Source organism: Glycomyces harbinensis (assembly GCF_900101745.1).
GTDB lineage: Bacteria > Actinomycetota > Actinomycetes > Mycobacteriales > Micromonosporaceae > Glycomyces > Glycomyces harbinensis.
In genome coordinates, this window is sequence record NZ_FNAD01000002.1 from 55,605 (window position 1) to 113,275 (window position 57,671).

Annotated in this window: 42 protein-coding genes and 2 tRNA genes (1 of these 44 only partly in view); 18 read left to right on the forward strand and 26 right to left on the reverse strand. The window is 67.5% G+C overall.

Annotated elements, in window-relative coordinates; all coding sequences use genetic code 11:
* Nucleotides 1–157, reverse strand: the 5' portion of a protein-coding gene (locus tag BLQ63_RS28235) for a ribbon-helix-helix protein, CopG family (RefSeq protein WP_091028876.1). Its footprint begins 146 nt before the window's first position; 157 of the gene's 303 nt are visible here — the first part of the coding sequence; it begins with the start codon at nt 155–157; its stop codon lies off the left edge, out of view.
* 224 nt (nt 158–381) lie between these two features.
* Between BLQ63_RS28235 and BLQ63_RS03960 the strand changes: the two genes are divergently transcribed.
* From BLQ63_RS03960 to BLQ63_RS03975, 4 genes are all read left to right on the forward strand, one after another.
* Nucleotides 382–1,869 (forward strand): aminopeptidase P family protein, encoded by a 1,488-nt coding sequence (locus tag BLQ63_RS03960; protein ID WP_091028879.1) that lies wholly within the window; start codon nt 382–384, stop codon nt 1,867–1,869.
* A 415-nt stretch (nt 1,870–2,284) separates the two neighbouring features.
* A complete protein-coding gene (acnA, locus tag BLQ63_RS03965; protein WP_091030132.1) occupies nt 2,285–5,005 on the forward strand; it encodes an aconitate hydratase AcnA in 2,721 nt (906 codons plus the stop codon).
* A gap of 203 nt (nt 5,006–5,208) precedes the next feature.
* The gene (locus BLQ63_RS03970) at nt 5,209–5,664 is read left to right on the forward strand and encodes a DUF3291 domain-containing protein (RefSeq protein WP_091028884.1); all 456 of its coding nucleotides are present in this window, start codon (nt 5,209–5,211) and stop codon (nt 5,662–5,664) included.
* 73 nt (nt 5,665–5,737) lie between these two features.
* Nucleotides 5,738–6,811: an NAD(P)-binding domain-containing protein gene (locus BLQ63_RS03975; RefSeq protein WP_091028886.1), complete on the forward strand. Its 1,074-nt coding sequence runs from the start codon at nt 5,738–5,740 to the stop codon at nt 6,809–6,811.
* On the opposite strand, the gene BLQ63_RS03980 is transcribed toward BLQ63_RS03975, so the two are convergent.
* The 5 genes from BLQ63_RS03980 to BLQ63_RS04000 all read right to left on the reverse strand — a co-directional run bounded on the left by BLQ63_RS03980 (nt 6,792) and on the right by BLQ63_RS04000 (nt 12,473).
* Nucleotides 6,792–7,640: an endonuclease/exonuclease/phosphatase family protein gene (locus BLQ63_RS03980; protein WP_091028890.1), complete on the reverse strand. Its 849-nt coding sequence runs from the start codon at nt 7,638–7,640 to the stop codon at nt 6,792–6,794. The genes BLQ63_RS03975 and BLQ63_RS03980 overlap by 20 nt on opposite strands.
* A 74-nt stretch (nt 7,641–7,714) precedes the next feature.
* Nucleotides 7,715–8,629 carry an endonuclease/exonuclease/phosphatase family protein gene (locus BLQ63_RS03985; protein WP_091028893.1) on the reverse strand — a complete coding sequence of 305 codons (915 nt, stop codon included), beginning with the start codon at nt 8,627–8,629 and terminating at the stop codon, nt 7,715–7,717.
* Between the two features lie 187 nt (nt 8,630–8,816).
* On the reverse strand, nt 8,817–10,253 hold the full coding sequence (locus BLQ63_RS03990; protein WP_091028896.1) for an FAD-dependent oxidoreductase: 1,437 nt from the start codon (nt 10,251–10,253) through the stop codon (nt 8,817–8,819).
* A gap of 255 nt (nt 10,254–10,508) precedes the next feature.
* Nucleotides 10,509–11,675, reverse strand: a complete 1,167-nt coding sequence (locus tag BLQ63_RS03995) for a VLRF1 family aeRF1-type release factor (RefSeq protein ID WP_091028900.1) — start codon at nt 11,673–11,675, stop codon at nt 10,509–10,511.
* Nucleotides 11,676–11,750: 75 nt separating this feature from the next.
* A complete protein-coding gene (locus BLQ63_RS04000; RefSeq protein WP_091028902.1) occupies nt 11,751–12,473 on the reverse strand; it encodes a DsbA family oxidoreductase in 723 nt (240 codons plus the stop codon).
* A 142-nt stretch (nt 12,474–12,615) separates the two neighbouring features.
* Here BLQ63_RS04000 and BLQ63_RS04005 point away from each other — a divergent pair.
* Nucleotides 12,616–12,687 (forward strand) — tRNA-Val (locus tag BLQ63_RS04005).
* A 211-nt stretch (nt 12,688–12,898) separates the two neighbouring features.
* Here the strand turns inward: BLQ63_RS04005 and BLQ63_RS27635 are convergent.
* Complete coding sequence (locus BLQ63_RS27635; protein WP_143014753.1) at nt 12,899–13,675, reverse strand: hypothetical protein; 777 nt, start codon at nt 13,673–13,675, stop codon at nt 12,899–12,901.
* Nucleotides 13,676–14,009: 334 nt separating this feature from the next.
* Here BLQ63_RS27635 and BLQ63_RS04010 point away from each other — a divergent pair, with 334 nt between their 5' ends.
* A complete protein-coding gene (locus BLQ63_RS04010) occupies nt 14,010–14,501 on the forward strand; it encodes a hypothetical protein (protein WP_091028906.1) in 492 nt (163 codons plus the stop codon).
* A 390-nt stretch (nt 14,502–14,891) separates the two neighbouring features.
* Here the strand turns inward: BLQ63_RS04010 and BLQ63_RS04015 are convergent, their stop codons facing one another.
* Entirely contained in the window at nt 14,892–16,151 is a 1,260-nt protein-coding gene (locus BLQ63_RS04015) for a hypothetical protein (RefSeq protein WP_143014754.1), read from the reverse strand.
* Between the two features lie 111 nt (nt 16,152–16,262).
* On the opposite strand from BLQ63_RS04015, the gene BLQ63_RS04020 reads away from it, so the two are divergent.
* Nucleotides 16,263–16,625, forward strand: a complete 363-nt coding sequence (locus BLQ63_RS04020; RefSeq protein ID WP_091028912.1) for a hypothetical protein — start codon at nt 16,263–16,265, stop codon at nt 16,623–16,625.
* 64 nt (nt 16,626–16,689) lie between these two features.
* On the opposite strand, the gene BLQ63_RS04025 is transcribed toward BLQ63_RS04020, so the two are convergent.
* Complete coding sequence (locus BLQ63_RS04025; RefSeq protein ID WP_091028914.1) at nt 16,690–17,190, reverse strand: hypothetical protein; 501 nt, start codon at nt 17,188–17,190, stop codon at nt 16,690–16,692.
* A gap of 100 nt (nt 17,191–17,290) precedes the next feature.
* On the opposite strand from BLQ63_RS04025, the gene BLQ63_RS04030 reads away from it, so the two are divergent.
* Genes BLQ63_RS04030 through BLQ63_RS04035 form a run of 3 tightly spaced genes read left to right on the forward strand, consistent with a single transcriptional unit; the run spans nt 17,291 to nt 19,251 of the window.
* Nucleotides 17,291–18,052: a TIGR02391 family protein gene (locus tag BLQ63_RS04030; protein ID WP_177154782.1), complete on the forward strand. Its 762-nt coding sequence runs from the start codon at nt 17,291–17,293 to the stop codon at nt 18,050–18,052.
* Entirely contained in the window at nt 18,049–18,795 is a 747-nt protein-coding gene (locus BLQ63_RS27640; RefSeq protein ID WP_143014755.1) for a hypothetical protein, read from the forward strand. Before BLQ63_RS04030 ends, BLQ63_RS27640 begins: the two co-directional genes overlap by 4 nt.
* 36 nt (nt 18,796–18,831) lie before the next feature.
* A complete protein-coding gene (locus BLQ63_RS04035) occupies nt 18,832–19,251 on the forward strand; it encodes a hypothetical protein (protein ID WP_143014756.1) in 420 nt (139 codons plus the stop codon).
* Between the two features lie 247 nt (nt 19,252–19,498).
* Here BLQ63_RS04035 and BLQ63_RS04040 read toward each other — a convergent pair whose 3' ends face one another.
* Nucleotides 19,499–19,792, reverse strand: coding sequence for a helix-turn-helix domain-containing protein (locus tag BLQ63_RS04040; RefSeq protein ID WP_091028923.1), 294 nt, complete (start codon nt 19,790–19,792; stop codon nt 19,499–19,501).
* 347 nt (nt 19,793–20,139) lie between these two features.
* On the opposite strand from BLQ63_RS04040, the gene BLQ63_RS04045 reads away from it, so the two are divergent.
* Nucleotides 20,140–20,216: transfer RNA gene (locus BLQ63_RS04045), tRNA-Leu, on the forward strand.
* A gap of 80 nt (nt 20,217–20,296) precedes the next feature.
* Here the strand turns inward: BLQ63_RS04045 and BLQ63_RS04050 are convergent.
* From BLQ63_RS04050 to BLQ63_RS04065, 5 genes are all read right to left on the reverse strand, one after another.
* Nucleotides 20,297–21,994 (reverse strand): hypothetical protein, encoded by a 1,698-nt coding sequence (locus BLQ63_RS04050; RefSeq protein ID WP_143014757.1) that lies wholly within the window; start codon nt 21,992–21,994, stop codon nt 20,297–20,299.
* A 355-nt stretch (nt 21,995–22,349) separates the two neighbouring features.
* Complete coding sequence (locus BLQ63_RS04055) at nt 22,350–22,625, reverse strand: hypothetical protein (protein WP_218125053.1); 276 nt, start codon at nt 22,623–22,625, stop codon at nt 22,350–22,352.
* 114 nt (nt 22,626–22,739) lie between these two features.
* Complete coding sequence (locus BLQ63_RS27645) at nt 22,740–23,219, reverse strand: hypothetical protein (protein WP_143014758.1); 480 nt, start codon at nt 23,217–23,219, stop codon at nt 22,740–22,742.
* Between the two features lie 35 nt (nt 23,220–23,254).
* Nucleotides 23,255–29,980, reverse strand: a complete 6,726-nt coding sequence (locus tag BLQ63_RS04060; protein ID WP_177154783.1) for an RHS repeat-associated core domain-containing protein — start codon at nt 29,978–29,980, stop codon at nt 23,255–23,257.
* A gap of 20 nt (nt 29,981–30,000) precedes the next feature.
* Complete coding sequence (locus tag BLQ63_RS04065; RefSeq protein WP_177154784.1) at nt 30,001–35,934, reverse strand: LamG domain-containing protein; 5,934 nt, start codon at nt 35,932–35,934, stop codon at nt 30,001–30,003.
* Nucleotides 35,935–37,940: 2,006 nt separating this feature from the next.
* On the opposite strand from BLQ63_RS04065, the gene BLQ63_RS04075 reads away from it, so the two are divergent.
* Nucleotides 37,941–38,660, forward strand: coding sequence for a hypothetical protein (locus BLQ63_RS04075; protein WP_091028942.1), 720 nt, complete (start codon nt 37,941–37,943; stop codon nt 38,658–38,660).
* Nucleotides 38,661–38,671: 11 nt separating this feature from the next.
* Nucleotides 38,672–39,655 carry a hypothetical protein gene (locus BLQ63_RS04080; RefSeq protein ID WP_091028945.1) on the forward strand — a complete coding sequence of 328 codons (984 nt, stop codon included), beginning with the start codon at nt 38,672–38,674 and terminating at the stop codon, nt 39,653–39,655.
* Nucleotides 39,656–39,851: 196 nt separating this feature from the next.
* Here the strand turns inward: BLQ63_RS04080 and BLQ63_RS28240 are convergent, their stop codons facing one another.
* From BLQ63_RS28240 to BLQ63_RS04095, 3 genes are all read right to left on the reverse strand, one after another.
* On the reverse strand, nt 39,852–40,019 hold the full coding sequence (locus BLQ63_RS28240; RefSeq protein ID WP_177154785.1) for a hypothetical protein: 168 nt from the start codon (nt 40,017–40,019) through the stop codon (nt 39,852–39,854).
* Between the two features lie 451 nt (nt 40,020–40,470).
* Nucleotides 40,471–41,025, reverse strand: coding sequence for a hypothetical protein (locus tag BLQ63_RS04090; RefSeq protein ID WP_091028952.1), 555 nt, complete (start codon nt 41,023–41,025; stop codon nt 40,471–40,473).
* Nucleotides 41,026–41,206: 181 nt separating this feature from the next.
* On the reverse strand, nt 41,207–41,638 hold the full coding sequence (locus BLQ63_RS04095; RefSeq protein WP_091028955.1) for a hypothetical protein: 432 nt from the start codon (nt 41,636–41,638) through the stop codon (nt 41,207–41,209).
* A gap of 316 nt (nt 41,639–41,954) precedes the next feature.
* On the opposite strand from BLQ63_RS04095, the gene BLQ63_RS04100 reads away from it, so the two are divergent.
* Nucleotides 41,955–42,452, forward strand: coding sequence for an HAD domain-containing protein (locus tag BLQ63_RS04100; RefSeq protein ID WP_091028958.1), 498 nt, complete (start codon nt 41,955–41,957; stop codon nt 42,450–42,452).
* 82 nt (nt 42,453–42,534) lie between these two features.
* Here the strand turns inward: BLQ63_RS04100 and BLQ63_RS27650 are convergent, their stop codons facing one another.
* Nucleotides 42,535–42,897, reverse strand: a complete 363-nt coding sequence (locus BLQ63_RS27650; protein WP_143014760.1) for a hypothetical protein — start codon at nt 42,895–42,897, stop codon at nt 42,535–42,537.
* A gap of 3 nt (nt 42,898–42,900) precedes the next feature.
* Nucleotides 42,901–43,425, reverse strand: a complete 525-nt coding sequence (locus BLQ63_RS04105) for a GNAT family N-acetyltransferase (RefSeq protein WP_091028960.1) — start codon at nt 43,423–43,425, stop codon at nt 42,901–42,903.
* 271 nt (nt 43,426–43,696) lie between these two features.
* Between BLQ63_RS04105 and BLQ63_RS04110 the strand changes: the two genes are divergently transcribed.
* Nucleotides 43,697–46,429 (forward strand): helix-turn-helix transcriptional regulator, encoded by a 2,733-nt coding sequence (locus tag BLQ63_RS04110; protein WP_091028962.1) that lies wholly within the window; start codon nt 43,697–43,699, stop codon nt 46,427–46,429.
* A gap of 136 nt (nt 46,430–46,565) precedes the next feature.
* Complete coding sequence (locus tag BLQ63_RS04115) at nt 46,566–46,934, forward strand: YciI family protein (protein WP_091028964.1); 369 nt, start codon at nt 46,566–46,568, stop codon at nt 46,932–46,934.
* A gap of 96 nt (nt 46,935–47,030) precedes the next feature.
* Here BLQ63_RS04115 and BLQ63_RS04120 read toward each other — a convergent pair whose 3' ends face one another.
* Nucleotides 47,031–50,303 (reverse strand): hypothetical protein, encoded by a 3,273-nt coding sequence (locus BLQ63_RS04120; protein WP_091028966.1) that lies wholly within the window; start codon nt 50,301–50,303, stop codon nt 47,031–47,033.
* 220 nt (nt 50,304–50,523) lie between these two features.
* On the opposite strand from BLQ63_RS04120, the gene BLQ63_RS04125 reads away from it, so the two are divergent.
* The gene (locus BLQ63_RS04125; RefSeq protein WP_091028968.1) at nt 50,524–50,961 is read left to right on the forward strand and encodes a universal stress protein; all 438 of its coding nucleotides are present in this window, start codon (nt 50,524–50,526) and stop codon (nt 50,959–50,961) included.
* Between the two features lie 82 nt (nt 50,962–51,043).
* Here BLQ63_RS04125 and BLQ63_RS04130 read toward each other — a convergent pair whose 3' ends face one another.
* Nucleotides 51,044–51,232, reverse strand: coding sequence for a YbdD/YjiX family protein (locus BLQ63_RS04130; protein ID WP_091028970.1), 189 nt, complete (start codon nt 51,230–51,232; stop codon nt 51,044–51,046).
* Complete coding sequence (locus BLQ63_RS04135) at nt 51,229–53,367, reverse strand: carbon starvation CstA family protein (RefSeq protein ID WP_091028973.1); 2,139 nt, start codon at nt 53,365–53,367, stop codon at nt 51,229–51,231. The genes BLQ63_RS04130 and BLQ63_RS04135 overlap by 4 nt, the downstream gene beginning before the upstream one ends.
* A 340-nt stretch (nt 53,368–53,707) precedes the next feature.
* Here BLQ63_RS04135 and BLQ63_RS04140 point away from each other — a divergent pair, with 340 nt between their 5' ends.
* Nucleotides 53,708–56,146, forward strand: coding sequence for an MFS transporter (locus tag BLQ63_RS04140; RefSeq protein ID WP_177154786.1), 2,439 nt, complete (start codon nt 53,708–53,710; stop codon nt 56,144–56,146).
* A gap of 7 nt (nt 56,147–56,153) precedes the next feature.
* Here BLQ63_RS04140 and BLQ63_RS04145 read toward each other — a convergent pair whose 3' ends face one another.
* From BLQ63_RS04145 to BLQ63_RS28245, 3 genes are all read right to left on the reverse strand, one after another.
* Complete coding sequence (locus tag BLQ63_RS04145; RefSeq protein ID WP_091028978.1) at nt 56,154–56,771, reverse strand: maleylpyruvate isomerase family mycothiol-dependent enzyme; 618 nt, start codon at nt 56,769–56,771, stop codon at nt 56,154–56,156.
* A 245-nt stretch (nt 56,772–57,016) separates the two neighbouring features.
* Entirely contained in the window at nt 57,017–57,325 is a 309-nt protein-coding gene (locus tag BLQ63_RS04150) for a hypothetical protein (RefSeq protein WP_091028980.1), read from the reverse strand.
* A gap of 2 nt (nt 57,326–57,327) precedes the next feature.
* Nucleotides 57,328–57,483: a hypothetical protein gene (locus BLQ63_RS28245; protein ID WP_177154787.1), complete on the reverse strand. Its 156-nt coding sequence runs from the start codon at nt 57,481–57,483 to the stop codon at nt 57,328–57,330.
* Between the last annotated feature and the right edge of the window lie 188 nt (nt 57,484–57,671).

The window sequence follows — 57,671 nt, forward strand, 5'->3', positions numbered from 1 at the left end:
CGGCGGCCGCGACGTACTCGGCGACGGACGAGGCGCGCCCGACCGCGACGAGGCGGCGGATCTGCTCCAGTTGGTCATCGGAAAGCGTGACGCTCGAACGCGAGGGGCCCGCCCCGGGTGAGGGCGGGTTGAGCGACGAATTGGCGCGATCGGTCACGATTTCAGGGTAGCGGGAAGGGGGCCGCGGACCCCAGCCGCCATGAGGGTCGGGCGGGACTGGGCGAAGCTCGCGAGCCGCGAACGCGCGCTGCGGTACGTTCTTGGTGAGGCGTAAGGCCCTCATCTCGGCGGAGCACGCGAACCGTGCCCCCGCCGCCCCGGCGGCGCCCGCGAGCGCGCGCCGCACCGGGAATCCGCACCCGTTGCCTGGAAGGACCTGTGATGGCTGAGAAGAAGTCCGGCGAGCGGCCCCACGACCCGAAGTTCCCCGAGAAGTTCCTGAACTTCATGCGCACCGGCTGGGGCCCTTCGGATCTGGACGTGGCCGAGCTGCCGCTGGCGGCCTACGCCGCCCGCCGCCGCGAGGCGGTCTCCGCGGCCTTCCCCGGTGAGACCGTCGTGGTCCCGACCGGTGCCGAGAAGACCCGGTCCAACGACACCTTCTTCCGCTTCCGCGCGGGCTCGGACTTCTCGTGGCTCACCGGCGACCTCGACCCCGAGGGCGTGCTCGTGCTCCACCCGAACGGGTCCGGCCACGACGCGGTGCTGTACCGGCGCCCGCGCAAGGGCACCGACTCCGACGAGTTCTTCCGCTCGGCCAAGTACGGCGAGCTGTGGATCGGCCGCAAGCACTCGCTGGAGGAGACCAGCGTGCTGCTGGGCATCGAGGTCCGCGACGTCGAGCGCCTCGAGGGCGAGCTCACGGGCGTCGAGCGGGGCAAGGCCCGCGTGCTGCGCGGCTTCGACGACGCGCTCGACCGGCGCTTCGCCGCCGAGGAGGCGCTGAAGGACGACGAGGGGCACCCGCGGCTCTCGCGCGACGGCGAGCTCGCCGCGGTGCTGTCGGAACTGCGCCTGGTCAAGGACGCGTGGGAGCTCGCGCAGCTCCAGGAGGCCGTCGACATCACCGTGCGCGGCTTCGAGGACGTCGCGCGCGTGCTGCCGGTGAACGGGCCGATCCCCGAGCGGGTGCTCGAAGGCGTGTTCGCCGCGCGCTCGCGCGTGGAGGGCAACGGCCTGGGCTACGACTCGATCGTGGGCGCCGGCTCGCACGCCACGACGCTGCACTGGATCACCAACGACGGGGCGACCGTTCCGGGCGAGCTCATCCTCATGGACATGGGCGTGGAGAACAACCGGCTCTACACCGCCGACGTCACGCGGACCCTGCCGGTGAGCGGGACGTTCACGCCGCTCCAGCGCCAGGTCTACGACATCGTGCACGCCTCGCAGCAGGCGGGCATGGACGGGATCAGGCCCGGCACGGAGTTCCAGGACATCCACCAGGCCTGCATGCGGGTCCTGGCCGAGGGCCTCGCGGACCTCGGGATCCTGCCCGGCTCGGTGGACGAAGCGCTCGACAAGGAATCGCTGATCTACCGGCGCTGGACCCTGCACGGCTTCGGGCACATGCTCGGCCTCGACGTGCACGACTGCGCGAACTCGCGCCCCGAGCACTACTACAAGGGCGCGGTGCACGAGGACTTCGTGCTCACCGTCGAACCAGGCCTGTACTTCCAGGCCAACGACGAGCTGGTGCCCGAGGAGCTGCGCGGGATCGGCATCCGCATCGAGGACGACGTGCGCGTCACCGCCGACGGCTGCGAGAACCTCTCGGCGGGCCTGCCGCGCTCCGCGGACGACGTGGAGACGTGGCTGGCCGAGCAGCGCGAGGCGGGGCCCCGCTTGGCGATGCCGGCGGAGGCGTGAGCGCGCGGAGCGCGTAGCCGCAGGTGGCGACGGGCATCACAGGGCCGGTGACGGTCCTGAATGCCCGACGCGTATAGTCCGAATTAAGACTTATATCCACCGCACCGGGCCGGCGGCGGCGAGCATCACCGCACACAACCGCCAGCCGCCGCCGGCCTTCAAAACCCGCCGACCTTGAAGAACTTCGGGTCGCGGCCCGGATGCGGACCTCCCCGAACGACTCGACGCCGCCGGCGCGCGCCTTAGGCTCGGCTAAGCGGTGCCCGCGAGAAGTCGAGTGCTACAGTTGGCAACGTTAAATAAGACGGACGTACTGTTTAGAAGTCGGCGGCTCTGCCCGACCTCGGTTCTCGACCCTTCCGGTTGCGGCAGACTGAGACCGACTGACTCAGTCCACAATCGAGGAGCTCTCATGGTGAGCACGGACTCCTTCGGCGCCCGCGAGACGCTGCGGGTCGGCGAACACGACTACGACATCTTCCGCATCGACAGGGTCGAGGGACACGACCGGCTGCCCTACAGCCTCAAGGTCCTCCTCGAGAACCTGCTGCGCAACGAGGACGGCGCGGACATCACCGCCGACCACATCCGGGCCCTGGGCTCGTGGGACGCGGCCGCCAAGCCGAGCACCGAGATCCAGTTCACGCCCGGGCGCGTCATCATGCAGGACTTCACCGGCGTCCCGTGCGTGGTCGACCTGGCCACCATGCGCGAGGCCGTGCGCGACCTCGGCGGCGACCCGTCGAAGGTCAACCCCCTCGCGCCCGCCGAGATGGTCATCGACCACTCGGTCATCGTCGACTTCTTCGGCCGCCCCGACTCCTTCAAGCGCAACGTCGAGCGCGAGTACGAGCGCAACCGCGAGCGCTACCAGTTCCTGCGCTGGGGCCAGACCGCCTTCGACGAGTTCAAGGTCGTCCCGCCCGGCACCGGCATCGTGCACCAGGTCAACATCGAGCACCTGGCGCGCGTCGTCATGACCCGCGACGGGGTGGCCTACCCCGACACGTGCGTGGGCACCGACTCGCACACCACCATGGAGAACGGCATCGGCGTCCTGGGCTGGGGCGTCGGCGGCATCGAGGCCGAGGCCGCGATGCTCGGCCAGCCGATCTCGATGCTCATCCCCCGCGTCGTCGGCTTCAAGCTCTCCGGCGACCTCCCGGCCGGGACCACCGCGACGGACCTGGTCCTCACGATCACCGAGCAGCTGCGCAACCACGGCGTGGTCGGCAAGTTCGTCGAGTTCTACGGCGAGGGCGTCGCCGCCGTGCCGGTGGCCGACCGCGCCACGCTCGGCAACATGAGCCCCGAGTTCGGGTCCACCTGCGCGATCTTCCCGATCGACGAGCGCACCGTGGACTACCTGCGCCTGACCGGCCGCACCGACGAGCAGATCGCGCTCGTCGAGGCGTACGCCAAGGCCCAGGGCCTGTGGCACGACGCCTCCCGCGAGGCCGAGTACTCCGAGTACCTCGAGCTCGACCTCTCGACCGTGGTGCCCTCCATCGCCGGGCCCAAGCGCCCGCAGGACCGCATCCAGCTCGACCACGCGGACGTCCAGTGGCGCCGCGACGTGGCGAACTACGTCACCGACGAGGCCGGCATCGAGTCCTTCCCGGGCTCGGACGCGCCCGCCGAGTCCCCCAACGGGGCCCGCCCGCACAACCCGCAGGCCGTCAAGACCGAGGACGGCGAGTTCGAGCTCGACCACGGCGCGGTCGTGATCGCCGCGATCACCTCGTGCACCAACACGTCGAACCCGTACGTCATGGTCGGCGCGGGCCTCCTCGCCAAGAACGCCGTCGAGGCGGGCCTCCTGTCCAAGCCGTGGGTGAAGACCTCGCTCGCGCCGGGCTCCCAGGTCGTCACCGGCTACCTCGAGCGCGCCGGGCTCTCCTCGTACCTCGACAAGCTCGGGTTCAACCTGGTCGGCTACGGCTGCACCACCTGCATCGGCAACTCCGGCCCGCTCCCCGAGGAGACCTCCGCGGCCGTCCAGGCCGGCGACCTCGCCGTGGCGGCGGTCCTGTCGGGCAACCGCAACTTCGAGGGGCGCATCAACCCCGACGTCAAGATGAACTACCTGGCGTCGCCGCCGCTGGTGGTCGCCTACGCCCTCGCCGGGACCATGGACGTGAACCTCACGTCCGACCCGATCGGCAAGGGCAAGGACGGCCAGGACGTGTTCCTGCGCGACGTCTGGCCGACCTCCGAGGCCATCCGCGAGGTCGTCGACGGCAACATCGGCCGCGACATGTTCCTCACCGAGTACGCCTCGGTGTTCGACGGCGACGAGACCTGGCAGTCCCTGCCGATCCCGACCGGGAACACCTTCGAGTGGGACGAGGCCTCGACCTACGTGCGCAAGGCCCCCTACTTCGAGGGCATGCCGGCGAACCCGACCGCCGTCGAGGACATCGCGGGCGCGCGCGTCATGGCGAAGCTGGGCGACTCGGTCACGACCGACCACATCTCCCCCGCCGGCTCCATCAAGGCCGACTCGCCCGCGGGCGAGTACCTGAAGGGCCAGGGCGTCTCGCCGGGCGACTTCAACTCCTACGGCTCGCGCCGCGGCAACCACGAGATCATGGTCCGCGGCACGTTCGCGAACATCCGCCTGCGCAACCAGCTCGCGCCGGGCACCGAGGGCGGCTGGACCCGCGACTTCACGCAGGCCGGCGGCCCGGTGTCGACGATCTACGACGCGTGCCAGAACTACGCCGCCGAGGGCACGCCGCTGGTGGTCTTCGCGGGCAAGGAGTACGGCACGGGCTCGAGCCGCGACTGGGCCGCGAAGGGCACCCGCCTGCTGGGCGTCAAGGCCGTCATCGCCGAGTCGTACGAGCGCATCCACCGCTCGAACCTCATCGGCATGGGCGTGCTGCCGCTCCAGTTCCCCGAGGGCGAGTCGCACCAGAGCCTGGAGCTGACCGGCGAGGAGACCGTCTCGATCTCGGGCGTCACCGCGATCAACGACGGCATCCCCGAGACGGTCACCGTCGCCGCCGTGAGCCCCGACGGGTCCGAGAAGACCTTCGAGGCCGTGGTCCGCCTGGACACCCCGGGCGAGGCCGAGTACTACCGCAACGGCGGCATCCTCCAGTACGTGCTGCGCGGCCTGCTCGCCGAGTAGGACACGATCGATGAAGGGGCGGGTCGTTCGCGACCCGCCCCTTTCCCTCGCCCCCTGAGGGGAAGCGCCTGCGACCCGTTCGGCGACCGCCTGGGATTCCTCCCGCCGGCTTGAGGTCGCGGCAAAACCCAGTCGGCTGGGTTCCGACCGGGTTTCGCGCGCGGGCGTTGACGGCGGGTCCGAGGCGCTGGCAGGCTGGCCGCATGAGCACGGGACACGAACTGGCGCAGGTGAACATCGGGCGGATGCTGGCGCCGCTGGACTCGCCGGTGATGAAGGACTTCATGGACGGCCTCGACGAGGTCAACGCCGCCGCGGACGCGTCCGAGGGCTTCGTGTGGCGCCTGGTCGGCGACGATGGCGACAACGCGACCGGGTTCCGGTTCTACGGCGACGAATGGCTCATCGTGAACATGTCGGTGTGGACCGACGCGGCATCGTTGAAGTCCTATGTGTTCGGACCGGCGCACCGGCCGTTCCTCCAGCGGCGCCGCGAGTGGTTCGAGCACCTCGCCGAGGCGATCACCGCGCTGTGGTGGGTCCCCGCGGGCGGGCGGCCGACCGTCCAGGACGCCGAGAAGCGCCTGACGCTCCTGCGCGAGAAGGGCCCGACCGCGGCATCGTTCACGATGAGGACGCTCTTCGAACCGCCGGCCTAGTACGCCTGCGCGCCGCTCGGTGAGCGGCCTCACCAAGCGGAATCCAGGCCCGCGCCGCGCCGTTTCACCTGTCATGGTGCGCGAAGTGGAAGTCGTGGTCATCGGCGCCGGCCAGGCCGGCCTGGCGGCCGCGTACCACCTGCGCCGCTTCTACGAGCCGGGGACGGGTTTCGCGGTGCTCGACCACGCCCCGCACGCGGGCGGCGCGTGGCAGTTCCGCTGGCCCACCCTCACCTTCAAGACCGTCAACGGCGTCTACCAGCTCCCCGGGATGCCCGTGCCCGAGCCGGACGAGTCGCTGCCGGTGGCCGGGGTCATCTCCGACTACTTCGCCGCCTACGAGCGCGAGTTCGACCTGCGCGTCGAGCGGCCCGTCTCCGTCCGCTCCGTCCGGTCCCTGCCCGACAAGCGCCTCGAGGTCGCGACCGACCGCGGCACGTGGATCGCCAAGGCGCTCGTCAACGCCACCGGCACCTGGGAGCGCCCCTTCTGGCCGCGCTACACCGGCCAGGACCGGTTCGGCGGGCGCCAGCTCCACACCGCGCAGTACCGCGGCCCGTGGGAGTTCGAGGGCGAGCGCGTGGCCGTGGTCGGCGGCGGCATCTCCGCGATCCAGCACCTGCTAGAGATCCACCCGTACGCCGCCGCGACCACGTGGGCGACCCGCCGCCCGCCCCAGTGGCGCGAGGGCGAGTTCAACCCCGACCGCGGCCGCGAGGCCGTCGCCATGGTCGAGGAGCGCGTCCGCAAGGGCCTGCGCCCGCAGTCGGTCATCAGCGTCACCGGCGTCCCGCAGACCCCGGAGATCCGGGCGGCCCGGGAGGCGGGCGTCCTGGACCGGCTGCCGATGTTCGACCGGATCGAATCCGAGGGCCTGCGCTGGGACGACGGCCGGTTCGTGCCGGTTGACGTGATCTTGTGGGCCACGGGGTTCCGGGCCTCGCTCGACCATCTCGCGCCGCTCAAGCTGCGCGGGCCGGGCGGCGGGATCGTCATGGACGGCACCCGCGTCGCGGCCGATCCCCGCGTCCACCTGGTCGGCTACGGCCCCTCGGCGAGCACCATCGGCGCGAACCGCGCCGGGCGCGCGGCAGTCCGCGAGATCCGGGAGCTGCTGGAGTCGGGCGTCAGCGCAGGCCGACGCTGAACACGGCCTGCACGGGCCAGTGGTCGGAGGGCGCGAGGTCGAACTCGCTGTGGGTGTTCACGCCCGCCTGGTGGACGCGCACCTCCTGGTGGCGGCCGCCGGACTTGACGAGGATCCAGTCGATGCGGTTGCCGCCCTCGACCGGTTCGGTGCGCCAGCGGTTGAAGGTGGACCATTCGGGCGTCAGATGCCGCTCCGCGGCGCTCCAGGCGTCGACCAGGCCGCCGCGCGTGAGCACCCGGTGGGCGGTGTCGCCCGGACCGCTGTTGAAGTCCCCGGCGAGCACGGCCGGCCCGTAGAAGCGGCTCATGACGTCGAGGCACATCTGGGCGCCCTTGCGGCGGGCCTTCTCGGAGCGGTGGTCGAGGTGCACGTTCGCGACGTGGAAGTCCTTGCCGGTGGCCTTGTCCTCGAAGCGGACCCAGGTGAGCATCCGGATCGTGCCGGCGCCCCACGCGCGCGAGCCGATCAGTCTGGGGCGCCTGGAGAGCCAAACGTGGTCGTACGCCATCGGCGAGAGGCGCGAGGCGTCCCAGAAGATCGCGGTGGACTCCGAGCGTGAGCCGCCGCCGCGGCCGAGGTGGACCCAGTCGTAGCCGTCGAGCTCCTCGCGCAGCTCGATGAGCTGGCGGAAGCGGCCCTCCTGGGTGCACAGGACCGTGGGCTGCTCGGCCTGGAGCACGGCCTCGACGAGGGGGCGGCGCTTCCACCACGAGTGCGGGGCCCGGCCCGAGGCCGACTTGAGGTTGTAGGTCATGACGTGGACGAACGGGGGTGCGACCGGGCCGATGAGCGGCAGGTCGTGGACGGCGGTCGGAGTGGCGCTCACAATCGCGAGGTTAAACCCGCGACCGCCGTCTCGCTCGTCTTTGGCGGTCCGGAGTACGCCCGGACGTTCGTGGGCTACGGGAGTTCGACGAGGGCCTGGACGGCCCAGTGGTCCGAGGGCGTTTGCCCGTCCTTCGAGTACGTGTTGACCCCGGCCTTGAGGGTCCGGACTTCGGGGGTGGAGAGGATCCAGTCGATGCGCCGCTCCTCCTCGGTGGGCACCGGGTTCCAGCCGTTCCAGCTGCCGTAGACGGGCGTGACCTGCTCCTCGGCCGTGATGAGGGTGTCGACGAGTCCGCCGTCGGCGAAGATCTGGTAGATCGGGGTGTCGGGGGTGTTGTTGAAGTCGCCGGCCACGAGCACCGGGGAGGTCCACGGCTCGATGACGTCGAGGTTCATCTGCGCGCCCTTCTGGCGCGAGTCCTCCGACTGGTGGTCGAAGTGGTTGTTGACGACGTAGAAGTCCTTGCCCGTGCGCAGGTCCGAGAAGTGGACCCACGTGAGCATCCGGACCACGTTGTTGCCCCAGCCCTTCGAGCCGATGAGCAGCGGCGTGTCGGAGAGCCACTGGTGGTCGTACTCGATGACCCTGAGGCGCTTGGTGTTCCAGAAGACCGCCGTGGCCTCGCTCTTGGAGCCGCCGAGGCGGCCCAGGTGGATCCAGTCGTAGCCGTCGAGGTCGTCGAGGATGTCCTGGTTCTGGCCGTAGAGGCCCTCCTGCGTGAACAGGACCGTGGGCTTCTCTCGCTTGAGGACGGTCTTGACGAGCGGGCGGCGCTCGTCCCAGGTGCGCGGCGAGGGATCGCCGCCTTCGTAGCGGACGTTGAAGGTGAGCAGGTGCAGCTGGTCGCCTCGGGGCGCGCCGATGAGCGAGCCGCCGAGGGTCTCCTGGGCTTGCGCGGCACCGGAGAAGGCGCCGGTGGCGACGGCGGTCGCACCGACCGCGAGGCCCGCACCGAGAACGTTGCGTCGACTGAGGACGTTGGTCATGAAACCTCTATATCGCAGGAGGAAACAGGGTGGAAAGCAAGTTCACGACAAATGCCGCCTTCGGACAACCGACACGCCGTGAACCCCCGGTGAATTCACGCGGGAGCCGGAACGCCTCCTCCTGCGGGCGCCCAAAGGGGACGGCGGCGGGCCGTGCACGGCCCGCCGCCGCGGTGGTGTTCGGAGTTCAGCTCTTGCCCGCGCGGGTCTTCAGGTAGTCGGCGATCGCGGCGGGGTCGTCGGCGCCGACCCAGCCGAGGTAGCCGTCGGGGCGGATCACCCTGACGAGATCGTCGGGGGAGGCCGAGGCCGCGTTGGCGACGAACGCGTCAGCGTTGTCGTGGGAGGCACTCTCGTGGGCGGCACTGTCGAGGACGACGAACCGGCCGCCGCGCAGGGCTTCGTAGAGCCGCGTGCCGTCGGCGAGGTCGACGTCCTCGGCGCGGGTGCCGACCAGGCGGTGCTCGTCGTGGGCGTGCCCGTATCGGATGTCGATGCCGCTGATCTCGCCGACGAGCCGGTGCATGACCGGCTTGATCCGCAGCGCGGCGGCGATCGCGACGCCGCGCAGCGCGCGGGCGACCCTGGAGGTGTTGGCGGCGACGCGGATGATCCGGCCGCTGGAGCGCAGGACGGCCTCGCCGACCGGGTGCCGTTCGGCCTCATAGGTGTCGAGGAGCGCGGGGTCGGCGCCGCGCAGGACGGCGGCGAGCTTCCAGGAGAGGTTGGCGGCGTCCTGGATGCCGGTGTTCATGCCCTGGCCGCCGGCGGGCGAGTGGCAGTGGGCGGCGTCGCCGGCGAGGAAGACGCCCTTCGCGCGGTAGGTCGGGGCCTGGCGCTCGTCGGAGTGGAACCGGGAGGCCCAGCGCTGGTCGTGCATGCCGAAGTCGGTGCCGAACGCGAGCTTCACGGCGGTGCGGATCTCCTCGAGGTCGACCGGGGCGTCGTCGTCCTGCTGGTTCTCGCGGTTCCAGGCGATGACGCGCCAGCAGCCGTCCTGGAAGTCGGAGACGAAGCAGAACGCGCCGTTGGCGCCGTTGGTCATGGGGCTCTGCGCGGGCGGGTCGGCGAGCTTGACGTCGGCGAGCATCAGCGACCGCAGCACGGACTCGCCGGGGAAGGGGATGCCGACGGCTTCGCGGACGGCGGAGCGGACGCCGTCGGCGCCGACGACGTAGGACGCGGTGAAGTCGCCCTGGTCGGTGGCGACGGTGACGGTCCCGCCGGACTGCTCGATCCCGGTGACCTCGTGGCCGAAGCGGAAGTCGACGCCGGCCGCGGCGGCGCGCTCGCGCAGGACCCGCTCCACGTTGTACTGCGGGGTCATGAGGACGCAGTCGAAGCGGGAGCCGAGGACGCTGAGGTCGAGGGTCGCGCGGCCGAAGATGAAGAGCCGCTGGAGCTTGTTGCCGCCGAGGGCGAACAGGTCGTCGGCGAGGCCGCGGGCGTCGAGCGTTTCGAGGGTGCGGGCGTGGACGGCGAAGGCGCGGGACAGGTTCGAGATCTCGGCGCCGCGCTTCTCCAGCACGGTCACGGCGATGCCGGCTTCGGCGAGGTCCCCGGCGAGCAGGAGGCCGGTGGGGCCGGCGCCGACGACGATGACTTCGGTGTGGCTGACGGACATGGCGGTCTCCCTCGGGGTGGGCCGGTGACGTTTAATTCATCAACTGATGAATTAAACGTAGACCTGAAGACCCGCCAAGGGAAGCCTTTCGGCCGCGATGTGACGCACGCGAAAGCGCCTGGATCGGTTGCCGGGCGGCGCGCAGGGAAGGGTTCCGGGGAAAGGAATAGGGCCGCGGGAGGTGAGAGACCCGCGGCCCTGATCGTACTGCCGAAGAAAGGTTAGCATAACCTAACTTCAGAACTCAAGCGGTGGTCACCAGCGCAGGAACGCCCCCACTCCCCCGGCCTTCTCGCCAAGGCTCGCACCGTCACTGAGGATCGACACCCGCGCGTCCGAGGCCAGCGCCATCTCGATCATCGCCTCGCCGAGCTGGGCGTCCGCGATGGCCGAGGCGAGTTCGGGCTCGCCGGGCGCCATGGCGTCGGCCAGGACCGCGCCCGCCGGGATGCGGCGGCCGCTCCAGTCCGAGTCGCGCTCGATGACCAGGCGGTCGACGCGGCCGCCCTGGAGCGCGTCGAGCACTTCCTCGGAGCCGATCGCCGCCCGCGGCGGGGCCTCGGCGAAGTCGGCGGCGAGCTTCTCGTGCCGGGCGCACCGCGCGGCCTTGATCTCGGGCGCGAGGGCCTGCTCGATCTGCGCGGGCGTGGACTGGCTGAGGACAAGCTGCGAGGCCACGACGTCGGCCTTGATGCCGCTGCGCAGGGACTTGGAGGCGGCTTCGACCAGCTCGGGTTCGCCGGTGACGACCAGCAGCTCCCAGCCGAACGTCGCGACGTGCTCCTCCAGCGTGGAGTGCGCGGCGGCGAGGAACTTCGCGAGGTGTTCGGCGACGCGGTAGTCGAAGAGGTCCTGCTGGTTGGAGGAGATGTAGCCGTCCCGGCCGCCGTAGGCGCTGTGGACGGCGGCGGGGCCCTTCATGACGCGCCATTCGGCGGTGTCGAGCTCGAAGGCGAGCCCGGAGACCTCCTCGCACTTGCCGAAGCGGCTGTCGAGCAGGCGCATGCCCTTGCCGTCGACGACGGCGATGCCGACCGGGGAGCCTTCGGCCCAGGCGCCGAGCAGCGGGGCGATGTGCGAGCGGGGTGCGAGGGCGATGCGGTCGGCCAGGGGCGTCTGCATCTCGACGGTGTAGGACTCGCCGGTGGCGAGGGCCGTGAACAGGGCGCGCCCGATCCCGGGGGCGCCGGGGCGGACGAGCTGCTCGAGGTCGATCTTCATCTCCTCGACGCGTCGGCCGAGCAGGGAGCGGGTCCCGTTGTCGACGGCGTCGAGGAGTTGCTTCAGGCCCTGGTCGAGCCGGGTCTTCCAGGGGGGTGTCGAACCTTCCTGCCGGGGGTCGGCGTTGACGTAGAGCGAGAGCACGCCGGATTCGTCGCGCAGGTTCACCAGCCTCAGTTGCGTCTCGCGGTCCATCGGCATGGCTATCGCCTCCTCATAGAGCGGAATTCGCCTCAGGATATTCCTGAAGGTGTCCGTTCGTGAGGGTTTCGCCAGTTACGGCTGGATCGGGCAGCCGTCCGGCCCGCATGCCTCGCCGCCGTCGATGCCGTCGATGGTGGTGAGGGCGGGTTTCTTTTCGCCCCAAGCCTTTTCCAGGATCTCGGCGAAGAGTTCGGTGGGCTGGGCGCCGGAGACGCCGTACTTCTCGTCGATGACGAAGAAGGGGACGCCGGTGGCGCCGAGCGCGGCGGCCTCGGCCTCGTCGGCGCGGACGGCCTCGCGGTAGGCCTCGGGGTCGTCGAGCACGGCGGCGACCTCGCCACGATCGAGCCCGGCGGCGGCCGCGACCTCGATGACGCGCTCCCGCGCGAAGATCGAATCCGAGTCGGCGAAGTTGGCGGCGTAGAAGGCCTGCCAGACGGGCGCTTCGAGACCGCGCTCGGAAGCCAGGTGCAGCACGCGGTGCAGGTCGAAGGTGTTGCCGTAGTCGCGGCCCTCGGCCTGGTACTCCAGCCCCTCGAGCTGGGCGAGTTCGCCGAGCTTGTACTCGTTGGCCTGGGCCTGCGCCGTGCTGATCCCGTACTTCTTAGCGATCATGGGCACGACCGGGGCGACGTCGGCGGGGTCGCGGTGCGGGTCCAGCTCGAACGAGCGGTGCCGCACCTCGACGTCGACCTTCCCGGAGAGGCCCTGCACGGCCTTGTCGAAACGGGCCTTGCCCACGTAGCACCACGGGCAGGCGATGTCGGACCAGATGTCAACTCGAAGCTTTGTCACCCCGGTTCGAACACTTGAAGCTTCAGCCGAATTCCCGCTGTGCACCGGGCCTCGCCGGGAATCACCCAAAGACCCTGCACTCGCGCCCAAGCCCTCGTTCAGGTACCCTGTCTCAGGCTCGGCGCGCCCTGAAACGCGCCCAGGGTGCTTAGCTCAGCGGTAGAGCACCTCCCTTACAAGGAGGTGGTCACAGGTTCGATCCCTGTAGCACCCACAATCGGACATACGGGCAGTAACATCTCATGACAGATGATCCGGGTTGGGTTACTCAAGGTTACGACCAAAACTCTCACAGCCCACGCTTCCTGCCCCGCGCAAATCTGCTTCCAGCGCGTTTCAGGGAGGAGTCCGAACTCCCACCGAGCATGTCGCAAACCCATTCTCGGTCCACCATGATTCCGAGAATTCTTGAACAGCGAGCATTCTCAAGTAGCGTCCGAGGGGGATCGAGATGCCTCCGCCCACTGCTTCTTCAGAACTGCTGAGCCTTGGAGCGCGAGACCACAGATTCCGGTGTACGCCAGCGTGAAGATCGCTGAGCCCGTGTAGCCCATGTTCGTAGCCCCGCGAAGTGTCGGCCAACTCTCCGGACCTGTAGCGTTGAAAGTGAATACCAGTACTAGAAGATCAAGGGCCAATGCACCTACGAGCATCACAATTGACGTGAGGCCGAGCCAGTACGGGAACGCCATCAGAAAGACAAGGCCAAACGGTTCCTTTGCGCGATATGACTGGAGGATGCAAAGCGCCACAACAATCACATGTATCGCCGCAAACAGATCGAATCTCAGATAAGTAGGTGAGTAGCCCGGATCGAGAAGGTTCAGCCACGGCCTTGTCTGCATGTCCTCAAGGAAGAGATCAGCACGATCAGGGTCGAAAGGTGCCGATATATAGCTCCCCGCTTTTGCACTCAATGTAAAAACTGAGAGCTGTATGCAGAGAACCAAAAATGTACTCACCAACGCGATAGCGAGTCGAAATGGCCGAAGCCGAAGAACTGATACGCTCCCTTTCGCGATAGCACCACCGGCAACCTTCGATCCGTCGATAATCTTTCGCGTATAAGTGTACCAGGACTCGAGGGCAAAGAAGATGGCTAGGCTTAGGAGGAGAAAAGCCGGGATTCCGGCCTGACCAAGAACAGCTATTAGGAAATTTCCGAAATCGGGAAACGGCGATTGAACAGGCGTTTCATTCATAAGAGCTCCGGAGGGAGGGAGTTTTTACTTGAAGCAGCCAGGGCAGTACAGTTACCTAGTAGTGGGTGCGGGGTCAAATCGCGCCTAGCATCGGATTGTACAAGTATTTCTCTGATCGTAGGTCCACAACCGGACATCCAGGCGATAACATCTCATGACAGATGATCCGGGTCGGGTTACTCAAGGTTACGACCAAAACTCCCCCAGGCCCTCGCCGGACCGCTTGACCTACACGAATCGGCTTCCGGTTCGGCGTCTCGAGGGACGCGCTCGGCAGCGTCGCTGGGTATGGTGAGGACACTCCACATGCACGCTCCTGGAGGCAGCCCTCATCGTGAATGACCCCGCCAGCCCCACCCCGTATGGAGACCGCTCCGTCGGCCCCGATCCGAACGGCGCGGCCGCGAAGTTCAACACCGATTTCTCCAGCCCGGTTGAGACGTTCATCCAGGGCCAGCACGTCACCATCACCGCTGGCACCAGCAGTAGCGCCAGCGCTGGACCATCCTGGCCGCGCCGCTTCGGTCTCATCCCACCACTGCCCACCGCCCGACTCAAGCGCCCCGTCGACCACGAGCTCACCGACGCGATGGAGAGCGGCGGCACCGCCGTGGTCTGCCAGGTCCTCTCGGGCATGGGCGGTGTCGGCAAGACCCAGGTCGCCGCCCACTACGCCCACCAGCAATGGGACCGCCGCGAGGTCGACCTGCTGCTATGGGTCAACCCGAGCACCCGTGAATCGCCCTTTGGCCTGGGGTTTCGAGTTGTAATAAGCGAGGGTAAGGTCCACAACATATTGATATTCGTGAATATGTTTCATTTCTAGTAGTCGGGCCCTGACCTGGGAGGTAACCGGGCCAGGGCCGGTAGTCGCTCCAGTAGCCGACTACCCAATGTTCTTACTATGTAAGGTAGTTGTCGTGCCAGGAGCGCACCCGCAGGCCGCTCTCGAAGGCAAGTCCCCCAAGGGTTCAGTACCGGCCAGCCGGCCAGCGGCGACGTGGCGGGAAAGCGCCTCATGGCGGATGCCAGCCTCCCAACGGAGACAAATCCAGACTCTGTGGCAGGCAAGACGCGCACGACCCCTCGGCGCCAGCGCTTCCAGAATCCGGGCGGTACCGACGACGCCAGCAGTGTTGAAGGTCCCGGCACTCAGCGAGCAGCCCAGCTGGTGACGAGAGGCGGCTGACAGGCGGGCTCCCGTGCAACACGCTGGTCAACCCATGAACTGCCGCAGAACCGGCTCGGCCGATTCCATGGCCTTCGCGACAGCGGTCCCGGTTTCGGCCGAGGTTTTGATGGCATCGAGTGCGGCTTTGAACCGGCCTCGGCGGCACTCGGCAGGCGGTGCCTTTACCGTCTCGGCCAGGTCGGCGACGTTGTCCAGTAGGTTCTGGCGGCCAGCGATATCGAGTCCCTGGTCGGCGGTGATCGCGTCGCCCAGGTCTCGCAGTACCTTGGCGACCTCGCCCTGGCCGGATTTCGCGATTCCGACGATCGTGGAATCGATGTTGGTGAGCTGCCCGGCGAACTGGCCACCGTAGATGGTGTTGCCGCTGAAATGCATCGTGACCGGTACCTGATGGCCCGATGCCTCGGCGTAGTCAGGCATCTTCGCTGCCACCTTCTCGAGGTACTCCACGCCGAGTCGAACGACGGCCGCGGTGATCGACCCGATGTTGGGCAGAGGCCACTTCAGCATCGCATCTTCGAAGTCAGCAGCAGGAAACAGGCTCACTACCACTGTGCCCAAGGGTGCCAGGATTTTCCTGCAGCGCTCGAACCACCAGATAGCAGCTGAGTTCCCGCCCGCGGTCGCAGGCTCCCAGTCCCCTAGTTCTCGGCCGTGCTCGATGGCCTCGCGAAGGTCTTCGAGCACGAGACGGGGCAGGTAGCCATCCTTGATTCGGGCATGCCGCGGTGGGTCTGCAGTGGTCAGGACCGGAAGCAGTGGGTCTGGCACCGAGAAGGCTCGGAGGCTCCGCGCGAGCTGTTGAAGGTCCTCGACGATGTCGTGTATCTCGGAGGTCAGGAGCGCCGGGTCGATGACGATGCCGTCCTGCAGGAGGCCGTTGACTCTTTGATGAAACAGCGACTTGGAAAAGCTGGGGTACCAGGCCGAGCCGAACGAACCCCAACCCATGAAACCCGGCCTGTTGGCAGCCGGATCCGCGCCGATGCCGGCCCACCGGGCCGCGTCTTCAAACCCCAGAGACGCCCGCGCGTGGGCGAGCACCAGGGCCGTCCGCAATTGCTCCGAAAGGACAATGCCTTCTTTGAGCACCCCCAAGCGTTGGGTGAGGAAGGTCTGTCCGTCGCGAACGGCCACCGTCTCACCGAGGTTCTCTGAGGCTGCTTCGATCGCCGCGGCGGCCTGCTCGACTTCGACGGCCTGGGACTTGAAGACTCGGACAGCCCACAGCCGGGCCATCTCGTTCTCCTTCGTAATGCGTGCGCACTCGGGGTGTTGCTCCATGAAAGTCATGATGACGCAAGCAACCGACGATCTGGGTCCCGCCCGGAGGTGGACCCGTATCGCCGATGAAACCGCGGCCGAACTAATGTGACCTGACATAAGGAGGCATTGGTGGGGCGGTTGATGCAACTCGGATTCAGTCGTGAAGAGCGCGAGTTCTTCGCTCGGGCCCTCGAAGAAAGCAGCGGACCAGCACACATCAGCAACGCTCTCGCAGCGTTCATCGGCTTCGCAGACGCCGACTCAATGGTCAAACGCTGCGAGGAGCTGGCGAACCAGGTCCGTCAATACGACCGCATCGATGAGACTGACCTGGCCCGCAGCCAACTGGCCTGCGAAATCCTGTTCAGCAGCGACATCCACGGTTCCGGCTTGGACTGGGAAGCGACCTCCGGGTTCGACGATCGCGACGCGATCCAGCTGCTGCGGCAAATCCAAGTAAAGATGCTGAACCTTCGCCCCAAGGCTCCCTGAAACAAGCCTCGTCGAACCCGTGGCGGCGTACGCATCTCGAGAGGGCACTCGGGGTTCCCCTTGCTTATCTACCGGCTTCGCCGATCGCATCGAAGAATTCCTGGTACAGGCGCTTTCGCTGCAACGGACGCCAGTGCGTCGCGGTCAACGCACGGCTTGCGGCTTCCAGGACGAGAGCTCGGGAGCGGACGTCGATCACGCCGGGATCGGCCGCAAGCATGTCGTGGAGGTTGCTGAGCACGATTTCCTCCGTCCTGTGAGAGGCGGGCTCGACGACCGAGCGGAGCCTGCGAAATTGCCCATACGGGCTGTCCTCCTCCGGCAGCCCGGGCAGGTCGGCGTCCCAGTCGCGGAACGGGCTCGTCCGGTCCTGGCGATCGAGTTCAACGTCCATGGAGCGATGCCGTTCTGTCTGCGCGATCGTGGCGATCTCTCGCAGCGCTCGGTCGCGTTCGAGGATGCGTTCTTTCCTGGCTTCGAGCTGCGGCTTGGCGGCCCATTCGATGAGGAGTGTGACAGCAGCCGAGACGCTGGCCGCGATGAGGGCAACAGTAAGAGGAGTCATGTCCTGACCACGCCCTGCTCAGGCCATCGGTTGCTGGTCCGATGCCTTCAAGGCACGCGACGTACACATGCTGTCACAGGACTTCACTAGGGCCAGACGCATGAACGACGAACTCGCGCACGAACGTCTGGTGGAGATCCTGAAAATCATCGACGATTGGAGAGAGCTGTACAACCGACGATGGGGACTCAAGAACTACCCCGAGAACCCTCGACTCGCTCGGGAGGTCGATGAAGGCTTCGACCGTGTCCGGGCACGGACCAGGTTTGCCCGCGATGTGGCCATCGCGATGGGCGAAGAACAGCTAGCTGCGCTGATCGTGGAGCACGAAGAGGGGATGTATGGCGGACACCCTTACACCCAAGCACGCAACGCGATCGTCGAAGCGATCGCGATCCTCGCGCAACGCGAAGAGCTGGCCGAGATCCTCGGCCCGGTCGGTCCGCGACTGTCAGCAGCGGAGTTGCACCCCGTGATCTGGGGCGCCGCTGCCGGGCTCTGGGACGATGGGCACCATCGCGCTGCCGTGCAGACCGCGTCGACAGCGTTGGAGGGCACCCTGCAGGCCATCGCCACCCCCGCTCTGTCAGGAGAGAACCTCTCAATCCTGTTCTCACTCACCGACCCCACTGAAAGCTCGCCACGACTGCGCATCCAGGATGTCGATCCAGCGTCCAAGACTTGGAAATCGGCGCATGAAGGGGCGCTTGCTCTAGTACGCGGCGCTTTCATGGGTATTCGCAACTTGGTGTCGCACCCGCAATGGCCCGAACCGACCGAAGCCGAAGCGCTCGAAATGCTGGCCGTGCTCAGCTACATGGCGCACCTGGTCGATCGCTCCGAGCGCGTGGAGGCACCATGACCGACCGCATCTTTCCAGGCATCGCCTCGATGTCACTCCACCGCAACGGGACAACCACCGTCACCAGCACCGATGGTCGGGCCATCTCATCAGTGCTCCCTCCAGGGACCTTCGCCGAATCCAGCGCGATTGCCTCCTGCACCTACCTACCAGCCTCCTCGACGGTCCGATGCGAGACCATCCAAGGCGATTACATCGATAGCGAGATACCTTCTCTGACCGATCCGTCGCCGCTTCGCGGGCGACCGACCATTTACCTCGATCAGAATCACTGGAGCACACTCGCCAATGCCATCTACGATCCAGGACGTGTGCACTCCGCCGCCGAGCTCGAAGCAGCCCGCGAACTGATCGAACTCGCCAAGGCAAAGCGGGTAGTTCTCCCGGTGTCAGCTGGCCACATGCAAGAAACGTGCCAGGACGGCATCGACGAGAGGCGGTATCAGCGAGCTCTCACCATGCTCCAGATTTCTGTCGGCTGGCGCCTCACCGACCCGCTCGCACTGCGGCGCATCGAACTGCGCACCGCCCTCTGCGCTCGATACCGCGGCCCAGATCCCGCCAACCCACCAGCCGTAACTCTCGACCCAGGCGCTCTGTTTCGATCCAGAGGCGCATCGCAGCCTTTCAGTACCACTTCAGATCCTGGCAATCTCGACCAGTTGCAGGAGATCCTTACGACCGCGATGGCCCACATCGACATCTTCCTCGATGCCGAGTCCATACCCGCGCACCCTGTCTAGGGGTGGGTCCAGAGCATCCAGTCATTCGCCGACTTCTTGCGCGACAACTCCAGCGGGCGCGCGCTGCTGCGGCGACGGACATGGGCGAAGTTCTACTCCGATCTTTCGAAGGAACTCGTCGAAGAATCCTGGCGTATCGGCATCACGCCAGCCCAGATGTCCGAGTGGACAATTCAACACGCCGAAACCGAAGTCTGTGAGATGCCCAGCCTCGGCCTGTACCGGGAGGTGATCCACGAGAAGCTAAGCGACACCCAACTGCAGTGGGAGTCAAACGACCTCACCGACATGATCTACCTGACGGCCGCCGCCGGGTACTGCAACCAGGTTGTCGGCGAACGAAGCCATGCTTCCCATATCAACAACAGCTCTCGGAGGCTCAGGCGCGCCCAGAACACACACCGGAACCTCCGCACGTTCCTCGACAAGCTAGAGCTCCCCGAACTCACTGGCTAGGCCACCAGAACCAAGTTCCCTGACCGAGCCGGTGGCCGGGTCGATCGACTCGGGATCGGGAGCGAGGCCCTGGGCCCTCAACCGCTCTGCTTTGGCGAGCCGGGTGAGAACCCCGGCAATGCGATGAGCATCGATGGTCTCGCGGCGCTCGCCGCGCACCCTGATCCTGCGGTCATGTCCTGACATCGCCCGACCGTAACCCCAGAGTCCTCACATTCCGAGGAAGCGACCGTGCCGTGTCGCCCCCTCAAACGGCCAGCAGCCGATAGATGCTCCGACGACTGATCCCGTACTCAGCAGCCAGCGCCTTCTTGCAGTAACCGGCCCGGGCCGCGGTCAGTAGCCGCTGGTAGTCGCCCGGATCCAGGCGGTCGCGGATAGCGCGGGACTGGCCGTTGCGGGAGGCAGCGGCCAGCTCGGAGACTTGCGGGCCAGGCTGGTGCCGTTCCGGGGCCGCCCCGGCCGAAATGACATCCTGTACGCGCAACAACGGGGCCGTGACCTGCAGTGATGAGTTGTAGTAAGCGGTGCTAAGGTCCACAGAATATTTATGATCATTGATATAATCCAGATCCGTTGCGTTGCACCCAATCTTGATCAGTGACGGATCATTCTATTCTGTCCTATGCGACGAACGTGATATCGCATGTGGTGTGGGTTCAGCTCTCGCCCGGGTCATGTCACAGACCCGTACGCCCCCGAACTGGCCGAATACGACTTCACCCCGAGTTTCCTCGTCCAGGCGACGTACGACCGGGACGGCAACGAGCTCACCGCCGAGATGATCTCAGCGTGAACCTCCCGCTTTTCCCCGGCCACGACCGCCACCAGCCTCCTGGCACCCGCGGACTGCAGGTAGCACCGCTCCCGGTCAGACCACCGGCACCAGCCCTACTACTCCAACTGGCAGAGAGAGCGGACTCAAAACCCGCACAGTCTGGGTTCGAATCCCAGATGGGGTACCAAACAGGTAAATATGTAAATTTTTGCTCTGTTTTCGTGGGCGACTCCCCCCTGGGCCGCGCAACCGACGCCGCCAGGCCCGTCAGCTCGCCGCCGTTGGTCGGGCGGTGTCGATGAGCCACCGCAGGGTCTGCCGGGTGTCGAGGTGCAGCCTGTTCGAGCGAGATCGGACAAACGCTTGAAGTTCCCCGCGGAGCTGGTCGTCGATAGGCGCGGTGATGGACGCGACTTGGTAGCGGCACATGTAGTCAAGCCCCGACAAGCCTTCCAAGGACAGTTTTGTGTCGGGGTCGTCATACAAGGCCAAGCCGACCCAGATGCGATGCCAGATCCCGTGTTCCCGAAGGAGCGTGGCCGCTGCCCTGCGAACGTGTCGGGGCTGGCTGCCTTGGACGAGTTCGCGGAGGGTCTCGACCGGCGGGAGTGCCTGGCTTTCCGCAAGATAGACCGCAACCACGCGCGTCACCGATGGTGCTGGGTCGAACAGAAGCCAGAGGAGGTCGAGTTCGGCACCGAGGCGCCTGAGCGCGCTGACGGCCGCCGCCCTGGTCTGTGACCGCGGGTCTTCGACGAACGGCACCACCAGACCGGCATCGGCCCGCTGGCCGCATTCGCCCAATCCCTGGATCACAGGCTTGGGCGAAAGAAGCGGCAAGTGCAGCAACTCACGGTATCTGGCGGCAGGATCCTGGCCTGCCCGGCGCAGACCCCACTGGGCGGTGGCACGCACGGCAGCGCTGCGATCGGTAAGGAAATCCCCGATCCCCTCGAACTGATCGAGCCTGATCAACCCCGTGAGCGCCGACGTTCGCACACGAGCAGAGCGAGCCGGGAGCAGCGGCCGCAGGGGTTCGGGGTTGCGTTGCGACAAGGCTTGTTCTGCAAGAGTTTCTGCACAGCGCTCTTGCAACTGGTCGTCGAACCTGCCAGTCGCGATCGCCGACAGTTGCCGCACCGGAAGACGCCGTTCGCTCATCAGCGCCTGTCCCGCCCATCGGGCAGACCGCCCGTCCGATCTGGCGAGGATCGCCAGGAGATCGTCGTCGGCACTCTCACCCAGTGCGGCGAGAATCAGGTCGAGCGTCGGAGCCGCATGCGCCCGGTGCTGCAGGCGACAGGCGACGGTGAGCATCGCGGCGAACGTCTCGTGATCGCTTGCGGCGATGAGCCGGGGCAGCAGTGCAGTGGCGAGCGCCCGGATCTGCGGGACATGATCGACCGCGCGCAGGAGCACCAACGGGTAGAGCACCGGATGCTCGCTCACCCCCGGATGCTGTAGTACCTCAGCTCGCCGGAATCCGTCTCCCGAGGCCAGAGCCAGCGCGAACCCCAGCGGCGTTTCGGGGATGGGTGCGCCGACTCTGGCGAGGTCGGTGCCGTGGCGGCGGAATCTGGTCCAGTTGCGGATCGCCGGATCGAATTCCAGCCAGACCCGGGGACCTGGGCCGAGCAGCTCCGCAAGCGCGGCCTCGGCTTCGCCCTCGTCAGCGGCGGCCTCGAAACACCGGGCCAGTCGGGATGCCGCGAAGGCGGAGGACACTCCGTCAAGGCCGTCGCGAAACGGCAGAAGCGTGATGGATGCCTTTCGACCGGGTCGGGGCCGATCCATCGCCGCGGGCCAACCCGAGGCCGGCACCCGGCCGCGCGTCAGCCTTCCGCCCAGGGCCACCAGGAGGGCCACCACGATCATCAACATCAGGTGGAAGCCCGAAACCAGACCCGACCCGCCGAGCCCCACAGCGACCGCCACGATCAGAACCGCGACGGTGAGCAGGACCAAGCTGATCAGGACAGCGCCGACAACCCGTGATTTCATAACGGTTGGCAGTCTCGCCTTCACTGATAGTAGGTATCGGCGGGATCGTTCACTGAGGCATTCCGACGAGGTGACCAGTACGGAAGATCAGCAGGCGCCCTCCGAGGTGCAAGAGCGCCATACCGGTAAATATTAGTCTCCACCGCCACCGTGCCACTGTCGAGAACTGCGTCCGGTAGGCGAGCCACGCGGCACGCCGACCTGAGACAGCGGGCGCTCGCCGAACAGGGCTAACTTCTGACGAATGGCGAGGGCGACCCATGCCAGAAGGAACCGATATCTCACCAACTCAGTGGTCAAGGTGTTCCTGGTCCCAGGATCACAGGATAGTGCGGGACTGCTTGGTGTCAAGAATTTCCAGTCCATGCCGGGCCCAATAACGCAGCATCTCGTCCGAAGATGCCAACTGCTCCTTCAATATCGGGATCGCTCCCGCGGTCTTCGCGCTGGCGATCAGCTCAAGCAGCCAACGACGAAGGCCGAGATCACGATCTTCTGCGCCGAACTCCTCTACGAGGGCAGCAATATTCTCACCTGCCAGCGACAGCAGGTTCGCGAACCCTTCCTCTTGATTCTGCGGGTCGCCGCTCTGCATGAGCCCCATTGCATCACTGAACGATGAGATCGAGCATCACTCATTCAAAGATCTAAAATCTTGGACAACTTCGTATTCGAAGGCCAGAATTTCGCAATTATCACACCGCCCGGCTCATCGCTCAAGATTCAATTCAAGTTGCTTCACAAGATCATACATGTCAATGTATCGCATGCGAAGATTCTCTCTCATACCGATTAGAACGGAATAGTAATTCAAGGCCGCCCGATTGACTTCCCGCAGAAACTCTCCTTCATCAACAACGATCCCGGAATTCTTAACCCCTTCCCTTTCCGCAATGACAAGAAGTCCATGCGAGACTTTACGCATAGAAATGCTATATGCCCAGTCGAAAATTCCATCAAGGCCAGACGCACCGTTCCTCAGGTACCGATCCTCCATCAATAGCACCTGATCCCAGAGAACATCAATTGTACAGGTGAATCTAGAATCTACAATTTCCTTCCCTTCAACCGTGATACCAATGGAACCCTGATGCCCTGGGTAGTCGTCGGGTATTTTGGCCAGGTCTGCAAGCGAGACCTGAGATCCCTTCTTGCTAAGGAAGAATGTCTGAACGGAAAATTCGCTCAATGATCCTCACTTACCTCGACGCCCCAGGCCACAGTTCACTTCATGTAGAACTGGGAAATTGTGAATCCATACCTGGAACTTCTTTGAATCGACACGATAAATGTGTTGCCGCCGATCGTGGTCGGCGGCAACTGAAACTTCCCGTACCCTCCCAAGCGGCTAATGTACCCACGATTCTGCGCGAGCACGGATCCGATGATGCTCTTAATCTGGCCAACACTCGTACCTCCCGGAAGAAAGCTCTGGATAGCCTTTGGACCGCCAGCATAGTAGCTCGGATGGTGCCTCTGAAGAAAATGTTTCATTACATTCCAGTTCAGAGTGTAATTGTCACCCGCAACCCTATATGTACGATTCACCCAGCTCTTTGCGAGCTCACTCAATGAACAGTTGTGAACCAGGGTATCAGTGACCCCGTCCGTCACAAAGTACGTATGCGATCCATCAACTGCGAGGTTCCTGGCTTCGGTCTCCTCACTACGTTCCTCAAGGGATACAATTCGGGTCCAGGTTCCATCGCTGGATTGCAGCCAAGATCCGACTTCCAGATCTCTCGCCGCTATCCACTTCGCAGCATCGTCGGCGGATGGTGCTGATTCAGGCGCTGCAGCCCAGAACGAGTGACCGGCAGTCGCCTCGATCTCCTCACCATCAGGCTCCTCCGCAGGCGCTCCAAGAACGATCGAGATGAGGTCCCGATCGGTTTCTTGGGTGACCGTCGTTTCCTCAACCTCGGCAGCTTCGATTTTGCCGGTGGTCGGGTCCGCTGCGAGAACATATTCTCCTTCAGCCACGGCCTCGATTGGCTTGTATGTTCCGTCTGCCATGACGACAGAAGTTCCAGGAACGAAGCTGTTACATGATGTGGCCCCTGCTGAACTGGTGTTTGATGTTCTTCCTGGACCGGAGGGCGCTGAGCCGTCGGGGAGGAGGTCGTCGGCTACTGAGCCAGTAGCGGGGGCGGCAAGCCGGGAAAGCGCCCACCCAACGCCCCAACCGGCCACACCCCAAAGTGCTCCGACCAGGCTGTCGTGGATGACTTGGTCGGTGTCGTTACCGTTCCAGGCCGACGTAACGCCGCCAGCGATGGCTCCGGCTCCGGCGGCGCAGAGGAGGCCGCCGATGCCGAGGGTGGCGACGCCGATGGCCGCGCAACCGGCGATGACGGCTGCACCGGCGAGGATGCCGCCGATCTCGGCGTTGTATTCACCGTTCCAGACGTCGACGGCGAAGTCGCTGGTGGCGTCCCATGCGGCTCCGGCGGCGTCCTTGACCGATCCCCAGGCATCGCCGGCCGCCTCCCCGATGTCGTCCAGGCCCCAGAACATGCCGGTGGAGTCGGAGAGGCCGATGGGGTTGTTGGCGGCGTAGACGTATCCGGTGAGCTGCTGCTTGTCGTTGGCGACCAGGAGGGGGTCGACTTCGATAAAGCGGCCGAACTGGGGGTCGTAGGTGCGGGCGCCCATTTGGAGGAGCCCGGTGGGGTCTTCGGTGGCGCCGACGTAGCCTTGCTGGCCGAACCATTCACCGTTGCGTTCGCCTCGGGTCAGGCCGAAGGGGTCGAAGTAGCGGACGTTCTCGCCGGAATGCGAGACGGCGTTGACGGAGTGGGTCGCGGTGCCGTGGGGGTCGGCGCCGACCCAGCGCCACAGGTCCATCGAGTTGCCCTTGCAGGCGGCGATCACGGCCCCGGCGTGCTGGATGTAACGAGTGGTGTCAAGGGTGCCGGCTTCCTTGTCCCAGACGATCTCGGTGTCGGGGAGGTAGAGCGTGGCGGTGTCGCCGTCATCGCGGATGACGCGGGCGCCGTCGGCGTCGTAGACCATGCGGGTTTGCAGGTCGCCGTTGCTGGTGGAGGTGTTGTGGCCTTCGGTGTTCCATTCGAAGGTGGTGAGACTGCCGCCGACATCGCGTGAGAGCAGGTTCCCGGCCGCGTCGTAGGTGAAGTACGACATCGTGCCGCCTTCGGAAGCGACCTGGGTGGGGGCGTGCGACTTAGCGCTGCCTGGCGTGGGGTAGGTGTAGGTGCGGGTCTCGCCACCGTTGCCGGTGAGCAGAAGGGAATCGGTCGAGCGGTTGCCGGACGCGTCGTACGTGTAGGTGTTGTGGTACATCGCCGGGCCGCCAAGCGTGGCCTGGTCACCGGTGGCGGTGCAGGCCGCGTCGCCTTCTTGTGCCCAGGCTTCGGTGATGCGCTGCTGGCCGTCGTAGTTGAAGCATTGGGTTTCCCACCGGTTCGCGTCGTCGGCGGGGAGGTCGGCGACGGACTGGATGTTGCCGGCGTCGTCGTAGGTGTAGTGGAGGTCGGCGACGGTGGGGTCGGTGGTCTGGTGGTCGAAGGTGAACCGTTCGAGGCGTCGGGTGGTCTCCTCGTAGTCGTAGCCCTGGTAGGCGAACTTGTTGTTGTAGCTGGAGTTCAGGCGTCGGGTCTGGATCTCCCCGTAGGGGGTGTAGGTGGCGTCGTCGACGACGGCGACGGCGTCGCCGTCGATTTCGGACAGGAGCGAAGTCTGGTTGCCGACCTCGTCGTAGTAGTAGAAGAGATCCTGGGTGCCGATCCCACCGGCCGGGGAGTAGCCGCGGGCGAGGAGCTGCCCGTTGTCGTGATAGGCCTGGGAGACGTAGTAGTACCCGGCGAGGCCGCCTTCGGCGTCAGGGATGGCGATCTCGGTCTCGCCGACGCGTCCGCCTTCGTCGTAGTAGGTGACGGTCTCGGTGTAGACGTCGTCGCCTAGGTGCCGGTTCGATGCGGCAAGGAGGCCGATGCCGCCTTCGGCGGTGTCGTAACTCCAGGACGCCAGAAGGGTCCCGGTGCCGTCGCGGCGCTCGGTCAGGCGGCCGAGGTCGTCGTAGGTGAGCTCGATGGTGAGCTCGCCGGAGGCCTGCTGGCCGGTCTCCTCTCTCGCGTCGTCGATCGCGGTGATCTGGCCGGCGTCGTTGTACTCGACCAGAGTGGTGCCGGAGTCGGGGTGGGTCGAGGCGACGGTGCGGCCTTGCAGGTCGTAGGTCCAGGACCAAGTGTTGCCGACGCCGTCGGTGATCTCGGTGATCTTCCCGAGGGGGTCATAGTCGTAGACGAGGGTGTCATATCCCCCGGTGGGGGTGCCGGTATGGAAGGTGCGGAACTCGGCGGTGCGCTCGAACGCGTCCTCGATCGTCGCTGTCGCGGCGCCGCCCTCGGGCGGGGTGACGGTGATCTGGTAGCCCTCAGTGGAACCGCCGTAGGCGGTGGTGGTGCGCCACAGCTCCTCCTGCCCGCGGAACTGCGCCTGGACGGTGGGGCGTCCGGCCGCGTCGTAAGTGATCTCGACCCGGTTGGAGGAGGCGCCGCGCTCGACCACAGCGAGTGTCGTGGACGCAGCCTGGTTGTTGTAGTCAGGTCCGCGGGTCTCCTCGATGCGGCCGTGGGTGTCGTACCGGTTGAGGGTGAGCAGGCGGCCGTTCTCGATGGTGTCGGTCTGTGTCTGGAGCGGCCGCAGCAGCGAGTCGTAGAGCTCGATGGTGGTGATGTAGTTCCCGTTAGGGCCAAGCTCTTCGGTGGTGACGGTCGAAGGCGCGGTGGCCGAGACGTTGTAGGCGAACGTGCGTGAAGCGGTCTCGGAGGCACGGGTGCGGCCGGGTTCCCACACACTGGTGGTGCGCCCGAGCGCGTCGTAGGCGATCTCGGTGACGCGCTGATTCGGGTCAGTGATCTTCGTTTCGACACCCCAAGCGGGGTCGAGGAGGGTGACGGTGGCGTGCCCGGCGTCATTGCTGGTGGTCTTCTGCGTGACCGGCCCCGCGCCGCTCGGGGTGTAGGCGGTCGTGGTGGATCGGCCAGCGGGGTCAACGGTTTCGGTGACGCGACCGATCGCGTCATAGGTGTTGACGGTCGTGTCGACGTAGCGGGCGGTGCCGCCTGCGGGCCAGGAGTCGAGGACGGCCGAGCGGGTCAGCAGGCCGTCGGTAGGGTCGTCATCGAGGCCGGTGTGGTGGTCGTAGTAGTACCGGTTGGCGGTGAGGATGTCGCCGGGACCGCTCGTAGTGGCGTCGCAGACGTGGTCGACGGTCTCATCGCGCGAGGGCAGGCTGTAGATGTTCGCGGTGGCCGCGTCGGTGTACCAGGTGCGCGTGCACATCTCGTCGCCGGTCTTGGCGGTGTCGCCGTGGACACTGACGGCGGTCGGTCGGCCGATGGAGTCGTAAGTGGTGTCGGTGCGGGTGCGCTGCCAAGTGTCGCTGGTAAGCCAGCGGCGGGTGTCCTCTCGGGAGGGTCCGGTGCGCCATGCCTCATAGGAACCGCCATCGTGGTCCTGGCTGGCGGCCATGGAGGTCCAGTAGCGGGTCACGGCGCCTTGGATGATCTGGGTGCCGTTGTAAGTCACCTCCTCGAACACCTCGCCCGAGAGCGCTTCATGGTCGGTGACAGCAATGCCGTCGAGACTGGTGAGGATGACGTCACGCTCGGCACCATCGGGCAGCGGCTGGGCGTCGAGGCCGCGGTAGAACCGGGTGGCGGTCACCGTTTGCGGGCCCGCATCGGGATCGCCGAGACGCGTGGTCACTTGGGCGAAGCCGCGCCACTGGTTATAGGTGCGCTCCGGTTTGCGGGTGTGGGCGGAGTCGTCCCACGCCCACAAGACTCCCGTGCTGGAACCGGTGGTCGCGTACTCGTAGAAGGTCGACACTGAGGGCGTCTGGGCGATGGGGTCGGTCTGGGTAACCTCGGTGACGACGTACTTATGGAACCAGTCCTCGACGGTCTCGGCCTGCCCGCGCGGTTTGGACAGGACCGGGAAGCACCGGTGCGTGTTCTCGGTTTTCGAGGGGAGCGTGGCGCAGTCTGGCTCGGAGTAGCCGATGGAGATCACCGCGCCGGTCTCGGTCTTGATCGAGGACATCCGCCAGCGCCACAGCTGTATCCGGTCGGCAGCCTCGACACGGTTGGCGAGGGCGTAACCCCCGAACTCGACCTTGGGCAAGGCGATGTCGGTGCCGGTCTTGCCAGTCTGCTGAATCGATTTGAGCCACAGGACGACTTGGTTCTCCGACCCGTAGGTCTTGAACTCGTAGTCCAGGCTCCACCGATCGACGTCCCGCCAGGTCGAACCGTTACGCACCTGCGTGGTGATGCTAGTCAAGCGCTTGGTGTCGAAGAACACCGGGGAGAACTGGGTGGTGCAGGGCGCTTCGGCACAGTGCAAGTCCCATGGCGTTTCGGGCCAGGCCGTCTCGATCGGCTCGTTCTCGGCGTTATAGCAGTCGCCTTGGCATCGGTCGGTAACGGTGAAGACGACCTTCCCGGTCGCGGCAACCGAGGCGTCGCCCTCGCGCAGGCCGTACTCGATGGTGGAAAGGTAGGCTTCGCGGCCGTAGGCGGTGCGGTTGTCCTCATCGCCGGCGGCGCCGTAGGCACCGGTCTTCGTGGTGTAGGTGTAGCGGGCCATGTTCCCGGTGGTGTCGACGGCCTTGTCGATGAGCCACCGGTAGGTCTGGGCGCAGCCTGAGTCCTTGAACTCGCTTGCGTGACAGGGTTCGCCGGTGTGGTTGCCGAACACGGGAACCGTCAGTCGCGAGCCGGTGGTGGAGCCAAAGGTGTAGGCGCTGCCGTCTTCGGTGATGATCTTCCAGTACTCGCTGGTCGCCGACGAGCCGGTGGCGGTCGCGCCGAGCGGCTCGACCTTCCACGCCTGGCCGGAATCGACATACCAGGTGCCGGAGTCGTCATCTTTCAGGAGCGTGGCGTTGACGCCGTTGAGGGAGACGGTGATGTGGTCAGACTCGGCGTCCCAGCACTGGTCCGCGGTGAAGTCGTTCTCGCCGTTGTTCGCGCCCGAACCGGTGTCGTCGTAGCAGGCGGTGTAGGTGCGTTCGATATACCCGGGCTCGTACGTCCAGCCGTCGCCGACCCAGGAGGCCTGGTTGTTCTTGCCGGAGGTGCGCCCGTCGTGCAGTGCCGAGTTGTACGCGAGGGTGATCTCAGGGATCGGGCCTTCGGCTGGCGGCACGCTGATCGGCACGGAGTAGGTGAACGCACCGGTGTTCGAGCCGGCCTCCCACGACCCGATGGACTCCAGTTTCGTCGCGGAGAAGTCCCCGGTCGAGGTGTCGGCAGCCGTCGAAGCGACCGCCAGCACCATCGGCTCCGCAGCGGCCGCAGCCGCAAGACTGGTCTGTTCGAAGTCGATGCCGACGGTGTCGGCCTGTGTGTCGATGTCGGCCGCGATGTGCTCGGCATCGAGGCAGCCGTCAGCCTCGGGCGTGATCAGCGCGCATGCAGGCAGGCGCAGGACGCTCGCGCGCTCGTCCCAGCCGGGGCTGAAGGCCGCTTCGGCGTCACCGTAATCGACGTCGATTCGGGCGCCGGGCCCCGCCGCGGCGACCTCGACGGCGAATCCGCTGATGCCGAGTGCCGCTACCGTCTCATCTTTGACCGGTACCGCCTCCGCGCCACCGGTAGCTTCGACGATTAGCGCCGCAGCGACGTTCTCCGCGTCCTCGCCAGGGGTCCACTGCTGGTCTTCGGAGGGGTCAGCCCACTCCGTGTCTCCGGGTTCCCACTCCTCGGCAGCGACCGGTGCCTCGGCCTCAATCTCGGCCGTGGGCGAGCCGTATTCGGGCATGAGCGGCGCGACGGCGAGCAAACCTGCTCCGAGAGCGGCGATACCGGTCATCGCGATCGCGAAGCGTGATACCGCACGCGGTTCAAGTCGTCTGTCACGCAGCCAGGTGCCGTCCGAGGCCAGGGATGACCGAAGGCGAGTCATGGTCGAGAACTCCAAGTGCGACGAGGGGTGGGGGTTCAGCCGGTGGTGCGGGACAGGTCGCCGATGCGATCGGGATCGAGGGTGGAAGTCCATGCCTGGACACTGTCGATCCGCCCGTTGAAGGGTTGGACCAGGTTCCCGTTCAAACGTCCGTAGACGCCGAGGTAGAGCGGACCTGCCGCATCCCACGGGGTTGCGGTGCCAGTCCCGGTCGCAGAGGCGACGCCGTCGACGTACATGGTCATCGTCTTCGCCGGGATATTGACGACAACCGCAACGTGGTACCACTTACCGGTCTCGATGACCTGGCTGGACTGGAGGCTGTGCCAGGTCACGCTGGTGGCGGTATCGGCTGAGGGCATCGCGAACTGGAATCGACCCTCCCATGTGGTCTGGTCCGTCTGATAGTTCAGGTTGAACCCGACCTTCTCCTGGCCGCCCTGAGAAAGGATCGTCTGGTACTCCGGTGCGTCCGCATCCGCATTGACATAGACACGGGTGGCAATCGTGAACGACGCGTCGGTCGCCACCACCGGGCCAGCAGTCTGCGCCCAGCCAGCGGCTCCCAGGAACTCCAAAGCGCTGTTGCCGCGGTTGGAAGCGCTGCGCCCCCATTTGTAGTCGGTGTTGAGCGCACCGGTGACGGTCAGATCGTGGCCCTGTTGGAGGTCGGCCAGGCTCCGGTAGTCAAGCGTCCAGTTTCCTTCGCGTTCGACGGCAGGGTTGCCGCCGTAGACGCCAGTCGCTTCCTCGGCCGTCAAAGCGCCGCGCCACAGTTGCACCCGAGAAATGGTGCCGTTGAAGAGCCCGCCACCGGCCACGCCACTCTGGGTGCCGCGGCAGCCGATGTTGAGCTTCCCGGTGCCTTGCCACGGTTCGAAGGTAAGTGTCCGGGTCGCATCCAATACCCCGTTGATGTAAAGGCTCGCCGTCGAAGAAGCGGCGTCATACACTGCAAGGAGATGCGTCCACTCGTTCAGTGTCGCCGTTGTTGTGGCGGTGACGTTTTGGGCGCCGGTTCCAGTGGGACCGGTGCCGAGGCTTAGGCCCCACTTCCCGTCGGTCCACATCCGCAGCTTGAACTTGTAGTATTCACCGCCATGTTCGGCGACGACGGTCTGCTCACTCGTCGCGTTGACCGCATCGGGTTTGACCCAAGCCCCGATCGAGAAGGAACCTTCGGAAAGGCTCGCAACTGAGTCGCCTGCGGTCACGCAGGCAGCACCGTCAAGGTCGGCCGCAGATGCGGTTCGTCCCCATTGGTCTTCGACCCAGGTCGCGCCGGTCTCCGGGACGGTCATGTGGTTGGCCTGCATCGAGGTGTCGATGCCGTTCTCGCGCAGAAGCCATTCACCGGCGAGCCCTGCCGGGAGGTCTCCGGCCATCACGGTCTGGACCTGATCCCCGGTAATGAGGCCGGTCCAGATCGCGACGTGCTGGACGGCGCCGATGAAATACCCGGACTGCTTGTACGGACTGGTGGAACCCGAGCAGCCGATGTTGATCGGTCCGGTCGCGTTCCACGCTTCGTGAGTGAACGACCGCGTCGCTTCAAGGACGCCGTTGGCCCACAGCTGGATCACCTTCGCCCCCGGGTCGACCGTCACCGCCAGGTGCGTCCACTCCCCCACGACCGGGTCGGTCGTGGACGCCGCGCGGGTGACGTTGTTGCCGTTGCCGTCGTCGGCGTGGGTGAGCATCAGGTCCCACTCGGCCGAGGTGCCGCGGTAGCGCAGTGCGAACCCGGTGCCTTTGGCGCCTGATTGGGAGAAGATCGTGCGGATGTTGGTGTCGGCCTGGTCGAGCCGGACCCAGGCGGCCACGGTGTACTGGGCGCTGGTGTTCACTGCCGGTCCGGCAGTGGAGACGCAGTCCGCGCCGCCGAACAGCATCGCCTGCCCTGGGGGCGCCTGACCATCCGAGTCGACCCAGCCCGAGGTGCGGCCGAGCCCGAGGTCCAGGTTCGCAGCACCGCCGTTGAGGTCGACGGCGCTGACGTCATCGAACCCGTCGCCGTCGAGCCGCCAGGCCGCGACCGGCTGGAGTCCGGAGTTCAATGGCGCATAGAAGTCCGCCTGCGTGAATTGGGAGGCGTTGCCGGCCGTGTCGAAGGCTTTCACCCACAACCACACCCGGCCGCCCTCGGCGGGCGCAGTGACCTCGATGGTCGCCGTCCCTCCGGTCGCCGTAACCGGGGCTCCCAGTGCCTCGGTTCCCACCCCGTAGGCGAACGACGCGAGTCCCGAATGCGTATCCGTAGCCGTCAGTTTGAACGTGACGGTGTCGCCGGCCTGCGGATCGGCGGGGCTGATCAATTCAACCTTCGGCGGGGTCGGCGCCGTGGTGTCGACACGGAAATAGCACCAGGAGCTGAAAGCGCTGTCGGTTCCGTTCTTATAGTCGTCCAGGGAGGCCATCCGCCACCGGTACTCACCGGTCCCGAGCGCGTACTGCTTCGGGACCGTCCAGGGGATGCGGATGTTGTCGGTCTGGTTCCGACTGGTAGCCCAGGTGAGGATGTTCGCGTTCGAGCCGTTGCGACGCACCTCGAACTTCGCGCCAGTCTTGCCGTCCGCATCATGCGGGACACCCGACAAGAGCGGTTGGACCTCCGACGTCCACGAGGCGGCCGTCCAACCGGAGGTGACGCAGCTTTGCCGGTTAGTCTGCAGGCTGGTCGGCACCGTGGCGGCCCGGTTGTAAGTGACCTGCAGTTCGACCGATTTGATGTCGATGCGCCGCCATGAGTACGGGTCACCCTCATCGGAGGCGCGGACCATGAACGACATCCAGTCCCGGCCCGCAGTCACATTCTCCTGCAGCTCGGTCTTGATGTCCGAGCCGTCGAAGTTGACGTCGCGGTCGGGGTAGTCGGTGGCACAACCCGTCGTGTTCGACGACGCCACGGACTTCGTCTGCAGGTGCTCCGGTTTCGGATCTGAGCTGGTGATCGAGTTCCAGTGCGTGCCGTTCGACAGTTTCCGGTTCACCTCCCACAGCTCCATGCTGGTGGAGCCGCAGCTGCCGGTGTGGGTCTGAGTCATGGCGACCTTCGCGGTCAAGATGTCGCGGTCTTCGAGGTCGCCGATGCCGAACCGGACCACCGACCGCCACAGGCCGCAGGCATCCGGTGCGCAGCTGGACCACCAGTTGAGGCCGACCCGCATGCCGCCGGAGCGGGGCCAGTCCTTGTCGTTCGTCCACGACGAGCTCGGACGGGACTCGAAGATGTTCGCCCACGCCTGCCGTTTGCCCACAAACGGCGGGTCGATGGTGATCGGGAACTGCGCATCTTCGCTGGCGAGGAGCGCCGCATCCGGGATCACGGTGAGCGTGGTCGAACTCAGGTCGACTTCGACCGGGGCGTACAGGCCCGGCATCGTGTCATCCTCGCCGAGAACCGTGTCGGGGACCTCCTCCTCGGCTGCGGCGAAGGATTCCGCCACGGGCGCCTCGGCCGCCGGGTCGGGGACCACCGAGGCGTCCCACATGTACGCCGCAGGCGCCGAGAACACGACCTCCCCGGCGGTGTCAGTCGCGGTGATCTCACCGGTCGCCGCATCCTGCGCGACCGTCAGGCCCTCGGATTCGATGCCCAGCTCGATCGACGCAAGTTCGGGGTTCTGGGCCGCTTCGGCGGTTTTGACGACGAGCGCGTATGTGAACCCGTCCGCACTCGACGACACCTGCAGATCGACACCTGACAGAACTTCGGCAAAGGTCGCCGTGTCACCGTCGATGACGGGGGCCGGCAGTTCGGTCGGCCACGACAGGGCGATCGAGCCGCCCTCAGGAGAGGTCGCAGTCACGAACGGGTCCGTCCCGCCTGAGGAGACGGCGATGTCGGAGACCGCCGCGGTAGTGGTGATCGCACCGTCGGCCGTTTCGGTGAAGGTCGTGTCGACTTCAGTCCAGGCGCCTTCAGCGTCCGGTGCCCAGGCCGGGACCGCGCCGGCCTCAGCGGTCAGCGTCCCTTCAGGGTTGGCGACCACGCGGGTGCTGTAGTCCTGCAGCCCGGTGACGACGACGCCCATACCGCACGCCTCGGCCAGCAGCAGCGCCCCGCCCTCGGTCTCAGCCTCCAGCGTGTCCACTGCCGGGTCGAGCCCGGTGATATCGAACGGGCAGGTCAAGGTCGTCACCGAAACCTCCTCGATCGCATCAAGGGTGGAGTCGACCCCGAACGAGCACCAGGTGGTGTACCGGTTCGTCGCCTGGTCCGAGGTCGTCGTCCGCGCCCGCACCTCATAGGTGCCATCCGGCAACGGCGTCTCCACCTGCCAGCTGTAGGCCTGGCCGGACACCGCCGGCGAAGCACTGACATGCTGCGCCACAGTCGCACCGGACGCATCGCGGACCTCGAAGCCCGCCGTCGAGGCCGCATCCGAGAAGTGCGGCACCGCCGACAGCGTCGGCTGCGAACCGGTCACCCGCGCGCCTTCCGGAGCGAGGCAGTTGATGCCGTCCATCGTCAAGTCCGAGGGCACCGCCATCGTGGGCACATATGAGATCGTCAGGTGCGCCGTCGCCACGTCGGCACGGAACCACTGCTCCCGGTTCGCCTCATCCGAGGCCCGCAATCCAAGCGTGATCGACTGGTACGGCTCATTGGCGTGCCGGTTGACGTGATAGGTCAAGTCATCCGAGTCGAAGGCGACCGAACGCACCGGATAAGCCTCCGAGCAACCTCCCGAGCCATTGGCACTTTGGACGGTTTGCATGTCAAGCGGAGCGCCGTGCAACCAGTTCCCCGCAGTCGAGTTCCACGACGTCGGCGTCGTGCCCTTGGTGACGATATTCGTCTGCCACAGCTCCAGCGGGTAGGAGTTGCAACCGCCGGTGTGCTTGATGTCGAGCGACATCACCGCCGAATTGACGGCGGCGTATTCGAGCGAGCGCAGGTCGAAGCGGATCATCGACCGCCACACGCCATAGCCCTCTTCCCCGGGTGCGGCCCAGCCGTTGAAGCCCATGCGCAGGCCGCCCGAGCGCGGCCACGCCGCGTCGTCCCACCAGGTCGTGTCGGCATAAGCGTCGCTGCCCACCGTCGCCCACGCCCAGTTCGTCGACTCGAACGACGGGTCGAGCACCACCGGGAACACCGTCTCCGGATCAGCCAGCATCGCCGCATCGGGCGTGATGGTCAACGCGTCGCCATCGAGCGCGAGCGCCATGTGCTCCACCCGGCCCGGATCCCCAGGGTCGGCGTCCGAACCGGTGTCAGACTGGGCGAGCGACTCGGCGAAGGACTGGGTCGGTCCGGCCGCCGGAACATCTGCCGAGGCCGGAACCGACGCGTCCCACATCAGCGCGTTCGACGCCGTCAGCACCGCTTCCCCAGTCGACGGATCGGTCGCAGTCAGCGCGCCACTGCTCGAGTCCTGCGTCACCTCAAGCGTCCCGCCGAGCACGACCTCGATCTGCTGCAATGCCGGATCCTGGGCTGCGTCAGCGGTCTTGACCTCAAGCCGATAGGCGAACCCGGTAGCACCGGTCTCGACCACGAGATCGACCCCCGCGATCACCTCGGCATACCGGGCCTGCGGCCCCCCCAAGACCGGAGCCGGGAGCGCTTCGGGCCACCACAAGTCCAGCGTCTCTCCGGACTCGGTCGTCAAGCTCGCCAGCGGCTGCGCGTCACCTCCCGAAGACACCACGAGACTCCCCGGGACCGCGGCCGCCTCGACCAGACCCTCATCGCCGAACACTAGTTCGGGATTGATGTCGATCCACGCCCCGCCGTCGTCGGTGGTCCACTGCGGAGACGCGTACACCTCGGCCGTGATCGACCCATCGGTCTCGGCCGTGAACTTGGCCGCCTCGCTCCGCAGCGAATCGACCTCCACAGGGTGATCGCAAGCAGCCGCCAGATCCAGCGCCTCAGCTTCGGAACCGACGATGAAACCGGCCTCGTCGACACCACTGCAATCCGGTGCGATCTCGGCGGCAGCGGTCTCCACCAGCAGCATCGAACTGACCAGGGCCGACGCAACAGACAAGACTCCAGCGCGCTGCGCAACCCGCTTCAGATCACGCGTTGCAGGCACGATGAGGGGAGCGTGGGGATTATGTGGCATGGGTGATACCGAATTCAGTTAGTCAACTGGGGGAGGCAGTTCTGAGCGTTCAACTCAGAACCGAGCGTGACACTATCCATCCTCGATCGGACTGTCAACAAGCGACCACAACCGGTTAATACCGCAATATGGACAATCCATACAGACGAGTCCGAATCCCGCGCCGCCCCACTGCCCGAAATCATCGAACCGAAAACCCGTTCCCGCAGCAGAGGCAGCCCGCGTCGACCGACCTACTCGAAAACTGTGATTCACGACACTCTAGCACAGTTGAGTGCTCTCAACCAACGTGGAGGGTGCTTGGAGTCCAGCCACCACGTTGGCCCGCGCCAGGATGCACTCCTCGTCTCGCAGGATCTGTCAATCTTCCGGAGGCAGCCGCCTCGGCCTTGCCAATAACCATTCACTTGGAGTGCCGGTAATCCTCGTTTATGGGCAGAATGAAGCACGAGCCAGTCATCGTCGGGGCCAGTGGCGCGAGCCAATCGACGTATGGTGCATTGCCACAGCCCGCCGATAGCGCTCGAGATGGCCGCTGAAATGAGGACGCTGCAGAGCGCGTAAAGGGTCGGCAGTTGATCGTTGCCTTCGCATGGGTCCGCGATTTACTGGTGATGGGAAGGAGCGATGTCGAGATGGCTGAGGTCAGGCCACTGGCGTATGGGGTCCTCGAGCCAGGAATGGATTTCGAGTGAGCGCAGGTACCCATCGCGGGTGAAGAGGATGACGCCGGCGTATACGTCGTCGTTGTCGATGTAGTTGCCGTCGACCAGTGGCCGGCCCTCATGCGCAGGCGCGGGATCGTACTGGGTCTTGTCGACCCAGAGGTCGACCGAGACCCAACGCAGTCGTCTGCACCTGAGTGCGTGCACCCTCCCGCAACTCGGATACAGCAGAGCGTCAAGTGGGGGCTCGTGTCTGCGTTCGAATCGGTACTGTGGCCTGGTGGACGAACTCAGCACGTTCGCAACACCCCCGGTCCCCCTTGATACGGCAGTTCCCAGACTGCCTTCGGAAGCGGGCCTGTACGCATGGTGGGCCCCGGTCTCCTCCTCGAAACCAAGGGCTACCAGACTCAGCGGACCGACCGGGTCATGCTCATACCGAGCGATGAGGTGCGCCTGACCGAATGGATGCACCATCACCTGCAGTTGAACTGGATCACCGAAACCAGTCGAGACACGACTGATCGCCGCCTTGCAGCCGCCACTCAACACCCACGGCGCCGCACCCGGACCCGCAGCCGACACCATCAATAGAGCACGATCGGCCTTCCGGCGCAGCGCGTCCACCCCGGCCGACGAGACTCCGTGACGGCGCGAGGATCCAGAGTGTGATCAGAGCCACGCGGGAAGTCGAGAGCGGTCTCGATCCCGCGACCAGCGAGTTTCCGAAACGGCCCTTCCGTCACGGAGGCTCCAAGACGAAAGTCGCTCCTGCTATTGCCAAGCAATGGCCGCGAGGATATCCAGGAGGAATGCCTACCTCCTCGCTCGGACCCTGGATCGACATCGCCCTCGCGCTACCTGCACTAGTAACCGCCTTCACCGCAACGCTCGCATTGCGAGGAGTCCCCGCCGAGCACCGCGCCGAGATCAGCCGCGCTCTCGTCGTGTTCGCCCTCGCCCTCTTGGCCCGGCGACAACATCGGCGCTGTGCTCATGCCGTGGACCCGGACTAGAGCCCGCGGGGAAGTCTTCGATACCGGGACGACTGTGCGGCGCGATTGGGGCACAACGACAGACCGGCTTACCCGCTCGGCTCACTCGGAGCGGTATCCGGAGGTTCACTATTGCGCACCATGCGGAGATCGGCCATATACTGACCGCACCCTCAACCCCAAAACTGGAAAGCCCCACTGCGCCCATGACACCGTCCCTGCTCCGTCCGGATCGCACATGAGGTACATCGCCGAACACGCGCTCCCCGTGGGTCTGACCCTCACCGGCGCATGCATCGCGCTGGCGCTCGTGCGGTTCTACTTCTCCCCGCGGGAGTCGAAAAAGTTCGTCGCCAACGTCCTGGCGCTCGCGTTCCTGTTCCTCGCCACCACCGTCTGGTTCGCAGCGAACCGCGACTACATCGTCGAACACGACACCGGCTTCGTGGACCTCTTCAGCGAGGAGCCTCGGTCCTCGCTGCCGACCGAAACCGGCATCAGCGAATGGAAGGCCGCTTTCAGCGGCTTCACACTGACCTGGCCCGAGGATGAGACGCTTGCAACCGAGCGGCCGCGCGACCTGATCAGCTTCGGCCCCGACATCGACGGTTACTATGCCGGCCAAGGCAGGCAGGAAGGCGCGTCCCTGTTCGCCGCCGTCGGATTCGAAGGCGGCGAGGTCGCTTGGTTCACCTGCCACGCGCTGGGGGTACGCACCAGCACTGCCGAGGACTTCCTCAACACCTGCTGGGCCGCGGCCGCGATCATCGGCGCCGACCAAGCGGCAGGTGCCGAACGTTTCGCATGGGCTCTCGAGCTGACTGGAGAAGACTCGGGCGGAGGGCTCGTCCAGGTCCTTGAAACCGTCTGCCCGGCACACCTGACTGCGACCTCGCTGAGCTCGACCGAGACCTACCTCAACATGCAATTCAGCATCACACCCGCGCCAGACTGCTGAGGAACTTCGACATGCCCTTCACCACGCCGCCCCGACCCGTCGACGTCGCCGCGTTCTGGCCCGAACTCGCGACGCTCGCCCGCACTGCAGTCCGTCTGCATCCGCGCCGGGGCGAGCCGACCGCCTACCAGTCCTCCATCGGCGGGCCACTGCTGTGGCCCGAAAGCGAGCCCTGGCCGACCTGCGATGGCGCGCACGAATGGGACGTACTCGCCACATTGGATGAAGTGGCGGCATATCGCCGCACCATAGCGAGGGCCTGGAGCCCCGACGGCGCAGGCCCGCCCCACTTCACCACCGAGGACCGGACCCTCCTCGACCTGCTCAACGAAATTCAAAGCGATCGCACCAGGCGGACCGGACTCCAGGCCGAACCGGCAGCACTCCTTCCCGTTGCGCAGCTGTTCACACGCGACGTCCCCGGACTGCCGCTGGGCAACCGGTTCGACCTCCTCCAAGTGCTGTGGTGCCCCTACGACCACGCGGAGGAGTACCAGCCCGCGGTCCACCTGCGCTGGCGCAACACTGCCGATCAGCCCATGACTGCCGCGCTCCCGCCGGCAGACACCCTCGTGGGCTTCGCCGACTACGTTCCGAACCCCTGCACGGTAGCCCCGGAGCCAGTCACCGAATACCCCGACTTCGGTCTCCTCCCGCCTGACCTTGCCGGCCGCATCGAGGCGCATGAGCGTGTCACCGACGACTTCGGGTATCGCGAACTCGCACTGGCGCCGGGATGGAAGGCGAACGGCCACGGCACCATGTGGATGCTGATCGACGCCTTCGACGTGCGCTGCGAATGCGGCGCCGAAGCGAAACCGCTGTTGACCGCTGCAACTCGCAGATGGGGCTCGTCGAACCCCCTTTGGATGCCCCTTGAGGACGGCGATCGCGTGGAGGACGCTGTCGAGATCGTCATCGGCCGCGGCGCCGACCTCCAGATCTTCCACTGCGGCACCGACCCGGCCCACGCACCCGTGACCGTCATAGTCTGAGCTATGTGACGAACCCGGGTCATGTCACGGACCCGTACGTCCTGAACTCATCGGGAACGACTGGTTTGCGATTTCAGGAGACGTACGGCAGGGATGGCAACGAGCTAACCGCTGGCATTGAATGAAGCATCGCCCTCCCCTGCCCGTCCCCGACGTTGCCGGTCCCCCGTATTCGACGTCGATCAGCCCCGCTCACCTACCATTCGGCGCGATTCGAGACCGTCTTAACCGAACCCACGGCCGGGTCGATCGCCTCGGGATCGGGAGCGAGGTTCTGGGCTCGCAGTCGCTCGGTCTTGGCGATCCGGGTGAGAACCCCGGCAATGCGATGAGCATCGATGGTCTCGCGGCGCTCGCCGCGCACCCTGATCCTGCGGTCATGTCCTGACATCGCCCGACCGTAACCCCAGAGTCCTCACATTCCGAGGAAGCGACCGTGCCGTGTCGCCCCCTCAAACGGCCAGCAGCCGATAGATGCTCCGGCGGCTGATCCTGTACTCAGCAGCCAGCGCCTTCTTGCAGTAGCCGGCCCGGGCCGCGGTCAGTAGCCGCTGGTAGTCATCCTGGTCCAGGCGGTCGCGGATAGCGCGGGGCTGGCCGTTGCGGGAGGCAGCGGCCAGCTCGGAGACTTGCGGACCAGTCTGGTGTCGTTCCGGGGCCCCGGCCGCCAAAATGACGTCCCGTACGCGCACCAACCTGGCCGTGGCCTGCGGTGATGAGTTGGAGTAAGCAATGTTAAGGTCCACTAACCAAATAACCCGGACATTCAGACGGTTACGCCTCATTTCAAATGATCCACGCTAGGTTATGAGTGGTTATGCCCAATCTTCACGGACTCTCGAGCCGACGGCGCCCGTATTGCGGCAGTCGTGGTCGCTGTCGGCGAGTTCCTGCAGGAACTCGAGGAACGCAGCGATAGCGGCATCATTGTCCGGGAAGTAATACGGGATCGTCCCCGCCGCTTGGCACCGCTGGCAGTGCAGCGCATGGTGGGTCTCCTGGAAGACGAGAATGTCACCGTAATCGTGGCAGTACGTGTCGCCGCAGGAAGGCTCCTTCATGAGGAACCTCGTTAGCCGAGCGACGCCCTCTTCGAGCGAGAGCCTGCCGCCGAGGCATTCCTGAGCCACTTCCTTGGCGCGAGCGAAAGCAGCAGCGGGCCCAGAAGGGAACGCCCGCCCGAGCTCGGCGAAGACCTGCGGGACGAGCGCACAGATCTCAGAGCGGTCATCGCGCCGCAGACACGCGAGGTCGATCAAGGCCTGCGACATCAAACCCGCGCTCAGGGACTCAGCGGCAGCCAGAGGCACGTCCATCCAGGGATCGAAATCGTAGAAGTAGTCCTCGCAGGCTCGAGCCAACGCATCCATATGAGAACCATGCGCGATCGGTACTTCAACGTCAACTCGGTTCCCACCGTTCGCCACTCCCCCGCCCTCGCCCCTGCGGAACCAGGAGCGATCCAGGTCGGACCCGATCCGAATCCTCCCCGCCACCGATAAACATGCCAAATGGTGGCGGGCTATTGGACGGCAGCCGAGCACACCGACCTCAATTCACGACTGCGCCTGAGACTGTTGCCGTCTTGCGGTAGTGCCGCATCATCAGGACGTGCAACACCACAACGCCTACGGACTGGAGAACCAACAAGACCATGAAGAAAATGCCGGTCACTGCCATGGCCGCGAGGGCATACAGGATCAGCGCGATATAGGGGACGGAGTGCATCCGCTCTCCGAAGCCTCGACGGAGACGCGACTCCGCGCAGAACGCGGACGGGAGTACGACTAGGACGATTCCCAAAACGCTGCCAAATCCCGACAACACCAGCATGAGCACCACTTCGGGCATGTCAGGTCCGCCAGTAGCGAAGGCCAGCAGGGAGATCAACGGCAACGTGATGATCCCGGTATTCAGGACAGACCATGATACAAAGCGCTTCACAAACCTGCGGAACGGGAAGCGGGGGAGGGGAGCCGACATGGAACCTCCGACATCGGGGGCGCGGATTCACAAATTGAACAGGTTCAAAACTTCTGACTGAGCATAGCCCAAGACCGAACAGGTTCAACTCTTAACTCGGCAGAGCCGTGACCCACCCCCTCCACCACGGCCGCACACCGCGCCGGCTGGTCGCCGGCGGTCGAGCAGACCAGTGACCACCACCGCGACATCGCGCTCACCGACTTCGCGCCCAAGCCGCATGAGCGGCTCCGACACCGCCACCGGAAGGAGGCCACCCCGCACCCCACCCCTCGGTCCTGGCAACTCCCGTGGACTGTCTGACAATGACCGCGACATGACCGATCACAGCAAAGGACCGCTGCTGTTTCTCGACGTGGACGGGACCTTGATCCCGTTCGGACAGCACCAACAGCAAGCACCCCTCGATACCACATCAGACTCCTATCTTGCACGGCTCCACCCGCAGACCGGGGCTCGGCTCGCAGCACTACCCTGCCGCCTGGTATGGGCAACCACCTGGGAAAACGAAGCGAACACCGAGGTAGCGCCTCGGCTTGGGCTACCACCGCTGCAGGTGGTGCACTGGCCCGAGCCCACACCTGAAGGCGAACTCGAAGACCAGTGGTGCAACCTGCATTGGAAAACCCGCACCCTGGTCGCATGGGCAGCCGGGCGCCCGTTCGCCTGGGTCGACGACGAAATCACCAAAGCCGATGAGAACTGGGTCAACACACACCATCCCGGTCGCGCCCTCCTCCACCGCGTCGAAGCCGCTCAAGGAATCACCAACGCCGACCTGAAAACCATCCACGCATGGCTCAAGGCAACATGAATCGCGCCCGGCAGGCTCTCCTGCCGGGCGCGACCCGAACTCGGTTTGCAGTCACACGAGCCCACCGAATCTCCGACCCTGATCAGGCGGCCCGCAGTCCGTTGTCAGAAGAGCCCCGCACAGCCAGCATCCGATCGATACTGCGGCGACTGATCCCGTATTCAGCTGCCAGGCCCTTCTTGGATGTCCCGGCCCGGGCGGCCTCGACCAAGCGCCGGTACTCCTCCGGAGAGAAGCGGTCCCGGATAGCTCGAGGCTTGCCGTTGCGGCAGGCCAGCGCGAGTTGGGACAATTGAGGTACCGGTTCGCGCCAGTCGCGGGCCGTCACACCTGAGATCAGGTCCTGCACGCGGGCCAGCATGGACTTGACCTGGGATTTTGAGTTGTAGTAAGCAACCGAAAGGCCCACAACCGGATATATATACAGTGGATGGTGCGTGCGCACGCCCTACACAGCAGGGTTCTGGGAGCTGGGTCGCTTCAGTGTGAGGACCTTGGTGACGTGCCCGTCGTCTTCGGGTTTGTCGCGCACGTGCTCGAAGCCGAGCTTGGCCATGACCGCGAGCGAGCCGGTGTTCTGGTCGGCGACGGTGGCACCGACCTCGTCCAACCCGAGGGTCTCGAAGCCGTAGGCGCAGATCGCTGCGGCCAGTTCGGTGCCGAGGCCGCGGCCCCAGGCGTGCTCGGCGAGCATGTAGACGAACTCGTGGCCACCGGTCTCCTCGGACGGTTTGATCTCGCCATGGCCCACATAAGCGCCGTTCTCACGCACCGCCCACACGTCGAAGGCCCCGGTGGCGTAGACCTTGGTGAAGACGCGGCCGAACAGCGCCCGGTTCGCCTCCTCGGGTTCGGGGCCGTCGCCGACCCACCGTGCGACGCGCGGATCGCTGAAGAGCGCGACGAAGTCCTCCTCGTCTGCTTTCACGTACGGTTCGAGGACGAGGCGGTTGGTGAGCAGGGTCGGCGTCATGGCCGGAATGCTGCCACGGCGGCGGACCGGCCGCAACGCATTAGCCGGCCGGTGTGAACGTCACCAGGACGAGGTACTGGTTCGTGCCGGTCTCGGGCGTCGATCGCCGTCACCAGCCGCCGCAGGCGTGCCAACCTGGGGTTTCGAGTTGTAATAAGCGAGGGCAAGGTCCACTGGCTGAAACGGTCCGCAGCGGAGTTCCGCTGCGGGCCGTTTTTTGGACCCGGGTCGGGGTCTGACTGGGGCTCGTGTTGCGGGATATCGTGGCCGCATGTCGCTGGTGGGTAGAGACGACGAGCGAAGGCGGATCGAACGGCTGCTGGCGGACGCGCGTGCCGAGCGCAGTGGTGCGCTGGTCGTGCGGGGTGAGGCCGGCGTGGGGAAGTCGGTGCTGCTCGACCGTGCGGTGTCGGTGGCGAAATCCGAGGGTTTCCAGGTGCTCCGCGGGATCGGGGTCGAATCCGACTCCAACCTGGCGTACGGAGGCCTGCATCAGCTGCTGTTTCCGCATCTGGACCGGTTGGAGGCGCTGCCGGGGCCGCAGTCCGCGGCGCTGCGCGGCGCCTTCGGACTGGCCGAGAGCGGTGAGGCGAGTCGGTTCATGATCGCCGCCGGCACCTTGGCGCTGCTCGCGGACATGGCCGAGGAGGCCCCGCTGCTGTGCGTCGTCGACGATCTGCAGTGGTTCGACCAGGGCTCGGCGGAGGCGCTGCTCTTCGCGGCTCGCCGCTTCGACGCCGACCCGGTCGCGATGCTGTTCGCGGTGCGCGAGACGTCGATGCCGTTCGAGGCTCCGGGCATCGAGGCGATGCCGCTGTCCGGCCTCTCGGCGAGCGACGCCGCCCGGCTGCTCGACGGTCATGCGCCGGATCTGGCCGACCCCTTGCGGGCCCGCGTCCTCGAGGAGTCCGCCGGCAACCCGCTCGCGCTCATCGAGCTCGGATCGATCCGGCGCGGGGCCGATGACGTCGACATGTCCGACCTGGCCGGAACGGTCGGCACGTTGCCGGTTCCCGTCCGCGTCCAAGAACTGTTCCGCCGCCAGATCGCGGAACTTCCCGACGCGACGAGGCGAGCGCTCCTGGTCGCCGCGGCGGACTCCACCGCTCCACTGGAGATCGTCCTGCGCGTGGTCGAGGCCCTCGGCGGCGGCGCCGCCGACCTGGGGCCCGCGGAGCGCGCCACCCTGGTCCGGGTCGAGGCCCGCGTCGCGTTCCGGCACCCGCTGGTGCGCGCGGCCGCCTATCGGGGCGAGCCGCTGCACCGACGCGTCGAAGCGCACCGGGCGTATGCCGACGCGCTGATGGACGACGCGGACGCCGACCGCCGCGCCTGGCACCTCGCCGCCGCCGCGACCGTTCCCGACGAGGCGGTGGCGGTCGAACTCGAAGGCGCCGCCGAGCGCGCCCGGCACCGCGGCGGCGCGATGGCGGTGTCCGTCGCCTACGAGCGCGCCGGTCGACTCAGCGTGGACCCCCGGCTGAAGGCCCGGCGGATCGCCAGGGCCGCCCAGGCCGCGTTCGACGCGGGCAAACCCGACCGGGCCGCCCGGCTCGCGGCCGAGGCCCTTTCGCTGACCGCCGACCCCGGCATCCGCGCCGAGGCCATCTACGCCCAGGGCGCCGTGGCCTACGAGCGCGCCTCGCCGCGGACCGATGCGGAACTGACGATCGAAGCCGCCGCCCTGGTGCGCGACACCGACCCCGAGCACGCCGCGCTCACGCTCTACGAAGCCGTGCACGCCGCCCGGCACGGCGCGGCCCACGACCTCCTGAGCCGCGCCGCAGACCTGCTGCGCGAGTGCACCCCGCCCCGGCGCTGGGCGATCGCGGTCGCCGCGCTGCTGGGGTGGGACGAGCTGTTCTCCGGACGCCCGGAGCCGGCAGTCGGCCCGACGCGCGAGCTCCTGGCCGCCGCACGCGGTGACGACTTCGAGCTGACGCACCGGATGACCGCAGCCGTCGGCGGGCTCCTGATCGGCGCCGACGACGACGTCATCGCCGTGACCGAGGCCATGCTCGCCCAGGTGCGGGCGACCGGGGCGCTGGGCTGGGTCCCCTACATCCTCAACGTGCTCGCGGTGGCGCGGCTGCTCCGCGGCGAGTTCGCGGACGCCCGCGCGAACGTCGCGGAAGGCGCGGCCATAGGCGCGGAGTTCGGCAACTCGACCGAGCAGCTCGCCCACCGGTCGGTGGAGGTGTGGCTCCACGCCGTGTCGGGTGAGGAGTCCCGCTGCCGAGATCTGGCCGCCGCAGTGCTTCCCGACGCCCGGAGCCGGCACCTGGTGAACGCGGAGATCGCGGCCTGGGGCCTGGCGATGCTCGACCTCTCCGCCAGGCGGTTCGAGACGGCGCTCGAGGGACTCGAGCGGGTCTGCCGCGGCCCCGCCCGCCGCGACGTGCCGATGCGGGCGGTGCCCGACCTGGTGGAGGCGGCCGTGCGCAGCGGCGCGCCGGACCGGGCGCGCGAAGCGCTGGCGGAGTTCGCGCATTGGGCCGGGCAGGTCGACCGGCCGGTCACCACCGGGCTCGCGCTGCGCTGCCGCGCGCTCTTGGCGGACGACGACGAGGCCGAGGCGCTCTACGTCGAGGGCCTGCGCCTTCACGAGCGGTACGGCGGCCCGTACGACCACGCCCGCACCCGGCTGGTCTTCGGCGAATGGCTGCGCCGCCAGCGCAGGCGGACCGAGGCCCGGGCGCACCTCGAGGCGGCGGTCGCCGGATTCGAACGCGTCGGTGCGACCCTGTGGGCCGAACGCGCCCGCGGCGAGCTCGCCGCCTTCGGCGGCGCCAGGACCGAGCATCGCGGCACCGGCACCCTCGCCCTGCTCACGCCGCAGGAGTTGCAGGTGGTGCACCTGGCCGCGGCCGGGCGCACCAACAAGCAGATCGCCGCGCAGCTCTATCTCAGTCCGCGCACGGTCGGCCACCACCTCTACAAGGCCTACCCGAAGCTCGGCGTCACCGCCCGCAGCGAGCTGGCCGACCTCGTCGCCGAGGCCTGACCCTCCTCGCCCGGTGCCGGTAGTCCGCGCCCGAAGCCGGTCACGATGACTGATGCGCCGCCGGGCGTCTCCTCCGTAACGTCTGAGACTGCCCTCGGGCCGACCGAGAGGCACGTCAGCGATCAAGGAGCACGTGATGACCCAGTACTTCCTCAGCCTTCCGCACGACTCCGAAGAGGAGCCGACGATGGAGAGCATGGACCCCGCCGAGCTGCAGGAGATCATGGCGCAGGTGGAGGCCTTCAACACGGCGCTCCAGGAGACCGGCGCCTTCCGGTTCGCGGGCGGACTGCAGCCGCCGTCGACCGCGACCACCGTGGACGCCTCGGGCGACGGTCCGGAGTTCACGCCCGGTCCCTTCACGGAGGCCAAGGAGTACCTCGGCGGCTTCTGGGTGATCGAGGCCGACAACGACGACGACGCGATCACCTGGGCCAAGCAGGCCTCCCGGGCGCTGCAGAGCCGCGTCGAGGTGCGCGCCCTCCAAGAGGCGCCCCCCGCGTAAGTGCCCGCCAAAGGGACGAAACCCCTCGGCAGGCAGGGCAGGTTCGCCACTCCCCTGTCGGCCGAGGGGTTTCGTCTGCCTCCCGGGAGGGCCGGGCTACTCCTCCGCGGTGTAGACGCTGAACGCGAGCACGCGGACCGATGAGGACTCGTGGGCGCGCAGGCGCCGCAGCAGGTCCCGCCAGGGCTCGTCCCATTCGCTCTCGCTCGCGGCGCTGTCGATGACCGAGGCGGCGACGATCGCGCCGTGCGTGTCGCCCGAGTCGACCAGGGCCGTCACGAACGGCAGCGCGTCGGGCACGGTGTCGTAGAGGATCCGCTCGTCGATCGCCTCACCGATCAGCCTGGCCTCCAGCGGATCCTGGAGGCGGCCGAGCAGCGCCCGGATCTCCTCGCTCCCGGCGTCCCAGGCGATCGTGCGCGCCAGCAGCCGAGTGCCGAGGTCGGATGGAAGCCGCTCCGCCACCGCGGCGATCACGCCGGGCGGCACGGTCAGGTACTGGTACAGCGGGGCCAGGCCGCCCAGGATCCGCTCGAAGCGCTGGCGCACCGGCAGGTCGCGGTCCTCGTCGGCGTTCGGTTCGTCGGGCGCTTCGCTGAGGAGGTCGGCGGCGCGCAGCAGCGGCCCGGGTTCGCCGCCGGCGGCGGCGATCGAGCAGAGGGCGTTCACCGCGGCGGCCCAGAGGTCGGTCGCGTCGAGGTCGGTCGCGAGCGCCACCAGCGCGTCGGCCGCTTCGGGCGCGTGGCCGGCCCAGCGGGCCAGGCCGTTCGCTCCGGCGACCTGGAGCCGGTCGTCGTCGTGGCCCGCGGCCGCGACGAGCAGTTCGACGTAGCGGTTCCGGAATCCGGCGGGGACCTGCTCGGGGGCGAGCCCGAGGACCGCGACCCGGACGTCGGGGCCGAAGCGGTCGACGTCCTCGACCACCGACTGGGCCCACGGTTCGCCGAGGCGTTCGACCGCGGAGGCCGCGACGGCCTCGCGGACGCTCTCGTGCAGGGCCGCTTCGTGCCACAGTCCGGTGAGGAGTTCCCCGGCCCCGGGGACGCGGAACCGGGCGAGGACGCGGACGGCCTGCTTGCGGGCGGTGACCTTGGGCGAGTCGAGGAGCGGCGCGACGTCGGCGGCGAGGGCGCCGGGACGGGAGCGCTGCGCGAGGCGGTCCATGGCCGCGGCGGCGAACGCCGCGTCCGGTGAGGCCAGGAGGGACGGCAGTGCCGCCCACGCGTCCTCGACGGGCGAGACCCGGTGCAGGTCGCTCACCGCGGCAGCGCGGACGGCCGGGTCGTCGCCGTCGAGGAGCGGCGCGAGGTCGGCCATGGCGAGACCGGGGACGCGTGCGAGGGCATGGGCCGCGGCCAGCCGCATGCTCGGCGTGCGGCGGGTATCGGTGGCGTTGGCGTGCAGCGTTTTCCGGTAGGCGGCGCGGACCGCGGGCGGCCACTGGTCGAGGATCGACTCGCTCAGGTGGCCGGCGACCTCGCGGAGGACCGCGGTCGGGGCGTCCTCGCGGATCGTCGCGAACCAGGCGGGCAGGAGGTCGCACCGGTGCGCGGCGAGGGGCCGGAACCATTCGGAGCGGCCGGGAAAGGCCTCGGCGAGTTCGGCGATGCGGGCATGCGCGCCGTTCCCGATGCGCAGCAGGCATTGAGCGGCGTCGTGGCGGGCGCCGGTGTTCTTCGAGTCGAGGGCGCGGCGCAGGACCGGTTCGAGCGCGGGCACCTGCCCGAGGCGGCGGCCGAGCACGGAGGCGAGCGTGATCGCGGCGGTGTACTCGTTCGCGGCGGCCCGCACGGCGAGGTCGGGCGCGGCCTGCTGCGCGAGGTCGGCGACGAACCGGTGCGGAAGGCTCCTGAAGGCGGCGGCGAGTTCCCAGGTGGCCGATTCGGCGAGGAGGCGGGTGAGCAGGCGGCGGCCGGTCTCGGTCGGCTCGGAGCGGCCCCGTGCGGTCCGGACGAGGCGGGCGGCGAGGGTCGTCAGGCGGCTCGCGGTGCCGGAGGACCGCGCGGGCGAGGCCAGGAAACCGGCTGCGAGCGTTTCGAGTTCGGCGAGGTTCGCGGCGGTCCAGTCGCGCGGGCGGACGGCGAGGAGGCCGGTGAGGATCGCGTCGTGGACGGGGTCCTGGTCCTTGGCGGCGCGGCCGAGGCGTCCGAGGAGGTCCGTGAGCGCGCCGTCCCCGCTGAGGCCCGCGGCGCGGACGAGGCCCAGGTAGGAGCGGGCGCGTTCGTGGACGTCGGAGCGGCGGGTCCCGGCGGTGAGGTCGTCGCGGACCTCGTCGTAGGGCAAGTGGGACCGCGCGCGTTCACGGCTGCCGGGGTCGCCGGCGACGCGGCGGTCGGCGAGGAGCCGGCGGGCGGTCTCGGTGCGGGCGTCGGCCGGGAGGTCCGCGAGCACGGCGGCCTCGTCGACGGCGACTCCGGTCTGGCGGACGGCGTCGAGCACTTCGGTCCGGCGCGACGGGGCGACGTGCCCGAGCACGCTCGGGAGGTCGGCGCCGCCGCGTCCGACGAGGAGGGCGATGCGGGACGAGGGCTCGGCCGCGAGTCGCCGCAGGACCGCTCGGCGGCGCATGGCCGAGGCGAGGAGGAGGCTGCGCCGGGGGTCGAGGAGGTAGGCCCAGGTGCGCTCGGAGTCGGCGGCGAGGAGCGCGGGCAGTGCCGCTCGGACGGCCTGGTCGGTCGCCTCGGATGGGTGGCGTTCGAGCAGGTCGAGCCAGGCCAGCGGCGCGCGTTCGAGGGCCGCGGTGAGCCCGCTCGCGTGGCCGCGCCACCAGTTCGCGTACTGCTCGGGCGAGCGGGCGGCGAGCGCCGCGGTCGCGTACTCGGTGAGGACCGCGAGGCGGTGCTTGGCGAACGGGGACCAGGAGAGGACGTGCGGGGCGAGCTCGTCGAGGTGCGCGGCGACGACCGCGTCCGAGCAGGCCGGGAGGAGCCTGGCGGCCTCGGCGGGCCCGTCGTGCCTGGCGACCGCCGGGAGGAGCCGGTCGGCGAGCGATTCGTCGCGGTGCTTGCGCAGCGCCCGGTAGGCGGCGAGGCGGGCGGTCCGGGACTGGGCCGGGATCGAGGCCTCCACCGCCGCGGCCATGCCCGCGTGCTCGACCGCGGCGGTCAGAGCGGCCGCGGCGGTCTCGGCGTCGGGGTGGTCGAGGAGGGCCCGCAGGTGGTCGGTGCGGCCGGCGAAGGACGCGAGCTGGAGGGAGAGCCGGGAGCCGAAGACGCCGTGGCGGGCGAGGTCGGTCAGGAGCACTGGGAAGCGGTCGTGGTCGCGGCAGTCCCGGGCGGTGCGGTACAGCGCGCGCGTCCGGTCGTGGAAGGACCGGTGGTCGGCCGCCGCCAGCAGTTCGGCGGCGGAGGGCGGGGTCGCGGTTCGCATCGGCGCTCCAAAGGGGGATCGGGTACCGGGGCGATCGTGCCACATCGCTTCCCTGAGGACGGTCGACGGCTTCCTCCAGGCGCCCGCGATCCTCCTTGGGGCCTTCGAGAAGCGGTTGCGGGGGCTACAGTCCGGGAGGGAGTCGCGCAGCGCGTCGTCGAGGGACGCCGCGCCTGCATCGCGAATCCCGTTGAGCGACTGCGATATGGAGGGAAGCCGAATGGCTCAGGAAGAGCGAGAGCGCGTCCTCGTCGGCGTCGACGGCTCAGAGGCCTCGATTCGGGCGCTGCGATGGGCGATGCGGTACGCCGAACGGACCGGCGCGGTGATCGAGGCGGTCCACGTCTGGCAGGTGCCGACGACGTACGGCAGCCCGGTGAAGGCGGTGCCGGGCGAGAACTTCGCCGAGACCGGCGAGCGGGCGCTGAACGAGACGGTCGACCACGAGCTCGCGGGCCGGAAGGATCTCGAGGTGCGTCGCATCGCCCAGGGCGGCCACCCGTCGGACGTCATGGTCGAACGTTCGCGCTCGGCGGATCTGCTGGTGGTCGGCAGTCGGGGCCAGGGCGGTCTCAAGGGGGCGCTGCTCGGATCGGTCAGCCTGCGGTGCGTCACCCACGCCGCCTGCCCGGTGGTCGTGATCCGCGCGGAGGACTGAACGGCTCCGGACGCGGGCCGCAGGAGGCCGTTGTGAGGACGGCTCCGGCGGCGAGCGCGATCCGGGCCCGGCCCCTGATCCGTCAGCAGCACCTCGCTCCCGGGTTCTCGTCGCCTCGATCGGTGCGCCGGCGTTCGAAGTCGCGTCGGGGCAGGGGCGGCGCGCCCGGGTGGGCGAGCCGGTGCCGATCCAGGTAGCGGTCGTAGGCGGACTCGCCGGTGAGTTCCCTCAGGTACCACCGGACGAGTCCGTACAGGCGGCGCGGTGTCACGGCCGGTCGTCTTCGGGGTCCTCGGCCGCGGCGACGCGGCCGGCGGGAACCAGCAGCTTCGACTCGACGTACGGCGCCTCGGTCGTCGGCAGCGGTTCGGCGGACCGGGCCGCGCGCCAGCAGATCACCGCCGCGTTGAGGATGATGACGACGACCAGCAGCGCGAAGAACGCGGCCAGGACGCCGTCGACGGTGGAGTTGGTGACCACGGTCCGCATCTGGTCGAGGTCCTTCGCCGGGGCGAGCACCTCGCCCTGGTCCAGGGCGTCGGCGTACCGCTCGCGCTGGGCGAAGAACCCGATCCGCGGGTCGCTGGAGAAGACCTTGTGCCAGCTCGCGGTCAACGTGACCACGGCGACCCAGGCGAGCGGCGCGGCGGTCACCCAGGCCCATTTCAGCCGCCCGCTCTTGACGAGCACGACGGTGGCGACGGTGAGCGCGATCGCGGCGAGCAGCTGGTTGGCGATGCCGAAGAGCGGGAAGAGCTGGTTGATCCCGCCGAGCGGGTCGTTGACACCGGCGTAGAGGAAGTATCCCCACGCGCACACCACGACCGCGCTCGTCGCCCAGATGCCCGGCTTCCAGCCGACCCTGCCGAGCGGCTTCCAGACGTTGCCGAGGGTGTCCTGGAGCATGAATCGGCCCACTCGGGTGCCGGCGTCCACGGTGGTGAGGATGAACAGCGCCTCGAACATGATCGCGAAGTGGTACCAGAACGCCTTGAGCGAGTCGCCGCCGAAGACCGAGGACAGGATCTCGGACATGCCCACGGCCAGTGTCGGCGCGCCGCCGGTGCGGGCGACCAGGGACTCCTCCCCGACCGCGTCGGCGGCCGCCTGCAGGTCCTGCGGGCTGATGGTGAACCCCAGGTTCGCCACGGCCGTGGACGCGGACTCCACGGTGGTGCCGAGCACGCCGGCCGGAGCGTTCATGGCGTAGTAGAGGCCCGGGTCGAGGATGCACGCGGCGATCAGGGCCATCACGGCGACGAACGACTCCATCAGCATGGCGCCGTAGCCGATGAGCCGGACCTGCGACTCCTTCTGGATCATCTTGGGCGTGGTGCCGGAGGCGATGAGGGCGTGGAACCCGGACAGCGCGCCGCAGGCGATGGTGATGAACACGAACGGGAAGAGCGTGCCCGAGAAGACCGGGCCGGCGCCGCTGGAGGCGAAGTCGGTGACGGCCTCGGCCTGGAGGGTCGGGGCGACGATCAGCACTCCGACGGCGAGCAGGCCGATGGTGCCGATCTTCATGAACGTGGACAGGTAGTCGCGGGGCGCGAGCAGCATCCACACCGGCAGCACCGCGGCGACGAAGCCGTAGATCACGAGGCAGAAGACCAGCGTCTGCGGGCTGAGCGTGAACGCGTCGGCCCAGGACGACGCCTGGACCCAGCCGCCGGCCACGATCGCGAGCAGCAGCAGCGCGACGCCGATGAGGCTGGTCTCGATCACCCTGCCGGGCCTGAGCGTGCGCAGGTAGAAGCCCATGAGCAGCGCGATGGGGATGGTCATGGCGATCGAGAAGGTGCCCCACGGCGACTCGGCGAGGGCGTTGACGACGACGAGCGCGAGCACCGCGAGGATGATGATCATGATGGAGAAGACGCCGACCAGCGCGGCGACGCCGCCGATCGGGCCGATCTCGTCGCGTGCCAGCTGGCCGAGGCTTCTCCCGTTGCGGCGCATGGAGATGAAGAGGACGACCATGTCCTGGACGGCACCGGCGAAGATGACGCCGATGATGATCCACATGGTGCCGGGCAGGTAGCCCATCTGCGCGGCCAGCACCGGCCCGACCAGCGGGCCGGCGCCCGCGATGGCGGCGAAGTGGTGGCCGAGCAGGACGCGGCGGTCGGTGGGCTGGAAGTCCACGCCGTCCTCGAGCCGTTCGGCGGGCGTGGCGCGGGTGTCGTCGACCCGCAGGACCTTGGTGGCGATGAAGCGGGCGTAGAAGCGGTAGCCGATGGCGTACGAGCCGAGGGCCGCGACGACCAGCCAGAACGCGGAGATCTCTTCGCCTCGGACCAGGGCGATCATGCCCCAGGCGGTCGCGCCGGCGATGGCGACGGCCGTCCAGACGAGTATGGATCTCCAGGTGGGCTTCGCTCTGGTGCTGTCGGGGATGGTCATGTCGTCCTCCGAGTCTTCGGCCGCTGGGACCGGGGGGTTTTCAGGGCGTCGGCATCGCGCGGGCGGGTCACCCGCTGTCCACAAGCAGGTAAATGTATTGATGTCTGATTCGGTGCTGGGGTCCTACGTTTCGTCGGGAGTCGCTGACTTCGGTCTTGGTTTACCAGTATTTCGCACGAATTTCCAGTGTTGACCGCATAAGAGGTCGTCGATCGTCCACTGAATCCCGGTCGCCCCGAACGGGATCGGGCGGAGGACGACGGCGCGGCCTACGGGCGCGGCGCCATGGTGGGGTCTCAGTATGCTGACGGCGACTCCTATATCTGGACAGGAAGACCGAATGCCCGCGAATGCCCTGCTCGCCATCGACTTCGGGACCTCCAACACCGTCGCCGTCCTGCGCCAGCCCGGGTCCGCCGACCGTCCGCTGCTGTTCGGCGGATCGCCGGTCATGCCCTCGGCGGTGTACCTCGACGACGACGGGCGGTTCCACACCGGGCGGGAGGCCGTCCGGATGGCCCAGCTCGACCCGGCCTCGTTCGAACCCCACCCCAAGCAGCACGTCGGCGAGGACCTCGTCCTGCTCGGGCACCGGGAGCTTCCGGCGGTCGACTTGGTGGCGGCGGTCCTCGCCCGGGTGCGGCAGGCGGCCGTGGAAGTCGTCGGCGAAGCGCCCCCGGCGGTCCTGACCCATCCGGCCCAATGGGGACCGCACCGCATCGCGGTCCTGGAGCGGGCCGCCGCCGCGGCCGGCCTGGACGTCGCCCGCCTCGTCGCCGAGCCCGTCGCCGCCGCGTACCGGTTCAGCCAGGTCGAAGCGGTCGCCGCCACGACGGGCCCGATCGGCGTCTTCGACCTCGGGGGCGGCACCTTCGACATCGCGGTGCTGCGCCGCGACCGGTCCGGCCGGTTCGCCGTCGCCGCCCAGGGCGGCCAGACCGCTCTCGGCGGCGTGGACCTCGACCAGGCGATCGTCGCCCACCTCGGCGCCCTCATCGAACAGCGGCATCCCGAGCTGTGGCAGCGGATCAGCCGGCCCGAGACCGCCGCCGACCGCCGCGCCCACCGCCAGTTCCGTGACGACGTCCGCGAGGCCAAGGAGATGCTGTCGCAGTCGCCGATGGCCCCGATCGCGCTCCCCGGCCTCGACACCGCGCTGCACCTGACCAGGGATGAAGTCGACCAACTGGCCGCCCCGCTCGTCGAGGCGGCCGTGGCGCTGACAGGGCGCGTCATCGGCGAGGCCGGATGCGCGCCGTCCGACCTGGCCGGCCTGTTCCTCGTCGGCGGCGCGAGCCGCATGCCGTTGGTGGGACGGGTGCTCCACCAGCGGCTCCAGGTGCCTCCGACCGTGCTCGAACAGCCCGAGCTGGCGGTCGCCCAGGGCGCGCTCGACGCGGCCGAACAGCCGGACGAACCGGAACCCGAGCCTGAGCCGTACGCGCCCGCCGCACCGCAGCCTCCGGGCGACCCGAATCCGGCATGGCCGCCGCCTTCCGGCCCGGCGCCCGACTTCGGCGGCATCCCGGAGATGACGCCGGTGCTGCCGCCTCCGGCTCCTCGGCGGCCCACGCGGGCGTCGGCGTTCGCCGCCGGCCTCGGCGCGTTCCTGGTCCTGGCCGACTTCGCAACCATGGCCGTGGCCATGCCCTGGATGGGGGCCGAACTGGCCAGCGGATTCGCCATCGAGCTGTGGGCGGTGGTCGGCGGCTACGCACTCGCCCTTGCGGGGCTGCTGCCGGCGGCCGGGTTCCTGGCCGATCGGTGGGGCCTGAAACGGACCTACCTGGTCGGCCTGACCGGGTACGCCGCCGCCACGCTCGTCTGCCTGCTGGCCGCCGGCCTCGACGGCATCATCGTCGGATCCATAGGCAAAGGAGCGGCTGCGGCGGCGGTACTGGCGCCTGCGGTGGCACTGCTGAACCGCACCGGGAGCGGCAGGGGCCGGGCGTCGGTCTTCGGCGTCTGGGGCGCGATAGGCGGTGCCGCGGCCGCTTTCGGAGGCCTCCTCGGCGGCTTGCCCCAGCTCACGGGTTGGCGGACGATCTTCCTGGTCGAAGTCCTGGTCGCCATCGCGGCGATCGTGTTGAGCGCCGCCGTCGTGGCCGAATCGCGGCATACCCCGGACGGCCGCGTCGACGTGCGGCTGCTGGTCCGTCCCGGACTCGCCGGTCCCTCGCTGGCCTCACTGCTGATGTCGGCCGCGGCTTTCACCCCTCTCGTCTACCTGTCGGTGTGGATCTACACCGCGCAGTGGGGTGCGTTCACCGCGACCGCGACGCTGCTGCCGCTCGTGGCGGCCGCCCTGGTCACCGCGACGGCACTGACAAGGGTGTTTCGCAGGATCGCTCCCTGGATCGGCATCGGACTCGGGCTGGCGCTCGTCGGCGCGGGCGCGCTCGCGCAGTCCGGCATGGACGCGCACCACTCATGGCGGTCCCACGTCTTCGGCCTTGTCGTGACCGGGATCGGCGTCGGCCTGTGCGTTCCATCGGTCAACGCCGCCGTCACGGCGGGCGTCCCCGACGAACGCCGCATCATGGCCGCAAGGGCCCTCCACGTGTCCGTCCAGGCGGGACTGGCGCTGGGCAGCGCCGTTCTAGGCGCCGTCTTCACCCTGAACCTCACCGGTCCGGGGACCTACGCGAGCGCTTTGAACACCGCCTTGCTCACGGCCGGATGGATCGCCTTGATCGGCGCGGTTCCCGCGGCCTTCCTCGTCTCGCGGTCCCGCAGGCCCGCGGCGAAGCAGGACGAACCGTCCCCGGTCGCGAGCTGAGGGGGCTTCACTCGGCGCCGCAGCGTTCGCGCAGGGTCGGGACGCCGTCTCCTTCGAGGTCGTCGCAGCACGCCCCGCGGCCGGTCATCGCCATGATCAGGGCCAGGGTCGGGCCGGTGATCGACGGGCCCTCGCCCGCGGCGAACGGCCCGTCGTCGGCGGCGAGGCGCAGGTCGGCCACGCGCCCCTTCGCGAGGACGACGAGGTCCGAACCGCGGAAGTACTCGGCGACGACCGTGAGGGCCTCGACGGGGCCATCGCGGTGCAGGCCCAGCGGGCGGCGGATGTCCTCGCCGTGGACGACCGCCTCGCCGAGCATCGCGGCGAGCGGGACCATCCTGGTCGTGCTCGCGACGGCCTGCTCGAATCCGTGCAGGGTCTCGGCGGGCGAGGCCCCGAGCCGCTCGCGCAGGCGCATCGCCACCTGCTTGTCGAAGTCGAAGCGGCACTTGATGACCCCGGCCATCCAGCGGGGCCAGGTGAGGCTGGCGCCGGCGGTCAGGTGCGCCAGGACCTCGCGGACCGACAGGCCTTCGCACAGCGACGGCGTCGCCCACCGCTCGTCGGTCAGGCCGGCGAGATCGGCCGCCAGCGCGGCGCGTTCGGCGTGGATCATCGACCACATCCGAGGCGTGCTGATGCCACCCACGGGCAACTCCCCTCGCTCGCGCGCTCGTCGGCTGCCCCGTCCGAGCGCTGCCGGAAGACTAGCCGCAGGGGCCGACAGGGCCGGTGCCGAGCCGCACCGGCTCGGGGGTGCGGACACGAAGCGAGCGGCCATCGGATCGATGGCCGCTCACTCTCGTCGTGCGCCGCGGGCCGGCTCTCGCCGTTCCGCCGAGGACGTTCCGGTCGGTCATGCGCGCCCCGCTAGGAGGCGGTCGGGGCGCCGACCTTGACCGCTACGGGCGGGTCGATCACCGTTTCGAGACTTCGGCTTTCGCGCCACCAGCGCATCAGGTTGCGGATGTAGATGATCTGTAGTCCGATGACGAGCGGGGCCAGGCCCCACACGTCCCAGACCACGATGAACGCTATCCAGGGGATGCCGCCCAGGACGCCGAGCAGCCATCCGAAGTTGTTCTTGTTTCCCGCGAGCCAGTAGGCGATGAGCTGGTTCGCGCTGAGCAGGATTGCGACGGCCTGTCGAACGAAGTCGCCGTCGAAGCTGAGTTCCACGTCTAGACCTCCTCGGTCCAGGTGGTGCCACCGGCGGGTGCCGGGGTGTGGGAGGGCGCCGGCGTGCCGGCGAAGGTCCGGTCGGCGATGCCGGCGGAGAAGATGGGATCGGCCGGTCGGATGACCGGCGGGTGCGGGAGATTCATGGTGGGGACCATGATCAGATCCTAAAGACAATTCGTCCGCGTGAGTGTCGCCTTACTCACTAAGGGTGAAGTCGGATCATGGACGAAACCCGGTGTCCGCAATTCGGGCATTGGAAACACTGGTCGCACGGAATGTTCTGATCCCCATCCGCAACCGTCTTCGACGGCGTCGCGCCTTCAGATCGGCGCACGCAACGCGC

Coding starts and splice junctions, on each gene's coding strand:
- BLQ63_RS04065 (WP_177154784.1), bottom strand. CDS start 35,934: ATGCTGCTGGTGGAGACCGCTGCCGCCGAGATCGCACCGGATTGCAGT.
- BLQ63_RS03975 (WP_091028886.1), top strand. CDS start 5,738: ATGGTGCGCGAAGTGGAAGTCGTGGTCATCGGCGCCGGCCAGGCCGGC.
- BLQ63_RS04125 (WP_091028968.1), top strand. CDS start 50,524: ATGGCTCAGGAAGAGCGAGAGCGCGTCCTCGTCGGCGTCGACGGCTCA.
- BLQ63_RS03995 (WP_091028900.1), bottom strand. CDS start 11,675: ATGCCGATGGACCGCGAGACGCAACTGAGGCTGGTGAACCTGCGCGAC.
- BLQ63_RS04140 (WP_177154786.1), top strand. CDS start 53,708: ATGCCCGCGAATGCCCTGCTCGCCATCGACTTCGGGACCTCCAACACC.
- BLQ63_RS04080 (WP_091028945.1), top strand. CDS start 38,672: ATGCCCTTCACCACGCCGCCCCGACCCGTCGACGTCGCCGCGTTCTGG.
- BLQ63_RS04055 (WP_218125053.1), bottom strand. CDS start 22,625: ATGCAGAGCGGCGACCCGCAGAATCAAGAGGAAGGGTTCGCGAACCTG.
- BLQ63_RS04110 (WP_091028962.1), top strand. CDS start 43,697: ATGTCGCTGGTGGGTAGAGACGACGAGCGAAGGCGGATCGAACGGCTG.
- BLQ63_RS04115 (WP_091028964.1), top strand. CDS start 46,566: ATGACCCAGTACTTCCTCAGCCTTCCGCACGACTCCGAAGAGGAGCCG.
- BLQ63_RS03985 (WP_091028893.1), bottom strand. CDS start 8,629: ATGACCAACGTCCTCAGTCGACGCAACGTTCTCGGTGCGGGCCTCGCG.
- BLQ63_RS04075 (WP_091028942.1), top strand. CDS start 37,941: ATGAGGTACATCGCCGAACACGCGCTCCCCGTGGGTCTGACCCTCACC.
- BLQ63_RS04025 (WP_091028914.1), bottom strand. CDS start 17,190: ATGACTCCTCTTACTGTTGCCCTCATCGCGGCCAGCGTCTCGGCTGCT.
- BLQ63_RS04145 (WP_091028978.1), bottom strand. CDS start 56,771: ATGTGGTCGATGATCCACGCCGAACGCGCCGCGCTGGCGGCCGATCTC.
- BLQ63_RS04100 (WP_091028958.1), top strand. CDS start 41,955: ATGACCGATCACAGCAAAGGACCGCTGCTGTTTCTCGACGTGGACGGG.
- BLQ63_RS03960 (WP_091028879.1), top strand. CDS start 382: ATGGCTGAGAAGAAGTCCGGCGAGCGGCCCCACGACCCGAAGTTCCCC.
- BLQ63_RS04030 (WP_177154782.1), top strand. CDS start 17,291: ATGAACGACGAACTCGCGCACGAACGTCTGGTGGAGATCCTGAAAATC.
- BLQ63_RS04135 (WP_091028973.1), bottom strand. CDS start 53,367: ATGACCATCCCCGACAGCACCAGAGCGAAGCCCACCTGGAGATCCATA.
- BLQ63_RS27635 (WP_143014753.1), bottom strand. CDS start 13,675: ATGAATGAAACGCCTGTTCAATCGCCGTTTCCCGATTTCGGAAATTTC.
- BLQ63_RS04090 (WP_091028952.1), bottom strand. CDS start 41,025: ATGGATGCGTTGGCTCGAGCCTGCGAGGACTACTTCTACGATTTCGAT.
- BLQ63_RS04095 (WP_091028955.1), bottom strand. CDS start 41,638: ATGTCGGCTCCCCTCCCCCGCTTCCCGTTCCGCAGGTTTGTGAAGCGC.
- BLQ63_RS27640 (WP_143014755.1), top strand. CDS start 18,049: ATGACCGACCGCATCTTTCCAGGCATCGCCTCGATGTCACTCCACCGC.
- BLQ63_RS04105 (WP_091028960.1), bottom strand. CDS start 43,425: ATGACGCCGACCCTGCTCACCAACCGCCTCGTCCTCGAACCGTACGTG.
- BLQ63_RS04120 (WP_091028966.1), bottom strand. CDS start 50,303: ATGCGAACCGCGACCCCGCCCTCCGCCGCCGAACTGCTGGCGGCGGCC.
- BLQ63_RS03970 (WP_091028884.1), top strand. CDS start 5,209: ATGAGCACGGGACACGAACTGGCGCAGGTGAACATCGGGCGGATGCTG.
- BLQ63_RS28245 (WP_177154787.1), bottom strand. CDS start 57,483: ATGGTCCCCACCATGAATCTCCCGCACCCGCCGGTCATCCGACCGGCC.
- BLQ63_RS03990 (WP_091028896.1), bottom strand. CDS start 10,253: ATGTCCGTCAGCCACACCGAAGTCATCGTCGTCGGCGCCGGCCCCACC.
- BLQ63_RS04015 (WP_143014754.1), bottom strand. CDS start 16,151: ATGGAGCAACACCCCGAGTGCGCACGCATTACGAAGGAGAACGAGATG.